The sequence below is a fragment of the Bacillus sp. RC251 genome, assembly GCF_044908765.1.
GTDB lineage: Bacteria > Bacillota > Bacilli > Bacillales > Bacillaceae_G > Bacillus_A > Bacillus_A wiedmannii.
In genome coordinates this window covers 173,015-230,685 of sequence record NZ_JBIYDP010000001.1, presented here as the reverse complement: position 1 = coordinate 230,685, position 57,671 = coordinate 173,015, and the positions used below count along the sequence as shown (strand labels likewise).

57 protein-coding genes and 4 pseudogenes (1 of these 61 cut by a window edge) are annotated in these 57,671 nt (G+C 36.2%); 19 read left to right on the top strand and 42 right to left on the bottom strand.

The window, feature by feature from the left end; translation table 11 throughout:
* Together ABH961_RS01205 and ABH961_RS01200 are read right to left on the bottom strand one after the other, a co-directional pair.
* Positions 1-33, bottom strand: partial view of a hypothetical protein gene (locus ABH961_RS01205; protein WP_048545209.1) — the beginning only. Its footprint begins 195 nt before the window's first position; the window shows 33 of its 228 coding nt (coding positions 1-33); the start codon lies at positions 31-33; its stop codon lies off the left edge, out of view.
* 45 nt (positions 34-78) lie between these two features.
* Positions 79-1,380, bottom strand: a complete 1,302-nt coding sequence (locus ABH961_RS01200) for an alpha-amylase family glycosyl hydrolase (protein WP_048545211.1) — start codon at positions 1,378-1,380, stop codon at positions 79-81.
* Positions 1,381-1,592: 212 nt separating this feature from the next.
* On the opposite strand from ABH961_RS01200, the gene ABH961_RS01195 reads away from it, so the two are divergent.
* Entirely contained in the window at positions 1,593-2,825 is a 1,233-nt protein-coding gene (locus ABH961_RS01195) for an ammonium transporter (RefSeq protein WP_048545213.1), read from the top strand.
* A gap of 275 nt (positions 2,826-3,100) precedes the next feature.
* On the opposite strand, the gene katB is transcribed toward ABH961_RS01195, so the two are convergent.
* The 3 genes from katB to asnB form a co-directional block, all read right to left on the bottom strand.
* Positions 3,101-4,567 (bottom strand): catalase KatB, encoded by a 1,467-nt coding sequence (katB, locus tag ABH961_RS01190; protein ID WP_048545215.1) that lies wholly within the window; start codon positions 4,565-4,567, stop codon positions 3,101-3,103.
* 54 nt (positions 4,568-4,621) lie between these two features.
* Complete coding sequence (gene hemH, locus ABH961_RS01185) at positions 4,622-5,581, bottom strand: ferrochelatase (RefSeq protein WP_098077704.1); 960 nt, start codon at positions 5,579-5,581, stop codon at positions 4,622-4,624.
* A 188-nt stretch (positions 5,582-5,769) separates the two neighbouring features.
* On the bottom strand, positions 5,770-7,617 hold the full coding sequence (gene asnB, locus ABH961_RS01180) for an asparagine synthase (glutamine-hydrolyzing) (RefSeq protein WP_098642667.1): 1,848 nt from the start codon (positions 7,615-7,617) through the stop codon (positions 5,770-5,772).
* A gap of 239 nt (positions 7,618-7,856) precedes the next feature.
* On the opposite strand from asnB, the gene ABH961_RS01175 reads away from it, so the two are divergent.
* Entirely contained in the window at positions 7,857-8,411 is a 555-nt protein-coding gene (locus ABH961_RS01175; RefSeq protein ID WP_098077698.1) for a DUF2777 domain-containing protein, read from the top strand.
* A gap of 56 nt (positions 8,412-8,467) precedes the next feature.
* On the opposite strand, the gene ABH961_RS01170 is transcribed toward ABH961_RS01175, so the two are convergent.
* The gene (locus ABH961_RS01170) at positions 8,468-8,836 is read right to left on the bottom strand and encodes a YisL family protein (RefSeq protein WP_098049105.1); all 369 of its coding nucleotides are present in this window, start codon (positions 8,834-8,836) and stop codon (positions 8,468-8,470) included.
* 150 nt (positions 8,837-8,986) lie between these two features.
* On the opposite strand from ABH961_RS01170, the gene rocD reads away from it, so the two are divergent.
* Complete coding sequence (gene rocD, locus ABH961_RS01165; protein WP_000616656.1) at positions 8,987-10,177, top strand: ornithine aminotransferase; 1,191 nt, start codon at positions 8,987-8,989, stop codon at positions 10,175-10,177.
* 104 nt (positions 10,178-10,281) lie between these two features.
* Entirely contained in the window at positions 10,282-10,566 is a 285-nt protein-coding gene (locus ABH961_RS01160) for a hypothetical protein (protein WP_046958323.1), read from the top strand.
* A 35-nt stretch (positions 10,567-10,601) separates the two neighbouring features.
* On the opposite strand, the gene ABH961_RS01155 is transcribed toward ABH961_RS01160, so the two are convergent.
* Positions 10,602-11,501 (bottom strand): fumarylacetoacetate hydrolase family protein, encoded by a 900-nt coding sequence (locus tag ABH961_RS01155; protein WP_176519562.1) that lies wholly within the window; start codon positions 11,499-11,501, stop codon positions 10,602-10,604.
* Between the two features lie 246 nt (positions 11,502-11,747).
* On the opposite strand from ABH961_RS01155, the gene ABH961_RS01150 reads away from it, so the two are divergent.
* From ABH961_RS01150 to gerPF, 7 genes are all read left to right on the top strand, one after another.
* Positions 11,748-11,927, top strand: a complete 180-nt coding sequence (locus ABH961_RS01150; protein ID WP_000462847.1) for an aspartyl-phosphate phosphatase Spo0E family protein — start codon at positions 11,748-11,750, stop codon at positions 11,925-11,927.
* A 93-nt stretch (positions 11,928-12,020) separates the two neighbouring features.
* Positions 12,021-12,242, top strand: coding sequence for a spore germination protein GerPA (gerPA, locus tag ABH961_RS01145; RefSeq protein ID WP_001111187.1), 222 nt, complete (start codon positions 12,021-12,023; stop codon positions 12,240-12,242).
* Between the two features lie 14 nt (positions 12,243-12,256).
* Complete coding sequence (gerPB, locus tag ABH961_RS01140; protein ID WP_001012513.1) at positions 12,257-12,463, top strand: spore germination protein GerPB; 207 nt, start codon at positions 12,257-12,259, stop codon at positions 12,461-12,463.
* Positions 12,464-12,531: 68 nt separating this feature from the next.
* Entirely contained in the window at positions 12,532-13,146 is a 615-nt protein-coding gene (gene gerPC, locus ABH961_RS01135; protein ID WP_001070746.1) for a spore germination protein GerPC, read from the top strand.
* Between the two features lie 6 nt (positions 13,147-13,152).
* Positions 13,153-13,347, top strand: a complete 195-nt coding sequence (gene gerPD / locus ABH961_RS01130; protein ID WP_001052804.1) for a spore germination protein GerPD — start codon at positions 13,153-13,155, stop codon at positions 13,345-13,347.
* A gap of 15 nt (positions 13,348-13,362) precedes the next feature.
* On the top strand, positions 13,363-13,749 hold the full coding sequence (locus ABH961_RS01125; protein ID WP_000902337.1) for a spore germination protein GerPE: 387 nt from the start codon (positions 13,363-13,365) through the stop codon (positions 13,747-13,749).
* Between the two features lie 42 nt (positions 13,750-13,791).
* Entirely contained in the window at positions 13,792-14,007 is a 216-nt protein-coding gene (gene gerPF / locus ABH961_RS01120) for a spore germination protein GerPF (protein WP_001141566.1), read from the top strand.
* A gap of 81 nt (positions 14,008-14,088) precedes the next feature.
* On the opposite strand, the gene ABH961_RS01115 is transcribed toward gerPF, so the two are convergent.
* The 6 genes from ABH961_RS01115 to ABH961_RS01090 form a co-directional block, all read right to left on the bottom strand.
* Complete coding sequence (locus ABH961_RS01115; protein ID WP_098077692.1) at positions 14,089-14,376, bottom strand: RNA polymerase alpha subunit C-terminal domain-containing protein; 288 nt, start codon at positions 14,374-14,376, stop codon at positions 14,089-14,091.
* A 12-nt stretch (positions 14,377-14,388) separates the two neighbouring features.
* The gene (addA, locus tag ABH961_RS01110; RefSeq protein WP_404518772.1) at positions 14,389-18,114 is read right to left on the bottom strand and encodes a helicase-exonuclease AddAB subunit AddA; all 3,726 of its coding nucleotides are present in this window, start codon (positions 18,112-18,114) and stop codon (positions 14,389-14,391) included.
* Complete coding sequence (gene addB / locus ABH961_RS01105) at positions 18,111-21,626, bottom strand: helicase-exonuclease AddAB subunit AddB (protein ID WP_098077685.1); 3,516 nt, start codon at positions 21,624-21,626, stop codon at positions 18,111-18,113. Before addB ends, addA begins: the two co-directional genes overlap by 4 nt.
* Positions 21,627-21,742: 116 nt before the next feature.
* Positions 21,743-22,306: a signal peptidase I gene (gene lepB, locus ABH961_RS01100; protein WP_048545235.1), complete on the bottom strand. Its 564-nt coding sequence runs from the start codon at positions 22,304-22,306 to the stop codon at positions 21,743-21,745.
* 56 nt (positions 22,307-22,362) lie between these two features.
* Positions 22,363-22,956, bottom strand: a complete 594-nt coding sequence (locus tag ABH961_RS01095) for a TVP38/TMEM64 family protein (RefSeq protein ID WP_000347517.1) — start codon at positions 22,954-22,956, stop codon at positions 22,363-22,365.
* A 979-nt stretch (positions 22,957-23,935) separates the two neighbouring features.
* On the bottom strand, positions 23,936-24,517 hold the full coding sequence (locus ABH961_RS01090; RefSeq protein ID WP_098077679.1) for a competence protein ComK: 582 nt from the start codon (positions 24,515-24,517) through the stop codon (positions 23,936-23,938).
* Positions 24,518-24,801: 284 nt separating this feature from the next.
* On the opposite strand from ABH961_RS01090, the gene ABH961_RS01085 reads away from it, so the two are divergent.
* Complete coding sequence (locus tag ABH961_RS01085; protein WP_000391436.1) at positions 24,802-24,987, top strand: hypothetical protein; 186 nt, start codon at positions 24,802-24,804, stop codon at positions 24,985-24,987.
* Between the two features lie 231 nt (positions 24,988-25,218).
* Here ABH961_RS01085 and cspA read toward each other — a convergent pair whose 3' ends face one another.
* Positions 25,219-25,422, bottom strand: coding sequence for an RNA chaperone/antiterminator CspA (gene cspA / locus ABH961_RS01080; protein WP_000301521.1), 204 nt, complete (start codon positions 25,420-25,422; stop codon positions 25,219-25,221).
* A 373-nt stretch (positions 25,423-25,795) separates the two neighbouring features.
* On the opposite strand from cspA, the gene ABH961_RS01075 reads away from it, so the two are divergent.
* Positions 25,796-26,587: a phosphotransferase gene (locus tag ABH961_RS01075; RefSeq protein ID WP_098077676.1), complete on the top strand. Its 792-nt coding sequence runs from the start codon at positions 25,796-25,798 to the stop codon at positions 26,585-26,587.
* 119 nt (positions 26,588-26,706) lie between these two features.
* Here ABH961_RS01075 and aceA read toward each other — a convergent pair whose 3' ends face one another.
* From aceA to ABH961_RS01025, 11 genes and pseudogenes are all read right to left on the bottom strand, one after another.
* Positions 26,707-27,984 (bottom strand): isocitrate lyase, encoded by a 1,278-nt coding sequence (gene aceA, locus ABH961_RS01070; RefSeq protein WP_404518769.1) that lies wholly within the window; start codon positions 27,982-27,984, stop codon positions 26,707-26,709.
* Positions 27,985-28,006: 22 nt separating this feature from the next.
* Positions 28,007-29,596, bottom strand: coding sequence for a malate synthase A (aceB, locus tag ABH961_RS01065; protein ID WP_098077673.1), 1,590 nt, complete (start codon positions 29,594-29,596; stop codon positions 28,007-28,009).
* 217 nt (positions 29,597-29,813) lie between these two features.
* Positions 29,814-30,440 carry an S-layer homology domain-containing protein gene (locus ABH961_RS01060; RefSeq protein ID WP_404518767.1) on the bottom strand — a complete coding sequence of 209 codons (627 nt, stop codon included), beginning with the start codon at positions 30,438-30,440 and terminating at the stop codon, positions 29,814-29,816.
* 383 nt (positions 30,441-30,823) lie between these two features.
* On the bottom strand, positions 30,824-31,726 hold the full coding sequence (locus ABH961_RS01055; protein ID WP_074651410.1) for a DMT family transporter: 903 nt from the start codon (positions 31,724-31,726) through the stop codon (positions 30,824-30,826).
* A 212-nt stretch (positions 31,727-31,938) separates the two neighbouring features.
* Positions 31,939-32,730: a methyl-accepting chemotaxis protein gene (locus ABH961_RS30030; protein WP_483862361.1), complete on the bottom strand. Its 792-nt coding sequence runs from the start codon at positions 32,728-32,730 to the stop codon at positions 31,939-31,941.
* Positions 32,731-32,886: 156 nt separating this feature from the next.
* Positions 32,887-33,666 (bottom strand): annotated as a pseudogene (locus tag ABH961_RS30025) (MCP four helix bundle domain-containing protein); the annotation flags it as partial.
* A 136-nt stretch (positions 33,667-33,802) separates the two neighbouring features.
* Positions 33,803-35,071: a M48 family metallopeptidase gene (locus ABH961_RS01045; RefSeq protein ID WP_141519984.1), complete on the bottom strand. Its 1,269-nt coding sequence runs from the start codon at positions 35,069-35,071 to the stop codon at positions 33,803-33,805.
* Positions 35,072-35,205: 134 nt separating this feature from the next.
* Complete coding sequence (locus tag ABH961_RS01040; RefSeq protein ID WP_098077664.1) at positions 35,206-35,394, bottom strand: hypothetical protein; 189 nt, start codon at positions 35,392-35,394, stop codon at positions 35,206-35,208.
* An 11-nt stretch (positions 35,395-35,405) separates the two neighbouring features.
* Positions 35,406-35,705, bottom strand: a complete 300-nt coding sequence (locus ABH961_RS01035; protein ID WP_048545250.1) for a DUF2101 family protein — start codon at positions 35,703-35,705, stop codon at positions 35,406-35,408.
* Between the two features lie 25 nt (positions 35,706-35,730).
* Entirely contained in the window at positions 35,731-36,093 is a 363-nt protein-coding gene (locus ABH961_RS01030; RefSeq protein WP_141497524.1) for a hypothetical protein, read from the bottom strand.
* A 1-nt stretch (position 36,094) separates the two neighbouring features.
* Positions 36,095-36,949, bottom strand: coding sequence for a CPBP family intramembrane glutamic endopeptidase (locus tag ABH961_RS01025; protein WP_098049084.1), 855 nt, complete (start codon positions 36,947-36,949; stop codon positions 36,095-36,097).
* A 135-nt stretch (positions 36,950-37,084) separates the two neighbouring features.
* Here ABH961_RS01025 and ABH961_RS01020 point away from each other — a divergent pair, with 135 nt between their 5' ends.
* Together ABH961_RS01020 and ABH961_RS01015 are read left to right on the top strand one after the other, a co-directional pair.
* Complete coding sequence (locus ABH961_RS01020; protein ID WP_048545258.1) at positions 37,085-37,789, top strand: response regulator transcription factor; 705 nt, start codon at positions 37,085-37,087, stop codon at positions 37,787-37,789.
* 9 nt (positions 37,790-37,798) lie between these two features.
* The gene (locus ABH961_RS01015) at positions 37,799-39,541 is read left to right on the top strand and encodes a sensor histidine kinase (protein ID WP_404518763.1); all 1,743 of its coding nucleotides are present in this window, start codon (positions 37,799-37,801) and stop codon (positions 39,539-39,541) included.
* Positions 39,542-39,723: 182 nt separating this feature from the next.
* On the opposite strand, the gene ABH961_RS01010 is transcribed toward ABH961_RS01015, so the two are convergent.
* The gene (locus tag ABH961_RS01010; protein ID WP_098077655.1) at positions 39,724-40,626 is read right to left on the bottom strand and encodes an AraC family transcriptional regulator; all 903 of its coding nucleotides are present in this window, start codon (positions 40,624-40,626) and stop codon (positions 39,724-39,726) included.
* A gap of 340 nt (positions 40,627-40,966) precedes the next feature.
* On the opposite strand from ABH961_RS01010, the pseudogene ABH961_RS01005 reads away from it, so the two are divergent.
* Positions 40,967-41,401: pseudogene (locus ABH961_RS01005) on the top strand (RNA polymerase sigma factor); the annotation flags it as partial.
* 5 nt (positions 41,402-41,406) lie between these two features.
* Positions 41,407-42,531: an anti-sigma factor gene (locus ABH961_RS01000; RefSeq protein WP_098077652.1), complete on the top strand. Its 1,125-nt coding sequence runs from the start codon at positions 41,407-41,409 to the stop codon at positions 42,529-42,531.
* A 34-nt stretch (positions 42,532-42,565) separates the two neighbouring features.
* On the opposite strand, the gene ABH961_RS00995 is transcribed toward ABH961_RS01000, so the two are convergent.
* Positions 42,566-43,543: an HD domain-containing protein gene (locus ABH961_RS00995; RefSeq protein WP_098144065.1), complete on the bottom strand. Its 978-nt coding sequence runs from the start codon at positions 43,541-43,543 to the stop codon at positions 42,566-42,568.
* Positions 43,544-43,868: 325 nt separating this feature from the next.
* Between ABH961_RS00995 and ABH961_RS00990 the strand changes: the two genes are divergently transcribed.
* Complete coding sequence (locus tag ABH961_RS00990; protein ID WP_098077647.1) at positions 43,869-44,237, top strand: DUF5412 family protein; 369 nt, start codon at positions 43,869-43,871, stop codon at positions 44,235-44,237.
* A gap of 33 nt (positions 44,238-44,270) precedes the next feature.
* On the opposite strand, the gene ABH961_RS00985 is transcribed toward ABH961_RS00990, so the two are convergent.
* Together ABH961_RS00985 and ABH961_RS00980 are read right to left on the bottom strand one after the other, a co-directional pair.
* The gene (locus ABH961_RS00985; RefSeq protein WP_404518761.1) at positions 44,271-45,377 is read right to left on the bottom strand and encodes a metallophosphoesterase; all 1,107 of its coding nucleotides are present in this window, start codon (positions 45,375-45,377) and stop codon (positions 44,271-44,273) included.
* A 146-nt stretch (positions 45,378-45,523) separates the two neighbouring features.
* Entirely contained in the window at positions 45,524-46,441 is a 918-nt protein-coding gene (locus ABH961_RS00980; protein ID WP_404518759.1) for an alpha/beta hydrolase, read from the bottom strand.
* Positions 46,442-46,609: 168 nt separating this feature from the next.
* Between ABH961_RS00980 and ABH961_RS00975 the strand changes: the two genes are divergently transcribed.
* Positions 46,610-47,143, top strand: coding sequence for a TetR/AcrR family transcriptional regulator (locus tag ABH961_RS00975; RefSeq protein ID WP_404518757.1), 534 nt, complete (start codon positions 46,610-46,612; stop codon positions 47,141-47,143).
* 121 nt (positions 47,144-47,264) lie between these two features.
* Here the strand turns inward: ABH961_RS00975 and ABH961_RS00970 are convergent, their stop codons facing one another.
* The 13 genes and pseudogenes from ABH961_RS00970 to ABH961_RS00910 all read right to left on the bottom strand — a co-directional run bounded on the left by ABH961_RS00970 (position 47,265) and on the right by ABH961_RS00910 (position 57,479).
* The gene (locus tag ABH961_RS00970) at positions 47,265-47,582 is read right to left on the bottom strand and encodes a ribonuclease E inhibitor RraB (RefSeq protein ID WP_098132612.1); all 318 of its coding nucleotides are present in this window, start codon (positions 47,580-47,582) and stop codon (positions 47,265-47,267) included.
* A gap of 14 nt (positions 47,583-47,596) precedes the next feature.
* Positions 47,597-48,448 (bottom strand): leucine-rich repeat domain-containing protein, encoded by an 852-nt coding sequence (locus ABH961_RS00965; RefSeq protein ID WP_098132607.1) that lies wholly within the window; start codon positions 48,446-48,448, stop codon positions 47,597-47,599.
* 23 nt (positions 48,449-48,471) lie between these two features.
* A pseudogene (locus tag ABH961_RS00960) lies at positions 48,472-48,992 on the bottom strand (SMI1/KNR4 family protein).
* Between the two features lie 64 nt (positions 48,993-49,056).
* Positions 49,057-49,905 carry a hypothetical protein gene (locus ABH961_RS00955; RefSeq protein WP_404518755.1) on the bottom strand — a complete coding sequence of 283 codons (849 nt, stop codon included), beginning with the start codon at positions 49,903-49,905 and terminating at the stop codon, positions 49,057-49,059.
* Positions 49,906-49,966: 61 nt separating this feature from the next.
* A complete protein-coding gene (locus ABH961_RS00950) occupies positions 49,967-50,212 on the bottom strand; it encodes a hypothetical protein (RefSeq protein ID WP_048545279.1) in 246 nt (81 codons plus the stop codon).
* 384 nt (positions 50,213-50,596) lie between these two features.
* Positions 50,597-51,670 carry a sulfate/molybdate ABC transporter ATP-binding protein gene (locus ABH961_RS00945; RefSeq protein WP_048545357.1) on the bottom strand — a complete coding sequence of 358 codons (1,074 nt, stop codon included), beginning with the start codon at positions 51,668-51,670 and terminating at the stop codon, positions 50,597-50,599.
* Between the two features lie 12 nt (positions 51,671-51,682).
* Positions 51,683-52,540 carry a sulfate ABC transporter permease subunit CysW gene (gene cysW / locus ABH961_RS00940; protein ID WP_048545281.1) on the bottom strand — a complete coding sequence of 286 codons (858 nt, stop codon included), beginning with the start codon at positions 52,538-52,540 and terminating at the stop codon, positions 51,683-51,685.
* An 11-nt stretch (positions 52,541-52,551) separates the two neighbouring features.
* Complete coding sequence (cysT, locus tag ABH961_RS00935; RefSeq protein WP_048545283.1) at positions 52,552-53,379, bottom strand: sulfate ABC transporter permease subunit CysT; 828 nt, start codon at positions 53,377-53,379, stop codon at positions 52,552-52,554.
* A 34-nt stretch (positions 53,380-53,413) separates the two neighbouring features.
* Positions 53,414-54,469 (bottom strand): sulfate ABC transporter substrate-binding protein, encoded by a 1,056-nt coding sequence (locus ABH961_RS00930; RefSeq protein ID WP_404518753.1) that lies wholly within the window; start codon positions 54,467-54,469, stop codon positions 53,414-53,416.
* A gap of 222 nt (positions 54,470-54,691) precedes the next feature.
* Positions 54,692-54,877 (bottom strand): annotated as a pseudogene (locus ABH961_RS00925) (S-layer homology domain-containing protein); the annotation flags it as partial.
* Between the two features lie 114 nt (positions 54,878-54,991).
* Complete coding sequence (locus tag ABH961_RS00920; RefSeq protein ID WP_000435469.1) at positions 54,992-55,243, bottom strand: hypothetical protein; 252 nt, start codon at positions 55,241-55,243, stop codon at positions 54,992-54,994.
* 113 nt (positions 55,244-55,356) lie between these two features.
* Positions 55,357-56,889, bottom strand: coding sequence for a fatty acid--CoA ligase family protein (locus tag ABH961_RS00915; protein WP_404518752.1), 1,533 nt, complete (start codon positions 56,887-56,889; stop codon positions 55,357-55,359).
* A gap of 161 nt (positions 56,890-57,050) precedes the next feature.
* Positions 57,051-57,479, bottom strand: a complete 429-nt coding sequence (locus ABH961_RS00910; RefSeq protein WP_098068671.1) for a hypothetical protein — start codon at positions 57,477-57,479, stop codon at positions 57,051-57,053.
* Between the last annotated feature and the right edge of the window lie 192 nt (positions 57,480-57,671).

The following is a 57,671-nucleotide window of genomic DNA, read 5'->3' as shown; positions in this document are numbered from 1 at the left end:
TAAGCATAGAACGAACCACTTCTTTTTCCGCAAATACCTCACCACCTTAAACTGAAGAACTACTAAAAAAAACGCTACTCATTTCCGTCTCTTTTTAACCGCAATTAAAAAAGCAATAAACAATACGTTCACACCGACGATTAAAGAGATAAATAGCCAATTCACACCTGTTTCCCCGTTAACTTTATATACATTTGATTCTTCACGCTTTAAAACAAGATAAAACTTTCCGTTTTCTTCTCTTATAATTTCATCTTCTAACAATCCTCGTAACTCTTGTTTTTCGCCAATTGCACTTACAGGTAAAGCAACTTTTTGTGTTTCTTTCGTATTATTAATCGCTACTAATGTTACTTCATCTTTATACTTTCGTTTCAGTACACTCATTCCATCTTTATCGTATAAAAGCTCAAACGTTCCATGGCGTAAAGATGGTCTCGCTTGTCTAAGCTCACCGAGTTTCGTTATGTGCTGCACAAATTTTTCATCTGATTTGAAATCCATTAATCGTCTATTATCCGGGGTATCCCCTCCATCTAATGCAATTTCAGTCCCGTAATAAAAATTCGGAATACCTGGTGATGTTAATAAATAGGTAAGGGCTAGTTTCAAACGAGATGGTGGATAATTCATATTCTCTTTTGCAATACGGGCAAACCTTTTTGTATCTTGATTATCTAAAAATGTAAAGGATTCCCCTTCTTTTTTACTCACATCATATAAAGGTTTCACCGATACATCCACTTTAGAAAACGATTCTACTATTTTTTCGTTATATCCACTATCTTCCTTTGTCATAATACGAAAATCTTTCTTTATCACTTGCATATCTTTTTGCACGTCATCCCAGAAAGAACGCGACTTTTTTTCACCATGTATCACATAACTTCCATCTAAATCGACTTCTTTGATCCACCATTTCATCGCGTCGATAACTTGTTGTTCGTTTTCTCCAAGCGGAAATTGTAATATAACTTTCATCCCTTTTGCATGCGCTTCTTGTACAAGTTCTTTCACATCATTTTCTGTTCCGAAATGTTCATTTACCTTTTGAAAATTTTGCACATCTAACCCATCGTACTTTCTACTTTCAAAAAACGGTGAAAGCATAACAGTCGTAAAACCCATTTCTTTTATGTAATCCAGTCTTTTTATAATCCCTCTTATATCTCCACCCTGATATCCTTCTAAATTGCCAACTTCTAACTGTTTGTCATTTTTCGGTTCTCCATTATTGAAGCGATCAATCATAATGGAATATACGACTTCGTCTCGCCACTCTCTTTTTTCATCTGCAAACGTATGTATTGGCACAAACAAAACGACAGCTAAACAAAAACAAATAAATAGTTTCCTAGTCCGTATTTTCCTCACACGCATCCCCCATGTTTTTTAATTGTAAGAATATTATACCAATTTTCAGAACGAATCACATACGTTGATTTCATTCCCTCAAAATATTTCATGTTAGATTTTCTAACATGAAATATAAAGTTTTCTGAATTTTTAGTTGATTTTTCATTTCATTTCGAATATGATATGAAACATAACAAACCGATGTTATTTTTCCTAACATCATAGGAGGAGAGAGAATGAATACAGAAGATACGGTTTTTATGTTTGTAACGACAGTAATGGTCATGTTAATGACACCAGGATTGGCACTTTTTTATGGGGGCATGGTTCGCAGTAAAAACGTACTCAGTACGACAATGCATAGTTATAGTGCAATGGCTATCGTTTCGATTCAGTGGATTGTGATCGGCTATTCTTTATCATTCGGACCAGATTGGCACGGACTTATCGGTACACTCGATTGGTTCGGTTTAAACGGAGTTACCTACGCACCAAATCCAGACTACTCATCTACTATTCCTCACAATTTATTTATGATGTTCCAACTCATGTTCGCCATTTTAACTCCCGCTTTAATTTCAGGTGCATTCGCCGAAAGAATGCGATTTTCTGCTTTCCTTATTTTCATCCTTCTATGGACAACAATCGTTTACAATCCTGTCGCTCATTGGGTATGGGGCGTTGGCGGATGGCTAAGAGAACTCGGCGCATTAGACTTCGCTGGTGGTAACGTCGTTCATATTACATCTGGGGTCGCCGGCCTTGTATTAGCTATTTTCCTCGGAAAACGAAAAAACATAAACGGTACTTCTCCTCACCATTTACCATTTACAATGTTAGGCGCAGGCTTACTATGGTTCGGCTGGTTCGGTTTTAACGTCGGAAGTGCATTATCTTTAAACGACGTAGCTTTAACCGCATTTATTAATACAAATATAGCAGCAGCTGCATCCGCATTAACTTGGATGCTTTCAGAATGGTTCTTCCAATCAAAACCGACTGCGATGGGAGCTGCTTGCGGTGTAGTTTCCGGTTTAGTCGCTATTACACCAGCTTGCGGGTTCGTTACACCTTTCTCCGCTCTTCTTATCGGAGCAATTGGCGGCGTATTATGCTTCGGAGCAGTCTTTTTCTTAAAAACAAAATTCGGATACGACGATACACTCGATGCATTCGGATGCCACGGTATCGGCGGGACTTGGGGCGGTATTGCAACAGGACTCTTTGCAACTACTACTGTAAATGCTGATGGCGCTAACGGATTATTTTACGGAAACGCTGCTTTACTGTTTAAACAACTGGTAGCAATCGGCGCAACATATGCATTCACGATCATCATGACGTACGCCATTATTAAAGCGATTAACTTCTTCCTCCCTGTTCGGGTAGATGAACACGAAGAACATATGGGACTTGATATTTCGATGCACGGGGAGAAAGCTTATGAGTATACTGAGCGGGTGAACTAAAAAAGAGATGCAATCTATTGGTAATAGATTGCATCTCTTTTTATTGTAGTTATTGGCGTTGCATACCCCAGCTGGTATTACGGCGGATATATCAGCGATTATTCGGATATATCGACGATTTTTAAACTATATCGGCGATTATTTCAATATATCGACGTTTCGACACGATATATCGATTTACCAATAAATTTCGACATGACAAAACTGCAAAATACTCCGGCGTAACTTTACATACATACAAAAAAGACGACCGTTTAACAGTCGTCTTTTCCTACTTATTTCGGAGCATTTCCTACATATTGCGTAATATCAACATTTAAAGCTTGCGCTAAACGCATTCCGTAATCGTGATCTGCACGGAAGAAGTTACAAATAGCTAGTAATTTCGTGCGCTCATTTACGTCTTTTAAGTCATTTGTTAAGTTTGCAATTAAATTGTCTTGCTCTTCTTTAGAGAATGAACGGTAACGCTCACCTGCTTGTTTAAAATCATTTGGTTTGTCAATTTTTTCACGAGATACGTAGCCTTCTACTTTCATAGTTGAATCGCGGTAAGTTGGGTCTTCAACTGGATTTTCCGCATGACGGCTCGGTTCGTAGTTAATTGTAGATGGGTTTTGATTGATTTGCATCGCACCATCGCGTTGTTGGTTGTGAACAGCTGCGTACGGGCAGTTTACAGGAATTTGTAAGTAGTTTGCACCAAGACGGTAACGCTGTGTATCTGGATAAGAGAATAAACGACCTTGTAATAATTTATCTTCAGATGGTTCAATACCATTTACAGTTGCACTTGGAGAGAACGCCACTTGCTCTACTTCCGCAAAGAAATTTTTCGGATTACGATTTAACGTCATCGTCCCCACTTCAATTAATGGGAAGCGATCTTCCGGCCATACTTTCGTCGGATCTAATGGATCGAAATCTAAAGAATCCGTTTCATCTAGTTGCATCACTTGTACGTGTAAATCCCACTTCGGATAATTTCCTTTTTCGATTGCATCAAACAAGTCACGAGTTGCATGGTTGAAGTCTTTTCCTTGTACTTCTTGCACTTCTTTTGCACTTAAGTTACGTACACTTTGCTGTGGTTTCCAGTGATATTTAATGTAGACGATTTTACCTTCTGCATTAATCCATTTAAATGAGTGAACACCGAAACCTTCCATTTCACGATAACTTGCCGGTGTACCGTAATCAGAAAATACCCACGTCATCATATGTGTAGATTCCGGGCTTAACGTCATGAAATCCCAATAACGATCTGGCGTTTGAACATTTGTATCAGGTGCTGGTTTTAAAGAATGCACCATATCAGGGAATTTAATTGCATCACGAATGAAGAAGACGGGTAAATGGTTACCTACGATATCGTAATTTCCTTCTTCTGTATAAAATTTAACAGCGAACCCACGTGGGTCACGAGCTGTTTCCGGAGAACCTTGACCATGAATAACCGTTGAGAAACGAACAAATACAGGCGTTTCAGTTCCTTCATTTTGTAAAAATGCTGCCTTCGTATATTGCTTCATGCTGTTTTTCGTTACGAATACGCCGTGAGCACCTGCACCACGCGCATGCACAACACGCTCTGGAATACGTTCACGATCAAAGTGAGCTAGTTTTTCTACTAAATGATAGTCTTCTAATAATACCGGTCCACGGCGACCAGCTGTACGAGAATTTTGGTTATCTCCAACCGGAGCACCTTGGTTTGTTGTTAAGCGATTATTTGGATTCATCTAGGGGATCCTCCTCTTTCTTAGTAATCATTATTTGTTTAAAATTATTATAAACTAATTATTATTTAAAATTAGATTCTTGTCAACTATTTCCTTCATTTTTTTGGAAACAATTTCAGCTAAGCAATCAATAAATACAGATTGTGAATTTGGCATATTCGGTCTAAAGTATGCCACGTTTAATTCATCAGTTACAACTTTACATTCGTAATCATTGTCATATAAAACTTCTAAATGCTCTGCTACAAACCCAACCGGACAGTATACGAAAGATTCATAGCCATGCTTTTCAAATAAATCTCTCGTTAAATCTTGCACATCCGGACCAATCCATGGATCAGACGTATTTCCAGCACTTTGCCAACCCGTTGTATAGTTTTGAATATTGGCAGCCTCTGCAATTAAATCTGCTGTATGCTGCAATTGCTCCACATAAGGGTCTCCGGCTGCAATAATTTTCTCTGGTAAACTATGTGCTGAAAAAATCACGACAGCTTTCTCTTTATCTTCAATCTTTGTAAATGTTTCTTTTAGTTGCTCTGTCCAATACGAAATAAATTTCGGTTCATCGTACCATTGTTCAATCGGTTCAATAATAGGCCCACCAATTTCTTCCGAAAGACGAATAGCACGGTCATTATATGCTTTAATGCTAAATGTAGAATAATGCGGTGCTAATACGATACTAATCGCCTGCTCAATTCCATCTTTCTTCATCTCTTCTACTGCATCTTCTATAAATGGAGCTATATGTTTTAATCCTAAGTAACAAGTAAATTCATACTCTGTAAATATTTTATTCATTGAATCTGTTAATTTATGCGCTTGCTCTTTCGTAATTTTTGCAAGTGGTGAAATTCCGCCAATCGCTTTATAGCGTCTGATTAAGTCTTGGAGTGCTTCTTCTGAAGGTTTATGCCCGTGGCGAATATGTGTATAGTACGCTTCTACATCATCTAATGATTCTGGCGTTCCATACGCCATTACGAGTAAACCTATCTTTTTCTTTGTCATCTATATCACACCTCAATTTTATAAATGAGAATCTTTTTCAAGAACGTTTGTTTCCAATTATAACAACTAATAATAAGTACGTCAAAATAATTATTCTAAATAAGTATTATTTATAATATGATTTTAAATTTTATTTGACAATTTATTTAATAAAAAAGCGACTTACTTTTATGTAAGCCGCTTTTCTTCTATTCTTTAATATTTACCCCATACTCTTTAAACCAAACATGGATTTGCGCTAAATGAGCTAAAAGCTGCGGACCAGTCATTAATTGACCGAACCAAGGGGATTGAAATGCACTGCCGCCTGACTCAATTAATCCGCTAAGCTGTTCTTTATCAAATAGTTCGTGTAAAATTGAGCCTTTATCCGTTAATAAATCTTGTAGCCATACTGTTACTGCTTTTGTATAGTGCGGATTATGTGTTTTCGGATAGGGGCTCTTCTTTCTATATAAGATGTCATTTGGAAGTAATCCTTCTAACGCTTTACGCAATAGACCTTTTTCGCGGTTTTTATACATTTTCATTTCCCAAGGAATATTCCACGCATATTCGACAAGTCGGTGATCCGCAAATGGAACGCGTACTTCTAAGCTTGCGCCCATACTCATACGGTCTTTTCTGTCTAATAATGTTGTCATAAACCATACCATGTTTAAATAAAATAATTGTCTTCTTTTTGCTTCTAGCGGGCTTTCTCCCTCTAAAACAGGAACTTCTTGAATGGATTCTTCATAACGCTGCTGTACATATTGTTGTAAATTTAATTTATTTCTCCATTCTTTCTTTAGCAGTTGTTCACGTGCTTCTGTAGAGCGCATCCAAGGAAATGCACTCGATTGCAAATCATCTTCTCTATAAAACCACGGATAACCACCAAATATTTCGTCTGCACATTCCCCAGATAAACCGACGACAAAATCTTGTTTAATTTCACGGCAAAACCATAATAATGACGAATCGATATCTGCCATACCAGGCAAATCACGAACGATTACTGCTTCTGTTAAATACTGTGCTAATTGTTCATTTGAAATGACGCAGCGATGATGGATTGTTTGAAACGTCTCAGTCATCAAATGAATAAATGGTGCATCTGAATTCGGCTGGAACGCATTCGCTTTAAAGTATTTATCATTATCTTCGTAATCAACAGAATATGTGTGTAATTGCCCTTTTCCTGACCTTGCGTATTCTTTCGCAGCAATCGCTGTAATGGCGCTCGAATCTACACCACCTGATAGAAAAGTACATAGTGGTACATCAGAAACGAGCTGCCTTGTAATCGCATCTTGTAATAAAAAGCGTGTTTTCTCTACTGTTTCTTCAAAGGAGTCTTCATGTTTTTTGCTTTCTACATTCCAATATCTCCATATACATAAACCATTCTTTGAAAATGTCATCGCATGACCTGGACGTAATTCTTTTATACCAGCATAAATACCATGACCAGGTGTTCTAGACGGCCCAAGACCGAATATTTCGGATAACCCTTCTAACGTTACTTCCGCCTTCACATCTGGATGCGCTAATATCGCTTTTAACTCTGAACCAAATAGTAATCGCCCACTATCATATTTATAAAATAGCGGTTTTACACCTAGTCGATCTCGCGCAATAAATACTTGTTCTTTCTGTTCATCCCATACAGCAAACGCATATATACCGTTTAAATGATCGACACATTCTTCTTTCCATTCAATATACGACGCTAATAGCACCTCCGTATCAGAATGACCTTTGAACGTATATCCTCTTCTTAATAATTCCTTTCGAATATCTTCTGTATTATACAATTCACCGTTATAGCAAATTGCATAATTCGTTTCATCTTTTAAACAAGTCATCGGTTGTTTACCACCCTCAGGATCAACAACGATTAACCGTTTATGCCCAAATGCGACATTGCCTTTAATCCAAACTTTATTATCATCCGGGCCACGCTTTGCTAACGTCTCAGCCATCTTCGTAACGACGTCCCGTTCTCCTTCTAATGAGCGTTTATAATCCACCCATCCTGTAATCCCGCACATACGAATCATCCTTCCATCTTATTTCTTTTCCTAAACAAGCAGTAATCCACACCTTAGAGGTGCGGATCAAAAAAATGACAAACTTGACGATAATCTACTATCCACATACGGAATAGCAGTTTCACTCAGTAAAACGTGTTTTATTGTATGCCCACCTATGTCTAGGTGTGTCTAGTTATAAAGAATGCACGAACTGTCTATAACAGAAATAACTACTTTTTATAAAGGAGAAATCGTGTATGATACAACGTAACCATATTTTATATAACCAGCCTCGCGCTCATACAGTCGGTAATGTAGAATATATAAACAATGAATGGGTATTTTTTGATGATGAAAATGATGAAGCATTTTTATTAGAAGATATTGCCGAAGATGGCTTTGAGATTTTATATAACAACAACTGGCTACCAGCTCGTTTCTATGAACAAGACGTATTACAAATCGCCAACGAACAGCACCATTTACAAAACGGAGAAATGATACGAATTCGAAAAAAATTACTTCTTAGCTATACGGAATGGCTTGAGGAATTACCTGACTCTGTCTTTACATTATTAACCGAATCATTGCAATCCCTTCATTACTCTTTATATGATTGCATGTATTGTCATAATTATTTATCTTTCTTACCGAAAGAGGAAGCATGCGGAGGAGTAAATATTCTTTTGTTTGATAACGAAGATATGATTTGTACATTGCAGCACCATTTTGTTCGTCACGCTACGTCAAATAAAAACATGTTTCGTTTTACGAAAGTAAACGGAGAAGAGTTGCATATCGATGCAACATAAAGTAAAAAAAACCACCTTATCTCCCAAGTCTTTGAGATTATAAGGTGGTTTTATTTTTATTTGAATACGTACCAGCCAAGTGGTAATTTTAGTCCTAAGTATAATACTGCTACTAGCGCAACAATAAATAAGCCCCAAACCGCCCCTGTTGGTTTGTTTTTGCTCATTTTTACAAGAACCATTTCCATTCCACCGATAACTAAAATACCGGCTAACATTTTCATGCCGTACCACATGTGCATGCTACCTGTTGCTGTCTTCACAATACTCATGTACAACATGAATCCTGTCACAATAATGAAGATATACATTAGGCGAAGCCCCATATGTACACCTTTACCTTTTCTTCCTGCTGAATAAAGTGAATACGCAACGAAGAATAAAATTAAACCTAACGCCCATGCTGTAATATGCATATGTACCATCGTATCCCCTACCTCCTCTTTTCACACTTTTTCACTCTATATGATAACATGTTCATTTATTTTCAGGAAATGTTTCGCTTTTTTACATTTAAATGATATAATATTTAGAGTATTTACAAACTTCTTGTAATAACAAAAGGGGGAACAATCATGATTCAAACTAAGGATATTATCGAACTTACAGACACATACGGAGCAAATAACTATCACCCACTTCCGATCGTTATCTCTAAAGCAGAAGGCGTTTGGGTAGAAGATCCTGAAGGAAATCGCTATATGGACTTATTAAGTGCATATTCTGCAGTAAACCAAGGTCATCGTCACCCAAAAATTATTAACGCTTTAATTGACCAAGCTAATCGTGTTACGTTAACTTCTCGTGCTTTCCATAGCGATCAATTAGGTCCTTGGTACGAAAAAGTTGCGAAACTAACTAATAAAGAAATGGTACTTCCAATGAATACAGGTGCAGAAGCTGTTGAAACTGCAATTAAAACAGCTCGCCGCTGGGCTTATGATGTGAAGAAAGTAGAAGCAAACCGTGCTGAAATCATCGTTTGTGAAGATAACTTCCACGGCCGTACAATGGGTGCTGTTTCTATGTCTTCAAACGAAGAGTACAAGCGTGGATTCGGTCCAATGCTTCCTGGCATCGTTGTAATTCCTTACGGTGATTTAGAAGCGTTAAAAGCTGCTATTACACCAAACACAGCTGCATTCATTTTAGAGCCTATCCAAGGTGAGGCAGGAATTAACATCCCACCAGCTGGTTTCTTAAAAGAAGCTCTTGAAGTATGTAAAAAAGAAAACGTTTTATTTGTAGCAGATGAAATCCAAACAGGTTTAGGCCGTACTGGTAAAGTATTTGCTTGTGATTGGGACAATGTAACTCCTGACATGTACATACTTGGTAAAGCACTTGGCGGCGGCGTATTCCCAATCTCTTGCGTAGCAGCAAACCGTGACATTTTAGGCGTATTCGAGCCAGGTTCTCACGGTTCTACATTCGGTGGTAACCCACTTGCATGTGCTGTTTCTATCGCGGCTCTTGAAGTGTTAGAAGAAGAAAAATTAACAGAGCGTTCTCTTCAATTAGGCGAAAAATTAGTTGGGCAATTAAAAGAAATTGATAACCCAATGATTACTGACATTCGTGGTAAAGGCTTATTCATCGGTATCGAATTAAACGAGCCAGCTCGTCCTTACTGCGAACAATTAAAAGCAGCTGGTCTATTATGTAAAGAAACACACGAAAATGTAATTCGTATCGCACCACCGCTAGTAATCTCTGAAGAAGATTTAGAGTGGGCGTTCCAAAAAATTAAAGCGGTATTATCATAATAATAAAGAGGTTGTCCTACATGTTGGGACAACCTCTTTATTTTTTTAGTAGTTTACTGTAAAATCAGATTGAATATTCAGTTTATTTTACAGGGGGTAATTGTATGCTTTTGAAATACGGCAAACATATTAACTATTTAGCTACTATTCTCATTTCCATTACATTCATCGGATTCCTATTATCTATAACGTTACTCAGGTACTACTCAACACCTCATACATTCATGCTACTTAAAATCTCATTTTGGGCTGCTGTTTTCCTTACAGCTATCGGTTTTGGCCGCGAAAGAAGTTCTCTTGCCGTTATGCTAATCGGGATTTGTACGTTAATACTCATCGGATTATATATTTTTGCTATTTTAGATTTTTTCAATAACCCATGGCCATAAAAAAGAGCTATCTATTAATAAGATAGCCCTTTTCTTCATTTCACTACATTTCGCAAAGTACCAATTCCTTTTACTGTAATGACCACTTCATCACCCGCATGCAAAAACTTCGGTGGTGTGAAACCTTTTCCGACACCAGCCGGCGTTCCTGTTGCGATAATATCGCCTGGCTCTAACGTCATTCCTTTACTTATCGTTGAAATGATTTCTTCTATTGAAAAAATCATTTTATTTGTATTTGAAGTTTGTCTTACTTCCCCATTTACTATTGTTTCAATGTGTAACGCATTTGGCGTTTCAACCATTGATTTATGAATTAGATACGGTCCCATCGGACAAAATGTATCGAAACTTTTTCCAAGAAAAAATTGTTTATGTTTCCTTTGAATGTCGCGAGCAGTTATATCATTTATAATGGTGTAACCAAAAACATGCTCAAGCGCTTTTTCTTTTTTTATTTGTTTCCCTCGCTTACCAATGATGATAGCTAGTTCTCCTTCATAGTCTAGTTCATTCGTTGCGTGGGGATGACTATTAATTTTTTCATTCATTCCAATAACTGTCGTTGGCGCTTTCGTAAAGATCATTATATTTTCTGGAATTGACTCTACTCCGCCCATTTCTATCGCATGCTCACGATAGTTCTTTCCAACGCAAAGAATATTCTTCCTTGGCCTTGGAATTGGTGCTAATATTTTCACCTCAGTTAACGGATAATACGCCGCCCCTTCATTTTCCTTTGCCCAATTTACAATATCACATATTTTTTCAAAGCATTCGGTTCCTCTTTCAATACACTCTAACATTGTAATCGGAATCGTAACCTTTTCCCCTTTTTGTCTTTGCGCTTCTCTTACATGCAATACCTTTTCTTCCTCTTCATCCACAATACCTACAAATACCTTTTCATCTTTTTTCGCCGTTACCAAACGCAATATTTCCACTCTCCATCCTAAAACTCATGACCTTTAATTGTATTCGCATCCGTTAGAAAAAAACCTTCTCATGCACGCTAATTTTTACAATATTCTTCTCATATTCTATTCGTTACTCCTTTATATTTGGCATAAAATGTAGAAATTTTACTTTTTTTAGCGAAGGTGTTTCTTTTTTATTGGTTTTTTGTATAATATGTACTACATATATACTAAAAATTTCATTTAGAGATGGAGCCGATTTCAATGTTTGAGCAAGCGATTGAAAAAAAACGTGAAAAAATGATTTATTTTGCTGAACGCTACGGAATGACTTCTCAAAAAACAGTGGATTGTAGCCAAGAACTGGACAGGCTCTTAAATGTAATTTGGCATGTACATACGGATTTTCACCCTAATCAAACACTCAATACACACACGCAATAACGTGTGTGTTTCTTTTATAAAAAAAAACACATTTTATTGAAAACGCCCATACAATAGTAGAAAAGAAAATTTTAAAAACGAAAGGTGTTTTGTATGCCAGCTATGGTCGGACATATTCGTATCGTCAATATTGGATCAAGTGGTATTTTTCATATTGGAGATGTATTTGCGATTAGGCCTATTAGTTATTCACGCGCTTTTGCTGGGGCCGGCTCTTTTAATGTCGGAGATAACGTTTCTGTCTACAATTATCAAAGCGCAACGACTGTCAATGATTCAGATGTAATTGATCAAGCGATAATTGGCTCAACTTAGAGGAGGCGATTGCATTGAATTTTTATGTAAACCAAAGCATCATCATTAATAGCATTAGAATTGATAGCATTACAACCTCTTCTGTATTCCAAATTGGTACTGCAGGAAGTATTAAAGCTCTATCGAAATTCTCAAATAGCGGTGGATTTACAGAGCCTCTTCGCCCATTGCAGGCGAAAGGACAAATTATTTCTATCAAACCATCAACTAGTTCTTCTTAAGACATCCTTGTCATAAATATATAGCAGGAATATTTTTCCCCTCCCTACTGAAAAGGAGGTTTCACAAAATGAATCAAGATATATATACTTACTTACACCAACTTCAACAAGCTCTTCAAGCACAACAAGCAACCATCCTTAACCTAGAAGATCAAGTTCGCCAACTCCAAGAAGAGCTTAACGAATTAAAAAATCGCCCCTCCTCTTCTGTAGGAAAAGTGGAATACAAATTCGATCAATTAAAAGTAGAAAATTTAAATGGCACTTTAAATATCGGTTTAAATCCGTTTTCAGCAAAAGGACAGCAAATTGAAGATTTCCAAGTGGATACAGAAACATTAAAAGTAAATCCTGAAACAGATACAAACCCAGATTTTTACCAAGGCATCCTTCAAGAAATGCATCGTTACTTAGATGAAGAAGCCTATAATCGAATTCTCCATTTTGAACAAGAAGAGAGAACGCCGCTCGATGAAATGTATCGACAAATGATGGTTGATGACATAAAAAAACAGATGGAGCATAGACTTCCTTATTATTTATCACAAACGCAATCCTATGAAGGGATTTCAACAGATCCAGATTATTTACGGGATATCATTATTCAAGCAATGAAGCATGATATCGACAAAGCTTTCCTCTCTTTTATTCAACACATACCGGGCAATTTCCGAAAGGAGTAAGTATGTATGAATCTTAACGTTGTAAATCGCGAATTAAAAGTAGGCCAAATTAAAATGAACGGTGTATCGTCGTCCGCACTCTTTTTAATTGGGGATGCAAATTTCCTCATACTATCTTCTATTCTTGATACACCATTTGAAACTGTTACAGAGGGTCCATTTGTACCATTAGTCACAGATGTCCCTCCTACTCCAGGTTAAGGAGACTGAGAAACTATGTTACATCATGTGTCTGTTGTCCAAAATGTTTCTATTATTTCTTTAGGGATTAGTGCCGTATTTCAAGTTGGAGATGCCAATCAAATGGAATTAAAAAGTAGAGCTCTTGCCGTCCATAGGGAAATTCCTTGTTATATAAAAGACGAAGGCCGCTTAGACGCATTTGAAATCTTTACAGATGAACACATCACAATCCCAAAACGAACGACAGATGTAAAATTAAACATTGTGAATGAATGCCCTTTTATTGAAGTAAACAATGTTGAATTGCGAACACTTTTAAATTCTGGTTGCTTTCAAATTGGAAATGTTGATTATGTTTTTAATAACTCTCGTATTATGCAAATCCGCCAATATATTACGGATGAACCTTCCGCACAATAATTCATATAGTAATTAAAAAGCTTAGTAAAGTAGGTGGATAGTATGCCTTCTGTTGTTGGAAATCTCGTCGTTCAAAACAGTAATGGTTCGTTCAATTTAGGGGATTTTTATAACGTGTCTCCGAAAGAAAATACGAAAGCTTATAATGGTTCCGGAGCTTCCAATGTTGGATTTGTCGTGAATACGTTTAACGGTGTTAGCGCAACAAATACGTTTGATTCTGATGTGGCTGATCAAGATCAAATTGGAACAGCGTAAAAAAAAGTAGGAGAATATCTCCTACTTTTTTCTTTTACCTCATTCAATATTATCAAAAACTCCACTGTTTACTGTTTCATTTTATTTAAATGATAACCCCTTCTCCTCCAAAGCATTTCTAAGCTTCGGCAAGGATGCTGGACCCATACCATGTAGTTTTAAAATCTCTTTTTCACTATACTTTGAGAGTTCTTCTATCGTGTGAATTCCATGGTGCTCTAGCGCATTTCGTGCTGGTGATGAAAGAAGTGAAAGAAATCCTGTTTTTGGTTTCTTTTCTTTCTCACAGGTTGGGCAAGTTGGACAATCGCTACTTTTATAATATTCATGTCCCTGTTCACAAGTTCTTAACGTTTTTTCCATTGCCATTTTCAAGTCCCTCTATTCCTCAACTTTGACAACATGATTGCCATCAAAGAAATATAAGCATTTCTCTTTCACAGGATGTTGCAAGCTTTTTTCAAGCGCCTTTGCATATAACGAAAGCTGTACTTTATATCGATCTTCTAAAATTGGTTTCGCTTGATCGAATCCGCCTGGGAACTTCCCTTCAATCGTATCCGTTTTGAAGTCGATTAAAGTGATACCATCTTCCTCTTCAATCATGCAGTCGATAACCCCTTGGACAAGAATTGTTTCGTCACTCTTACCTTGCCAATCTTGATACGCCTCTTCTGCTGCAAGCATCATCGTAAATGGCACTTCACGCTCAACGCTTTTCGCCACTAATACCCTTTTACCTAAGTCACTGTCAAAGAATGAAATGACTTTTTCAATCGCTATTTCCTCTGCTTGCTCGAATGTTAATAGCTCTTTATTAACCATGCCACTAATTTGCTCCCGAATCACTTCTTCTGTAATCGGCTTCTTCAAATCAACATGCTGCATAACAGCGTGAACTGCCGTACCTCTTTCAGCATACGTTAATCCTTTTTTCTCCATAAAACGAGGACGTGTTTTAATTGGCGCACGTAGTTTTTTAATAAAGGCATTATCGCTACCTTCTTCTGATTGGTAGTTTCTTTTTATTTCTGTAACAGACTGTTTCGCACGGTGAGATGTTGCTTCCTCATATCCGTACTTCCACATTAATCTGTCGTACACTTCTTCTTTCCGTTCACTTTGCAAGGGAACAGCTTTTTTCTCACGAAGTGCTTCTAACAATTCTTGTTTCTCTTCTTGAACCGGTTCCGGTGCAAGTAACGTTTTGCCGTCAACAACTTCTACTTTCCAGCTCGTGTCATATCCATAGATTTCACCCGGAATGCTTCCTTGTCCTAATTCAAGAAGCATTTCACTATCACGATGTCTATATAATGAAGGTGCAATCCAGTCTAAATAACAAGACGCTCCGGCACGTATATGGTCTGGTAATAACCATTCACTATGCTCCCTTGCATCGAGCCATTTTTCCATTTCTTTATTGGCATCTTTAACCGTTCCAATTAAAATTAACTTCTCTTTCGCACGCGTTAACGCTACGTATAACACGCGCATTTCTTCCGCGATTAATTCCATTTTCATTTTACGCTTAATTGCTAGTTGCGATAATGTCGTATATTTAATTCGTTTACGAGGATCGATAAATTGTGAACCGAAACCGAAGTCTTTATGCAGTAAGAAACGTTTCATTAAATCTTGTGTATTAAAACGACGACCTAGTCCCGCTACAAATACGACTGGGAACTCAAGTCCTTTACTTTTATGAATCGTCATAATACGAACAACATCTTCTTGTTCACCTAAAGCTCTCGCAGTTCCCATATCATCACCGCGTTCTAAAATACGCTCAATAAAGCGTAAGAAGCGGAATAATCCTCTAAACGATGTTGCTTCATATTGTCTTGCACGGTCATAAAGTACACGCAGGTTTGCTTGCCTTTGCTTTCCGGCTGGTAAACCGCCAACAAAGTCATAATAACCTGTCTCACCGTACACTTTCCAAATTAAATCAGAAAGTGACTGTTGACGCGCGAATTCACGCCATCCTTGCAGTAAGTTATAGAACCACTCTAATTTATCATGTAGTTCTTGCTCTTCTTCAAGTGGTGCCCCTTTTAAAAATGTGCTCATTACTTCATAAAACGAACCTTTCTTCCCGTGAGCACGAAGCGTCGCAAGTTCCCCATCATTTAACCCAACGATTGGTGAACGAAGTACGGCGGCAAGCGGAATATCTTGCATCGGATTATCGATCACGCGGAAGACGTTCATCATAATATTTACTTCTGTCGCTTCAAAGTAACCAGTCGCAAGATCAGCGTATACTGGAATTCCTTGCAGCTTTAACTCTTCCATAATTTGCGGCGCCCATGGCATAGAGCGAAGTAAAATAACGAAGTCGCGGTATTGTACAGGGCGCATACTATCCATTTTACGATCATACACTTCATAGCCTGAATCAACCATCGCTTTAATACGCTGCGCCATAAGGCGAGCTTCAAGTTGCGCTTTTTCTACTTCCGCACCTTCTTCTCCGTCTTGCACTTCTTCTTCCGTTTGCTGAATACATAGTAGTTCAGCTGCTACATCTTCACCTTCTGGATAGCTAGCACCTAACTTTAATTCAGCGTCAGCATCATAGTCGATTTCTCCGACTTCTTCGCCCATAATTTGTTTGAAAATAAAGTTCGTACCTGCTAACACTTCATGACGGCTACGGAAGTTTTTCGCTAAATCGATTTTCATTCCGCCGTCTAATCCTTCTTGCGTAAAGCGTTTATACTTTCCTAGGAACAGGCCTGGTTCTGCTAGTCGGAAACGATAGATCGACTGCTTCACGTCACCTACCATGAACAAGTTCCCTTCACTCTCAGAATCTTTCGTTACGAATTTAATAATGGATTCCTGCACAAAGTTCGTATCTTGATATTCATCGACTAGTACTTCAGCAAATTTATTACGATATTGAAGCGCTACTGCTGATAGCTTCATTTCACCACTTTCACTTTGTTCACTTAAAATTTGTAAGCAGAAATGCTCTAAATCTGTGAAATCGACCATTCCTTTATCCCGCTTCATCGCTTGGAAACGCTCTGTAAATACTTTTACAAGCTGTACGAGTTTTTCTAATACAGGATGCATATCTTGAAAATCTCGTAAGAAACTTTCAGGTCTACGGCTAAATAACTCTTCTTGTAATTTCTTCACTTCATCTTTCGCTTTATTACGAAGAGAGTCTACTTGTTTTACAACATCCTCGTTGTAATCACTTTTCTTAATACGCTTTAACGTTTGCCACGATACATTTTGCATCGCTTCATACACACTTGTCCATGATTCACGAGCAGCTGATGATAACGTTCCAAGTAAAACTGCATCAGCTTGCAGTGTTTCAACGCGGGGCGTCGGACCGTCAGGAAGCATTGCAAGTTCAGTCGCTTTACGAATATGTGTCTCTGCTGTTTCAAGCTGGAATTTCACATCTTCTAATAAGTAAGAAGCGTACACTAGATCTTCAATTGTCTTTCCTTCCACGTCGTATGCTTCTACTAATTTATCGAGCCATTTTTCCGGATTTGGATGTGCTCTTGATTCTGTATGAAGCGCTAAAATCATACGCTGTAAGTCATCATCACTACGGTCACTCGTATAACGGTCAACGAGTTCAAAGAAAATACTATTATCTTCGATTCCATACTCTTCTTCTAATATGTCATCTAACACTTCTTCTTTTAATAATTCGTTTTCTGTTTGATTCGCAATACGGAAACGAGGATCAACATCAAGCATGTAATAATATCCTCTAATTACTTGTAAACAAAATGAATGGATCGTTGAAATAGAGGCTTTATTTAATAAGCTAAGCTGCTTTCTTACGTGCTGCGATCCTGGCTCATCAATTAATACCTTTTCTAACGCTTCCCCAATTCTGTTTTTCATCTCTTGCGCCGCTGCATTCGTAAATGTTACAACGAGCAGGCGGTCGACATCGACTGGGTTTTCTTCATTTATAATCTTTTTAATAATACGTTCAACTAATACTGCTGTTTTCCCTGATCCAGCTGCTGCCGCGACTAATATATCACGTCCGTTCGCTACAACCGCTTTCCACTGGTCATCCGTCCACTGACTACCTTCTGGTTTTTTAGGCCAATTTTCAATCATTCTCCGCCAACCTCCTCTCTAATTTTCTCCATCGCTTCGTTATCTTTCATATCTTTTAGCGTACGGAACTGGTTATCTTCGAGTGATTCATCGAACTGACAAACAGATTTGAAGTTACAGAACGTACACGCCGCTTTATTCCCCTTCTTATAAGGAGCAATATCAATAACGCCTTCTGTAATGTCTTTTCCGATATTTTCAAACGTATGGTGTACGTATTTTTGAAGTACGTTAAACTCTTGTTCACTTGCAATACTCGAACGCGCACTAAAACTGCCATCTTTTTTCAAACCAGCAGAAATAATATCAGAGCTGCCTGTTGAAAGTTTGTTATCCATTAAACGAACAACATCAGCATCTCCTAGTACAAGTCCTTTCATTTTAAATTTCTTTAAAATTTCTTTCTCAATTTCTGCTTCAGATGCGTCACCCTTCATCTCAACGATCGGGTTATGAATATGGAAGTACAGTACACCAGCCGGTGATGCAGTACCTCCCTTTTTCATCCACGTATGTGCATTCGAAGTAACAACATCTAAATACGTTAACATTTGAAGTGCTAATCCGTAATACACTTCCGTTAAGTCTAACGCTTTTGAACTTGATTTATAGTCAATAATACGTAGGAATGTACCGTTTTCGTCTTCTGCCTTATCAACACGGTCAATACGACCAACTACTTCCATCTTCACACCATTTGGTAATGAGAATTCCATCGGCGGAAGCGATCCTGTACCGCCCATACCGAATGGCACTTCTAAATCAACTGGTACGAAACCGCTTGACTTCGCATGTTCACGAAGAATGATCGATGTACGGAAAATGATTTGTTGTAGTTTTTGTTTTAAATAGAAATGACGATTTGAACTTAATAAAATTTGTCTTTGTAATAACGGTGCAATCTCTTCTATTACTACAGCCGAAAGATGCTCACACTCTTTTATTGATAAATCCGCCCAAGTACGGTTTTCACGTAATAGCCTGTCTGCAATTCTCTTCAGCGCTGCATGGAATAGTTCCCCGATATCTGGCGCATCCAATTTGAAAATGTCACGCTCTCTTAACGATAAACCGTGCTGCGCGAAATGAGCATATGCGCAACGGTTAAATAATTCCATACGAGATACGCTTCCTTTTATTTTATCTCCATATAAATCTCTACTTACAACTGTACTTAGCTTTTGCGCACGATTTCGGTAGAATAAACTTGATAATACGCGGCTACTTTTTTGTTTCCATTCATCTGAAGTTACGTAGAAGTTATATACATCCCACCAAAAATCTAAATTCCCTTCAAATCCATATCGCTTCCACGTTTGAAGTTGCTGCATAACATATGACAACGTTACTTCTGGCGTTGCTACGTATGAAATTTGTTCTAAACGTGATAAATCATTTACGTCATTTGTAATAAATGTATCTTTCACATCAGGGAACATTCTTTTTATTTTCTTAATAAAGCTAGACGCAAGTAACGTCTTCCCTTCCTCATCTGCAAGCGGGCATGAAATATATAATTTCTCAGTTGCTCTCGTTACCATTTGGTACATAACGAACTGTTCTTCTAATAAGGTTTGTCTCGTCGTTGGTGCTAATTCGATACCTGCAACGCTAAGAACTTCTCTTTCCTCATCAGAAAGCATCCCTTCATCCATCGGTGCTGCTGGAATTACACCTTCATTCACGCCAATGACAAATGTTGCTTTCACATTTGATAATCTAGAACGATCAATATTCGCAATTAACACTTGGTCTAATGACGGCGGAATGTTTGCGAATTGAAGCGCCTCAAGCCCTGTCGACATAACGTCTGTGAACATAGAAAGTGACATTTTCTCTTCGCCAAGCATTTCAACGAACGTATCAAGAAGACTCATTACTTCTTCCCATACTTGCTCATGATCTGTCGCAAATAAGAAATCTCCGCTCTCTTCTGCACGAACACGTAATGCTTCTAGTTTTTTCGGAACATCAAGCTCTTCTAAAAATAAGTAAACAGCTTCGCACATTTGCATAACTGTTCCCGCACGTTTCAGCCTTTTTTGCATACGAGTAACAGGCGTTCTTACAACGTCGCGCAGTCGATTTATTTTCTCTTCCATTTCACGTTCACTGTCTGTAATCATCCCGTCTGTATCGTCAAGAGAACGATAGCGGCGATACATCCATGGATCTTCAGAAGTCCATCTCTTCCCTTGTACACCGTACGCTAAACAGTAGTTTTCAAACTCATCCATCTCTTCGCGCATCGTTTCTTTTCTTACGTCTAATGGATATAAAAGCTCAGTTTTCACGCAGCGAAACACTGCATCATAACGCCAATTCCCACTAATAATCTCTAGTGCAGAACGAATACATTCTACTAGCGGATGATGTGACATCGGGCGTTTTTCATCGATGAAGTGCGGGATATTATAATCTGTAAATAACGTTCGCATCACATCGTAATAACTTTCCCCATTACGAAGAAGAACCGCAATATCTCGGTAACGATAGTCTTCGTCCGCCACAAGTCTACGAATTTCACGAGCAACACCTTCTACTTCAGCTCGTAAATTCGCGGCTGTACTAATCGTTACACTTGCTTCCCCGTGAAACTTTTCATTTGGTCGTGCTTCATAATGCGTTTCTAAATGCGCTAATGCTTGCGAATGAAAACGTGGTTGTTCCATAAGCGGAATCGTTTTTTCAATTTCTATCTTCTCTTCACGTGCTACTTGTATTATTTTTTCATACGTTAACGTCGTTTCATAAAATAAATCTAGTTCATTTACTGGCTGCGCTAACGTTTTTTCATCTATCGTTAACGTGATCGTAACTCTCGCTCCGCAAATCATAAGCTGTCTTACAATTTCTAGCTCTTGCGGTGAGAACGAATGAAATCCATCTATATAAATTTCAGCCCCATTTACATATTCAGATTGCGGAAGCTTTTCGACTAGCAATTGCAGGTAGTCTTCTGAATCTAAATATTTTCCAATTAAAGCACGTTCGAAATCATCATATAATAGTTGTAGATCATACACTTTATTCGCTAATAGCTTTTGTTCGGCACTGCTACTATGCGCATCTAATTGTTGCCACATTTCATATACGTTAGATGGCGTCACGTTGTAACGTTTAAACTCCGCAATCATACTACCAAGATGTTCAAAGAAACCGTTTTGCTCCGCTGCTTTTTGGAACACTGATAATCCATCTTTACGAGACTCTACAATTTTACGAAGTAGCATATGTACGCCTGCTTCATCAATGTGAAGACGACTCGCTCCGCCAACTTCTTGCAGCACCTTCCACGCTAACCGTGAAAAACTAAAAACTTGTGCCCGAATAGAACCTCTAACATCCTCACTATCAATTAACGCCTGCTGTGTTTGGAATGTCATCTGTTCTGGCACAAGATATAATATTGTTTCCCCTCTTGGGCGCTGCTTTAACTCTTCTTGCACTTCGTGTAAACAAAGTGTACTTTTTCCACTTCCCGCTCTACCAATCACAAATCGAAGTGACATGTAACCCCACCTTTCACTTACATAACGAACGTTAGTTTGCTACTATAATTGTATTATAGGACACGAAAAAAGACAAACGGAGTAGTTTGTCTTTTACTATACTTCTACCTATTATATCAACCTTTTGAAAAATTCGTTTGCACCTCTTGAATTGGCCAATATCGTAAATCAACTTTACCGACAACTGTATCAGCTTTTACAAATCCAAAGTGTCTACTATCCCAGCTTCCGAGTCGGTTATCGCCTACTACAAAAATATATCCAGGTGGTACCGACTTTTCTTTCGTTAACTCTTCTAGTTTAAAATCACCTGTTAGTTGTCGTCCATTTGTCTCTTTCTTATACGTCTCTAAATAAGGTTCATCCACGAATTGTCCGTTTATATACAGTTTATCATGCTTATATTCAATTTGATCCCCAGGTAGACCGATAATTCGTTTTACGTAGTCCTCTTTTTTATTCGCATGAAACACAACAACATCAAACCTGTTCAAGTCCCCTACTTGATAACTCACCTTATTTACAACGAGCATATTGCCATCTTGCAATGTCGGCATCATTGACTTCCCCTCTACAACGTACGTTGAAAAGAAAAACGTTCGAAAAAATACAGCTAATAATACACCAATTAAAATTGTTCGTATCCACTCTATGCCTTCTTTTTTCAAAGTTTTCTTCATCAGCTTCTCCCCTTATCCTTTAATAATGAAGCTTTCCTTTACAAAGAAGACTATTCTTAATGTAGTTCTAACTTTACTTCGATTTTCTTACCGACATACCATAAAATAAAAATACCAATTGCTACAATGACTGATTTCACCGGATTATGAATAAATGACATTAAATCATGACCGATATACGTTAAAATAAAAATCATCACAAGCTTTCCGAACGCGAGCGCAAGTCCAAACTGCTTTACACTAATGCGAGATAAACCAGCGACAACATTTATAAGCGCAGACGGTGTAAACGGAAAACAAAATATGACGAAAATTGGCGCAAACCCTTTCCTTTCAATCCACCCCATTGCCTTTCGTACTCTCTCATGCTTATTTACAAAAGAAAAGAAACGACTTCGGCCAAAATGGCGGATAATGAAAAAGACAAGTAAGGCGCCCATTACTGATCCAAGCCAAGAATAAAGAAAACCGAGCCAAAATCCAAATGCAACAGCATTCGCCAGTACAAATACGATGAGTGGCAATGCCGGAATCAACGCTTCTATCATCGGTAAACCAATACCAAGAAGTGGTCCGAACGCTTTATAGCTTTCAACAATATGATCCATATTTTCTGGTGAAAAATACTCTTTGATTGTCTGAAAATCCATTCTACACTTTACCCCTTTACTCTAAGTACTACCTCTACTGTATCATCGCTTATATGAAAGAGGAAATGGTAGATACGACATATGGAGATGTAATTATTAAGTTTCCATATCTTCCATTAGAATTCCTTCATTATTATGCTATGATAATCTATCAATATTCGACAATATTTAGAAAGAAATACTATATAGTGGCACTCAATATTTTTCAAAAACAACTTTGTTGCGCATAATGAGGTTTTTATATCAACAATACACCTACCTTTTAATTAATTAAAATAATATGAAAAACAAACCTTACACTTTAATTTTGTATTCTCTCCAATTATTAAAGAACTAGTAGTTTTATAATTTAGTAAGCAAAAATAATAAAAAGGACTACTTCAAAATTATAATTTTGAAGTAGTCCTTTTTGAATTTCAATTTAATTTTAATAAATAACGTTTAATTATTCTTTTTATCCTTAAGAAAAAGAATTACAGAAATAATTACTAGAACAATAACTATGGCATCTAAAACATATGATACCGTTGTACTTAAACTCATTAATTTCATATTTATAAGCCCTGCATACAAACCTACAAATATCATTAATAAATCGTATATCTTTTTTAATTTTAAATAACGAATTACAAAAAACACTGAAAAACTAAAGAAGAAAATCGTACTGATGATAGTCATATTTCACTCCTATATCATTATTCAAAACAAGCAGAATAAATACTTCCTAAAGCAAAGAAATCTAGCAACGCTTGTTTAGCTTCTGGTCCCGCTGCACTTGCTGCTTTTTTCATATTTAATACCCACTTTCTATTTTTTAATTCTATAATTTGAAATCGATATAATCTCTTTTAATATTATATTATAAAAAAATATATATTCTCCCGAAAAATATATGCGTCTTTCCGAAATGCTTTTTTCGGAAAGACACATATATTAAAAGACCCCATACTACATTTTAAACTACTTCTAAAATCCCTTTTTACACATCCTCTTCTCTAACACAATACACTTTCTCATAAGCTGGTCTTAACGTTGATTCATCTCTTTGATCTATCTCTTTAAAACAAGGGCTCCCTTGTTTTTTCCTACGATCTTCATATTCAGTACGCAATTTCGCTGTACGATTTTGTTGATTTTCAAAACTACTTTTTGATATTTCTAATTTCACAGCAAAGCCATTTATAAATCTAACAATAACATTTCCGTCCTTTGACTCTTTATTACTTTCAATATAAAAATGAGACAACCAAGCGCACTCTTTTCTAGAGTATGAATAAGTGGGGAAAAAATAAAGTTGATCTGTCGGACTAATCGCAATCGGTGCTTTATGTGTAATATGAGTTAACTCTTTCGTTCCTTCTTTTCTGCCTAAGAAACTAGAACCATGCTTGCGGCAACTTCTTTCTATAATATCTAGAGGCTTTTGAAATACGAAAAAGGAATCTTCCCTCTCAACAACTCGTGTAACAATTTTCTTTTCACTTAGAATAACAGGAAGTAAGGCCATTGTATTTTTATTTACCACATAGTTTTCAACATAACGTTCTACTTTACTTTCCATATTCTACTGTCTCCTTTTTTTCCATTTATATTAGCAGCTGCATATATAATTTTAGCATCTACGAAAAGGAATAGGTTTACAGATTCCGCTTTTTTACAATACTTTATCATTTATCAAACATCTTCCAAATTATAAAATAATGATATAGTGATTCCATAATTTAAAACCTATACAAATGCATATATACTACCTATAAATATTTACAACTGCTTCTTCATTTTTCATCATCACGACAATTAACTTTGCTATAATTAAAAGGAAAATCCAATAAATGGAGGTCCACTATGGAAGAAAAAGAAATGCAACCAACGATTCAAATGAAAAACAGTAGCATTGTGATCGTGAAAAACTCAGCTAGCATTATATTCGGCTTATTTTTCATTCTACTATTTTTTGCAAAGCCTTTTCGTAAATCGAAATGCCCTGAATGTAAGAAACGCGCGAAGAAAAAGGTTGAAAAAGAAGAGTAAAAGGCCTTCCATTTCGGAAAGCCTTTTATTCTTCTTCATCTTCAAAAAAAACGACTATTTTTTCTTCATCTAAAACGAGCGAATGAGATTTCTTCAATCGTATTGTGTAGGTCTACTTTATTCCCACTACGAACATCGAGTATTACTTCATTTGTATACTTTTCCATCGTATATTACAACAAAAAAAGGGATGGCAGCAGCCATCCCTTTTTTCCATAATAAACTATAAAATTATAGTTTGATTACGTTTTTAGCTTGAGGTCCACGGTTACCATCTTCGATTTCGAAGCTAACTTTTTGACCTTCTTCTAGAGATTTGAAACCTTCAGTTTCGATTGCAGAGAAATGTACGAATACATCGTTTTCGCCTGGAACTTCGATGAAACCGAATCCTTTTTCGTTGTTAAACCATTTTACTTGTCCTGTTACTGCCATAATTATTTCCTCCTAAAGAAAACACAATTTATTTTAGTCTTCCTGTATAAAAAAAGAATCCACACATTATCAAACACGAAACATAAACTAGTTCTCACATACTTTTTCTCGTTCGTTTTTCGGCACTTGATAATATATGGATTGCTTAATTTAACTATTCAACTGACTTCATCATAGCATACTTAAAATGAAATGTACAATCTTTTTTGAAAATAACTGACAAATTAAATTGATTGTACATTCGTAAATAATTGATTTTAGTATGTGCGGATTTCACTATGAAGTGAACACAAACATCATTTGAATACGATTACATCCCTTGTTCTGAAGTGTTACAATATAATCGTACAGTCGTTATATTGGAGGGGATTATATGTCAAACTACACCAACGAAGAAAAGCTTACAGGGGGAAATGTATCAAATGTGTATCGTTCTGAAAATACTGTTCGGCGAGAATTAAAGCCAGGTAGTGCAAAAATTCATACATTATTACAACACTTAGAAAACAAAGGGTTTCATCATGCTCCAAAGTTTTTAGATGTAGATGAAAAAGATAGAGAGATTTTATCCTTTATTGAAGGAGACGCTGGGAATTATCCGTTAAAAGAATATATGCGATCTAATGATGTTTTAAAGGAAATAGCAAAGATGCTCCGCCTTTATCATGATGCGGTAAGTGACTTTCCCTTATCAGATGAATGGCAACCGATGGATCTTACTCCAAATAACATTGAGGTTATTTGCCATAACGATTTTGCTATATATAACATTATTTTTCATGACGAGAAACCAGTAGGTATTATTGATTTCGATGTTGCTGCTCCTGGTCCGAGAATTTGGGATATCGCTTATACGCTTTATACTTGTGTACCTTTAAGTAGAGTGTATTATACAGAATCGGGTGAGGCAGTTCATTATGAATCGGCACAACATGCTAGCCGTATGAAAGAAAGAGTGAAATTGTTTGTCCAGTCCTACGGTAAAAGTATGGACGAAGATTACTTAGGAATAGTGTTACTACGATTAGAAGCATTATGTACATATATGAAAAGAAAAGCACAAGAAGGTGACTTGAATTTCCAAAGAATGATTGATGAAGGACATTTAGAGCATTATGAGAAAGATATGCAGTTTATTCGCGATCATAGAGCTGAGTGGATTTGATAATATCGTCTTTTTTGTCGGTAAGTCGATATATTTGAAAAACCGTTGATGTATTTCCATTTACTCTCGAATCGTTCCGAAAATAACAAGGGCACCCTTCAAAAAGGTGCCCCTTCCTTTTATTTCGTAAACTGTGCTTCTTCTGTAGATCCTTTTAGCGCTGTCGTTGATGAAGTACCGCCTGTAATAACTTGAGCTACTTCATCAAAGTAACCTGTTCCTACTTCGCGTTGATGACGAGTTGCAGAGTAGCCGTGTTTTTCTGCTGCGAATTCTGCTTGTTGTAGTTCAGAGTATGCTGCCATGCCGCGCTCTTTATAGCCACGTGCTAATTCAAACATGCCGTAGTTTAATGAGTGGAATCCCGCTAGTGTTACGAACTGGAACTTATAACCGTAAGATGCGATTTCTTTTTGGAAGCTTGCAATTGTTTTTTCATCTAATTTTTGTTTCCAGTTAAATGAAGGTGAACAGTTATATGCAAGCAATTTCCCTGGATGCTCTTTATGAATTGCATCCGCAAATCGTTTTGCATCTTCTAAATTTGGTTCAGATGTTTCGCACCAAACGAGATCTGCATAAGGAGCGTATGCTAAACCACGTGCAATTGCTTGATCAAGACCTGCTTTCGTACGGTAAAATCCTTCTGGAGTTCTTTCACCTGTAATAAACGCTTGATCAACCGGATCGATATCGCTCGTAATTAAATCTGCTGCATCCGCATCTGTTCTTGCAACGATAATTGTCGGTACTCCCATTACGTCTGCAGCAAGGCGTGCAGAAATTAAATTACGCACCGCTGTTTGCGTTGGTAGTAATACTTTTCCGCCTAAATGACCGCATTTCTTCTCTGAAGATAATTGATCTTCAAAGTGCACGCCAGATGCACCTGCTTCAATCATACCTTTCATCAGCTCAAATACATTTAATTGTCCGCCAAATCCAGCTTCTGCATCTGCTACAATCGGTACGAAATAATCTGTATCACCGCTTCCTTCCATATGCTGAATTTGATCCGCACGTTGAAGTGTTTGATTAATTCGTTTTACTACAGCAGGTACGCTGTTCGCTGGATATAAACTTTGGTCTGGATACATATGGCCAGAAAGGTTCGCATCTGCTGCTACTTGCCATCCACTTAAATAAATTGCTTTTAACCCAGCTTTTACTTGTTGCATCGCTTGGTTTCCTGTTAATGCGCCAAGTGCATTAATGTAATCTTCCGTATGAAGCGATGCCCAAAGCTTTTCAGCACCGCGGCGCGCTAACGTATGTTCAATATCAATTGACCCGCGCAGGCGAATTACATCTTGTGCCGAATATGGGCGTGTAATCCCTTTCCAGCGCGTATCTAATTCCCAACTCTCTTGTAATTTCTCAATTCTTTCGTTTTTCATTTGTTCCATCCCCTTTTCGTTTTTATAAAATTTCATAACCCGGTAATGTTAAAAATGGTACGAATTCATCATTCCGAACGAGATTTGTAAACAACGTTGTCGCCTCTTGGAATCTCCCTTTCTTAAAGGCTTCTTTACCAATCTCTCTTTCTATTTTTGCTAGCTCTTCTTCTTTTAACTCTTCCATCAATTCAAGCGTAATATTACGACCGTCATGTAGCTTTCCACCTTCATGACGAATCCATTGCCATACTTGTGCCCTAGAAATTTCCGCTGTTGCCGCATCTTCCATTAAGTTATAAATTGGTGCTGCTCCCCGTCCGCTTAACCAAGATGCGATATATTGAATACCTACGCTAATATTCAGGCGAAGTCCCTCTTCTGTAATCGTTCCCACTGGTACTTCTAATAAATCCTTTTCTGTAACATGTATTTCTTCACGTTTTCTAAAAATTTGATTCGGGGTTTTCATAATGTGATTAAATACTTCCATCGCAACTGGTACGAGTCCCGGGTGGGCAACCCAAGTCCCGTCATGACCGTCTAAAGCTTCGCGCTCTTTATCTGCACGTACTTTTTCAAAAGCTGCTTCATTCGCTTCTGGATTGTTTTTAATCGGAATTTGTGCTGCCATTCCTCCAATGGCTGGCGCATTACGGCGGTGACACGTTTGAATGACTTTCAAAGAATACGCGCGCATAAATGGCGCCGTCATCGTGACTTGCGCTCTATCTGGAAGTAAAAATTTATTATGTTTACGAAAGCTCTTTAGAAAGCTGAAAATATAATCCCATCTTCCGCAATTTAACCCAGCAGAATGATCTTTAAGCTCATACAAAATTTCATCCATTTCAAACGAAGCGTGAATCGTTTCCAGTAACACCGTCGCTTTAATCGTTCCGTTTGGAATACCGATATATTTTTGAGCAAATACGAAAACATCATTCCATAACCTTGCTTCTAAATGGCTTTCCATTTTCGGTAAGTAAAAGTATGGACCGCTTCCTTTTGCTAAAAGAGCTTTCGCATTATGGAAAAAATAAAGTCCGAAATCTACTAAGCTACCAGACATATTCTTCCCATCAACTTGCATATGTTTTTCTTCTAAATGCCATCCTCTTGGACGCACAATTAATACTGCTGTTTTACTATTTAAACGATATTCTTTTCCGTTTTCATTTTTATATGAAATCGTTCCCTGCACTGCATCTCGTAAATTTATTTGACCTTCAATTGCATTCTCCCAAGTTGGTGAATTCGAGTCTTCAAAATCTGCCATAAAAAGATGCGCTCCTGAATTTAAAGCGTTAATAACCATCTTTCTATCTACTGGTCCAGTAATCTCTACGCGGCGATCCTCTAAATCTTTTGGCAATTTGGCAATTGTCCAATCCGCTTCACGTATGCGCTTTGTTTCTTCTAAAAACTTCGGAAACTCTCCTGCATCAATTCTCTTTTGTTTCTCCGCACGCTTTTGTAAAAGTTCTATGCGGCGCTCATTGAAATTTTCATGTAGTTCCTTTAAAAAACTAAGCGCCTCAGGTGTCAATATTTCGTTGTACGCCGGTAACATTTCTCCGGGCAATGTAACCCGTGAAGTTTGCGTCGACATATTAGCATCCCCTTCTTAAACTGTTTTATAACAGATTTGATTTTATGTTTTATATTATATAACAAATCTTCAGAAAAGGAAGTTTTTTTTGAAAATTCATTTCGTTTTTTTTTCAAAATACCTTTCTTTCGCGCTTTATCCCATACAAAAAAGGCCACTGTTATACAACAATGACCTTTTTGTATTATTTTTCAAATATTACTTTACTGGTTAAACCTTATTGCTGTCCTTGTTCCATATCATGCAAAATTGCTTTGTATAAAAACTGTGCGTATTGCTCTCTTTTTACTTTCATGGATAGGCCGAATTTATTATCTCCGATTCCCGCTGTAATACCATTTGTTTGTATTGCACTAATTGCATTCTTTGCCCATGAATTTGCTGAAACATCATTAAGCGTATGAGATCCCTTCGCCTGTAAATCAAAAGCATTCGTAAGCACTTGCGCCATTTCCGAACGAGTTAACGTTGCTTTCGGTCTAAAGTTTCCATGCTCGTCTCCCATAAAAATTTCTAGTTCCGTTAAAGCTAATATCTCTTCAATAAAGTTTGTTGAGTTTTCATCGATATCCCCATATGGGTTTTCATATTCCCCTTGTTCTTCTATATCAAATACACGATAAATTAAAGCTGCCACTTGCTCACGTGTTGTAAGGTCTCCAACACCATACTTTCCATTTCCGTATCCAACTATAATTTTATTATAAGCTAAATCTAAAATAGCATCATATGCCCAAAATCCGTATGGAACATCCTCAAATACGATCATTTCCGGATATTCTTCCGCTTTTACAGGGGCCACATTCGTCCCTGCAAATATACCGCCTACCATTGTCGCAATCATCATTACACCCAATATTTTTTCTTCATTGTCCTCTCTCCCTATTTCCATTTTATGTTAAATAGAAAAATAATAGATAATACGAAGTTATCCATACTACATATGAAGTATTTTCAAATAAAATGAACTTCATTATTTCAGGAGTATTAATTTGTTGGTGAATGTAAGATAAAATGCAAATCTTCTAGAAGAACCATTTCGACTACCTCTCTGCTTTATACCTCCTTCTTTCTTATTTCAAAAAGGAAGCTTTCACATCTAAGGTACTATATATTAAAAATTCTACAATCTCTTTGTGAACTCCTTTACATTTTTAAATTTCACTTTATTGACACAAAAAGACGCAAATAGTATATATGCGTCTTTTCAATATCATTTTATTCAAATTACAAAGTAGCACTTTCCTTCATCGATAAATCCTTCTCTGTTCCCTTGCGAAAAGTAAATGCCATTCCTACAAATATAAGAACAATCCCTACTACTTGCATACTAGTCGGTCTAAACCCGGTAAAGACTGTATCTAATAATATTGCAACCGCAGGATCTAAAAACACTAATACAGAAATTAATCTCGTCGATAAACCTCTTAAACTGTCAAAAAATAAGTAATATACAAATCCCGTATGTATAAGTCCTGTTGCTGTAATCATCATCCAGTTCATCTCTGTTAACCCTTGAAACTTGCCAAAATCTACGAATGGTAGCAATAAAAATATACCTAAAAACGTTTGTAAAAATGTCATCGCATATGCGCTCGTATGCTGAATTCCTTTTCCTAATAAAGTGGTAAAAGCATAAAATAACGCTGCAAGAAGTGCCCATACCATTCCAGATGACATTAATTTCTCTAACGACATACTACCGTCTACTCCAGCTACTAAAACGGTACCGATAAAACAAATGACAATGGACATAACCGCAAATACTGTAAGTCTCTCTTTAAATACAATACTACCAATCATTAATACGATAATGGGTGCAAGATGGTACACTGAAATCGCAATTGTAATCGACATAACTTCAAACGCTTTAAATAAAAATACCCAGTTAAAAACGAGAAATACGCCGCATGCTAATATTTGCATTACTTCTTTTTTATTCCATTTCTCACTTTTATACTGTCCTGTTACGAGCCAACATAATGCTAAAAATATAGTCGCACAAATGCAACGAACGAATACTAATTCAAAAGACGGTAAACCTGTTTGAGTAGAAAAAAATCCAATTGATCCGAAAATAGACATCGAAAGGATCATTTTTATAGCCGGCATTGATTTTTTATTGAACACCCTTTCTCTCCTCCTATAAACTATCTTTTACAAATGAAAAATCTCCAAAACATTACGTATTATTATATATTACAATCGGAAAATTGTAAAAAAATAGAATATATTAAGTGACAGCTGCACAAAATTCCCATAAAAAAATCATCCTTTGTTATATAGGATGATTTTTTTATTTATTGAGTAGAATTTTTCTATATTAAAACTTTAATATACTACTACTTTTGAAGAGTAAATTGGGCAACTATTTGTTTTAATCCTCCTGCTGCATTATGCATCTGTTCAATTGAAACCGAGATCTCTTGAACAGATTTTTCTTGCTGTTGAATAGACTCTTTTACCCTATCAGTGCGGTCAGATGATCTTTGGGATATTTGAGCCATGTCTTCTGCAGAAGCCGAAATCTCCTCACTACTCGCTGCAATTTCATCTGTAGACATAGATACCGTTTGAATTTGCTCAGATACTTGCTGTACTTTTTCTGTAATTTTTCCAAATACTTTTTCTGTATGCATTACTACTTGTGTACCTGCCTGTACCTCCTTATCTACTTTCCCCATCATATGTACCGTATGGTTCGTTGTTCCCATAACTTGAGTAATAAGCTTCTCAATTTGTTTTGCAGAATCACTAGATTGTTCTGCTAATTTTCTTACTTCATCTGCCACAATTGCAAATCCTCTACCACTTTCCCCAGCACGAGCAGCCTCAATTGCGGCGTTTAATGCTAATAAGTTAATTTGAGAGGTAATACCTTGCATAACATCAATGATTTTAACAATTTCTTCTGATTGTTCTTTCATAGTCTCTACTTGTTTCACACCGTTATGTACTGAATTTTGGATTGTATCCATCTGTTGAATCATTTGTTTCATTGATTTGTTACCACTCTCTGCATCTAATGCTGATTGAGCAGACAATTCATTTACAGAGGATGATGTATTCACTATACTCTGCATTCCTTGTGTCAACTCTTCCATCGCACCCGCAGTTTGCTCCATTGCCTGCATTTGGCCCTCTGCGCCATTTGCAACTTCTTCAATATCTATCGTGATTTTCTTCGCTGCACCACTAGATACTTCCGATGCAGATACTACTCCGTCTGCATGTTGGAATAAAAGCTGAATATTATTCTCTACTTCTTGCATATTTGTTCTTAGCCCTGCAATCATTTCGTTAAAATCACTTACTAATACACCTAATTCATCCTTAGCATTATACTCACCATGTACAGTTAAATCTCCTTCTTTTGCTCTTTCCATCATACGACTAACCGTTTGTAAAGGAGCAACTATAAGCTTGCTAATAATATAGCTTACTATACATATAATGACTGTAGTAACTACTACAAGAATGATAAAAGTAATAACGGACCGATCTATCATTTTTTGAGAATCTTTAAATACTTGGTCAGCTAAATTTGAAACATACGCTTCTAGATCTACAGCATAACTAGCTAACTCTACTCCCTTCAGTTTTAATTCCTTATGAAATTCGTTTACCATTTGAGATTCATTTGTTACCTTCGCTTTATCAAACAACTTCTTATATGTCTCCATATAACTTGGCAAAGATTCCTTCATCTTCTGAAACAGCTCATCCTCTTGCTTACTTAAATTGAAGCCATCATCATATTCTTTTAATAAAGAATCATATTTTTCAAGATCCTTTTCAATATTACCAATAATCCCCTCTTTATTTGTCCCCTCATTTGGTGACGCTGTAATTAATTCTAGTAAGTTATACTCTAGTGAATTTTGTGTACGAAGCATTCCTTCTAATAAAACTACAGAATGTTGATAATCATCTACTACAACCTCTGTATCGTGCTTAATCTTGTTAATAGAATTAATTGCTACACAGCTCATAATTACCATACCTAAAACTGCTAATGAAATAAGCGATAATAATTTATATTTCACTTTTAAATTTTGTAAAAAATACATTTTTCCACCTTTATTCCTTTATATATAGATTTTTAGAATTTTATAGCTTATTATTTACAAAATCACAATAAAAAGCAATGATAAATATTCCCAATATCAAACTTATATCTCTATAAAGAAAGAAGTAGCATAATCGCTACTTCTTTTTGCTTTGTTTCTCATATTGTTCAAACGTATGAATTCTTTCGAAAATTGGTGGATGTGTGTATAGGAAAAACTTCACTAACGCAGGTGGATTTACTTGGCTTAAACTCGTTTTTGATAAATATTGAAACGTTTTTACACCAGATTTCCCGTCCTTTGTCATGTCTAAAGCATATTGATCTGCCGCTCGTTCTTCTATACGAGAAACATAGTTTGTTGCTGGTTGTGATGCAAAAGATAATAAAGAGGAAATTAAGAAAAACAAAGGTAAAATTGAAAAACATGCTACTTTTGAAATTTGCAGCGTATCTCCCCATTTTCGAATACACATATTTATAATACGGCTAATTAAATACATCCCTATAAACGATAGCAACACATAACTCGCAACGCCCCAATATATATGTTTCATAACATAATGCCCTATTTCATGGGCCATTATAAATAAAATCTCTTTATCTTTTAATTGCTTAAGTGTTGTATCCCACATTACAATACGAGCGTTAGGGCCAATTCCTGTTACATATGCATTTAATGCATTCGTTTTTTCCGACATATTTACTTCATATACATGTTTAGCTGGAATATCAGCTTTTTCTGCTATCGCTAAAATTTTCGTTTCTAATTCTTTATTTTTCAGTGTCGAGAAGTCATTATAAAGCGGATCAATAACGACCGGCTGTATAAATGTTAAAAAGATTGTAAATGGAACAGAGAGTGCCCATCCCGCTAGCCACCATCTCTTCGGGAATTTACGGATAAGCCATAACAGAACAGTAACTACGATTAACATAGTCGCATAACTTTCCCAAAAACCGATAACATGATCTTTTATCCAGCTTTGTGTACTTTGCGTTGAAATGCCGTAATCAACGGACACTTTTCGGCTAATCCATTGCATCGGCAGGGCAAGAACTGTTGTGAGTAGTGATAAATAAAAGAAATAAATCGCAACTTGCAGGACACTTATTTTCGTCGTTTCCTTCGACCATTTCTCAAACTTTTTTGAAACACCGAGCACAAGTACAAATAATAAAATAATCCATTCAAGAGGCGTCGCTAAAAAATATAGTAAATTTTTCACGCGCGAATAATCTTGGCTTAGCGTAAGCTCTCTTGCATTCATAAACGTTTCTGGATCTGCACTCGTTCCTTTATACATGTCCGGAATAAGTTCATGATTCCATCCAAATAAATACCAATATATAAATAACGCAAACCCAACGTACAAAAAAAGTGACCACCCAATAACCTTCCTCACGCTATTCCCTCCTCTATGCTGCCTGTCTATTATTATTGTAAGTTCATACATGCTAAATTAGAACAAGCTTATTACGCGAATTGCTCGCGAGCCTTTTATTTACATAAAAAAACTCTTCTACAAATAGAAGAGTTTTACCTACTTTTAGACACTTTCTTCGGTTCATACTCTGGGATAAGAAATATACTTACAACCCAACATATGAAACCAGCGCCTTTTATATAGCGTATATATTCATAGTCTTGAAAAAATAACGTCGTTACAATAAGCGTAAAAAATCCAATTAAAACTAGTACGTATCCTATTTGCTTCTTAGATAACATAACGTTCCTCCTTAAGGAAGTACATCCACTAATAAACTAAAATCTTGTAAAGAAAAAGAACTATATTTCATAATACCTTGCACAGCTAATAGTAAAATAAGACCGGTCACACACATATAATTAATGCTTTCTTCACTCTTTTTTTCAGCAACTACTCCGCCACTTATACATAATATTCCTAGCAAATGGAGTGCTAAATACATAAAGAAATAAGCTTCCTCCCAGCGAAGAATAACATTGACTGTCGTGATCAGCACAATACTAAGCAAAATCAAATAAAGAAACTTATTTGACGATATTGTTTCATTCATATAATTTTATACATCCCTTTCAAATTTAGAATGAATGATGTTTCAAAGCTATAAAGTAAATGATTGTTTTCATACTATAAAACAAAAGGAAAGCCACTATTACTTTCTCGAATACTTTATGAACCCACATATACTTCTCTTCATTTTTTCTGAAGATGCGCTTCATCATTTCTTCTACAATTAGACCAAATATTAGTAAAACCCCTAACACAATAAGAAGAGAAATAATATTTTCTTTTACATGAGTACTAGAAAATAAGTAATACTCCGGAAACACAATCGTATCTACTACAGGTTGAAACCAATGACAAACGCTTTTATCACACATATCTGTAATAGACGTAGCATCTATAATGTCTTTCAATATTTTTTCAATCGTCTTCTTCATCTCATTTACTCCCCACTACATCTGAAAAGCTCTTTTCCTGCTCTACATATATAGCTGGCATTTCTTTATTCCAATATTTGCGGTTAACAAATAAAAAGATAAGTACTAAGTTTAATCCTGTTATAAAAATAATAAGTCCTGGAAAGAACGTCGTATAATTTGAGAAATCTGCAAAACTCATTATCTCTTCTTTATTTATTAGAAAAGAAAGGCCAATTACAAATGCATTGTTTAACATGTGAATAGCAATTGGCATGAGTAAGCTATTCGTACGAATATATACGATTGATAGTACAACGCTAAATACAACTGCGCCTAGGAAATCAACATGTAACAACGCAAACAACATCGCTACTACAATAATCGCTATACTCGTTCCCCATTTTGCTGCAAAGCGTTGCAGTAAAAATCCACGAAAAACAAATTCACCAATAATTGGCGCAATGAATACGACCATAATAAATTGATATACATATCCCCCTGTACTATCTATAATCGGTTCACGTAACGCGTTCATAATAAATGCCGGTGTAATCCATGCAAAACTATACATGTACAAAATAAGATATCCATAACTAAACACGCATAACATAATCGTAATGTATAAAACTTGAACCAGGTTAAATGTTTCATTTCTATTAATAAATAATGAAAATGAAACACGGTGTTTTCTATATTCAAAAAAGATCCACATAATCGGCAGAATATAGAATATAAGAATATTTATAAAAGTAGAATTTTGCATATGAAATGTATTTTCTATCAATTCATTACTGGCTCTTGCAACTAAAGTTAATAGTGCAAATACAATTAAAAAATATCTAGCTCGCATCGTTTGAAACGGATTCACACTCATCTCCTCCCCTATGTTACTTTTATCATATCATTTGATTCTTAATTTTTTGAGAAAGAAAACCTTAAAATTTCCTTAAAAATTCCATAAGTTACAGAAAGATGATATGATATTCGAGGAAATTAGGAGGGGTTTTTTATGTATGAAGCAAATATTTTGCTCGTTGATGATGAAACAGCAATTTTACAATTACTAACTACCATTCTTGAAAAAGAAGGTTTTTCTCATATTACAACTGCAACATCAGCTGAAATGGCTTTATCTCTTACTCAGCAAAACGATTACGATTTAATTATTTTAGATGTCATGCTTCCTGGACAATCTGGATTTGATATTTGTCCGGTCATTCGCCAAAAAACAGATTGTCCTATCTTCTTCCTCACAGCTAAAACATCTGATTTAGATAAAATATCAGGATTTTCACACGGTGCAGATGATTATATTACGAAGCCATTTAATCCACTTGAAGTAGTAGCTCGTATGAAAGCACAACTCCGAAGACATATGAAACAAGCAGTACCACACGAACAAAAAGCACAATCCAGTTCCTTTGGTAGATTTGAAATTGATCGATATTCCGCAGAGCTTACAGTAAATGGACATGTTGTCGAATGTTCCGCCCAGCTATTTCAGCTATTACTCTTCTTTTGCGAGAATCCGAATTACGTATTTTCGAAAGAAGAAATATACGAGAAAGTTTGGGGAGCACCTGCCTATAATGGCGATGATAATACCGTTATGGTCCACATTCGAAAACTACGTGAAAAAATTGAACAAGACCCAAGTAAACCAGAATATATAAAAACCGTTCGCGGGCTTGGCTATAAGTTCATTACAAAGTAGGGTGACGATATGAACTTTAATAAACGACTTATTATCCAGTTTATCATGCAACACGTATTTGTTTTAGTTACATTACTGATTGCTGTAGTAGCGGCTTTCACGTATTTAATTTTTCTTGTTACGAGTACTTCATACGAACCGAACATTCCAGATGCTGAAAATTTTATGATTGCAAGATATATCTCTTCAGAAGATGGTGATATTTCGTTAAAAACTGAAGTAAAAGACTTAATTAAAGAGAAAAATGATTGGATTCAAGTTGTGGAGGAAAACGGCAAAGTTCTCTATCACTTTAATACGCCTAGTGACGTGCCAACATCTTATACGAAATCATCATTATTCTCGTATATACAGAATCATATAGAAAGCCCTTATACATTTACATATTGGGAAATTGAATTAGAAGAAAAGAACGTACTTGTTATTTACGGCGGTATGTTAAAAAGCAATGTATTACTGAAAACGATCCAGAAAGAGCATCCTTCTGTATCTACAGATTCGTTCACATTAACAGAAGAAGAACAGCAGCTACTTTCTAAAGAAAAAGCAACACTTCAAGTCTTTAATAGCGTTGGCGAAGAAGTATTCTCCTATCCAAACGGAAAGAAAAAAACATTTTCTGTTATACAAGCTGCTCTTAGTGAAAAAGAACCGTGGAATCATAAAGAAAACACGTCTAGCTTTTACGACACAAATAGCAATCATCTTCTCGTTGTAACTGCCAAAAATGAGCACTACTACCCAGATGATGAAATAGAAGATGTATTTACTAAAAAGTTTCTAATCGGATGCGGATTAATCCTTCTTATCGTATTTGTGTATTTAGTCATTCTTTCTATTTGGTACGGTAATAAATTCGGAAAACCGTTATTACATGCGATGCGTTGGCTTAAAAATATCGCTGGCGGAAAGTACGAAGAGCCTGTTAGTAAAAAAGGGAAACCTGTCAGGTTTCGGCGATCTGGTAAAGAAAAATGGTCATTTCGCTTATTTCGAGACGTGACAAGTTCACTAGAGCACCTTTCTATTACACTCAAAAAGAATGATGCAATGAGACAAGTATTGCAGCAAACACGTGAAGAATGGATTACCGGTCTAACGCACGATTTAAAAACCCCACTTAGCTCTATTTATGGCTACGCATTATTACTAGAATCAAAGCAGTACAACTGGACTAATCATGACATTCAACAATTCGGCAGCGTTATGAAAGAGAAATCGCAATATATGACGACATTAATTGATGACTTAAGCTTAACGTATCAATTAAAAAATAACAGTCTTCCTGCGCAGCACGTAAACATTGAAATGAATCAATTCGTTCAAAAAGTATTATTACAATTTATTAATAACCCGACACTTCAAAATCAAAATATTGAATTCGTACCGAGCTCAAATAAAATTCAATATTTCATTGAAGAAAAATGGTTCCAGCGTATTATCGAAAACTTACTCGTAAACGCTGTAAAACATAATAATGAAACGACAAACGTCATCGTAAAACTTTCACAAAACACTACTTCATTTACACTATCTATTTCAGATAATGGAAAAGGAATGGATGATAAAACGAAAGAGCTTCTATTTGAGCGATATTACAGAGGAACAAATACAGAAGAAAGTAACATCGGAACTGGACTTGGCCTCGCTATTACGAAACAGCTCGTTCATGCTCATAACGGAACAATTTCTATTGACAGCGAACTGAGAAAAGGAACGACGATTACACTTTTGTTCCCGTTTCATTCGTAGAAAAGGCGCTATGTGGCGTCTTTTTTCTTTTCTGGGAGAGTTCAGCGGTAAATGAAATTATATCGGCGATTTTCTGAATATATCAGCGATTTTCTAGATATATCGACTTACCGACAAAAAACGACAAATATAGCAACCTATATTAAAAAAGCGAACCACTCAGTGGCTCGCTTTTCTTTCTATTACTTCTTCTTCACCGGTATCCAAAGTTCTACTTGAGCGAACTCACTCTTATCTTCGTGGCAACGTTCATCGTATAGTTCAAACTCATTAACGCCACAATGTTCATATCCTGAATGCGGGAACCATTCTGAGAACACTGCATTCCACGTTTGATGAATAGACGATACCATTTCTTCATGAGGAACTTTCGGCGTTGTAAATACAGCATATGTCGCTGCTGGGAAAGTACGCTTCGCAACTTCATTTGGTACATTTTCAAAGCCTGTAACTTCCATGCCGATAATATAAGTGAAGTCGCCTGTTTCTAAATTAAAATCAGTACATAATCCAAGCTCTACCCATTGGTTCGTATCTTTACGATTCGGAATCGTTGTTCCAAGATCTTTCTGTAAATATTCTTGCCAAAATGCTGGGATGTCTTGATGGTTTTTCCCTTCTTTACTTGTCGTCTTCAGTTCATAGCCCGCCATTAAAAATTCTGGTTTATTTACAATACGATATTCCATTTGTATGCCTCCTAAATACGGATTTAATTTTCTTTGTTTTACATTTACGCTGTAATACATCGGCGTTTCAATTTCTTGTTTTCGATATTCACTCGGTGTCATTTGAAATAATTTTTTAAAGGCTCTCGTGAACGTTTCGTGAGATTGAAAGCCATGCTCAAATGCGATATCAATAACTTTTTCATCCGTATGAGAAAGTTGATAAGCTGCCCGGGCTAACCTCCTCTTTCGAACATACTCCATTACTGTATCACCTACTAACGCCTGAAATACACGATGAAAATGCGACTCAGAAAAACCTGCAATGCGTGCTAAATTACGCAGCGTCTGTTTTTCCATTACATCTTCCTCAATATAATCAATTGACCTTTGAATTTGTGTTTCATAGCTTTCCATCTCTGCTCACCCGCCTTATATGTATTATGATAAAAGAGAATCCTATCCAATTCTTGACGTTTTTTACTATATTTTTAAAAACAAATGTAACTTTTTTATATGTATTTCGTTGTTATGTATGAAGGGAGGGAAATGTAGTGAAACGCAAACAATCATTAGAAGACATTTACTCCGAGCATATGCACGACTTATCCCACTTTAATGGGCAGTAAGACCCCCACCTCAAAATGCAGCGAAAGCAAAGAATTTAGGTGGGGGATCAACTGCCCATAAAAGTCCGATTGGTTCAACTAATAATCAGTGGGGGATGAAGAAAACCCCCACTGATTAAAGTTTCACTTTATTTCGCTATCTTCTCTCCCTTACCGGAGATTCCCACTACGCGGAAGATCTCATGCAAGAAACTTTTTACCGAATGCTCGTCCATATTGACTATTATAAAGGAGAAGAAATTAGACCGTGGTTATTTACGATTGCCTACAACGCCTTTATCGATTGGTATCGAAAAGAAAAAAGATATAAAACAACGACAATTGCAGAATTCCATTTACCAAACGTACCAAGTACAGAGCACTCTTATTTCGTAAAACATGAGATTGCTAGTTGGTTAGACAGTTTATCTTCGCTTCCCCTTGAAAGACGAAATGTCCTACTACTACGAGATTACTACGGATTCTCGTATAAGGAAATAGCAGAAATGACCGGTCTCACACTTGCGAAAGTGAAAATTGAATTACACAGGGGACGAAAAGAAACGAAAAGCATAAAGGAGTGATTAGGATGGGTTGTACAAAGTTTAAAAAACTGTGGGAGAAATACGAAAACGGAACGCTCACGCATGATGAACAAGAAGAGTTAGAAAGTCATATTGAGACTTGTGAAGAGTGTGAAGCGCATTTGGATGAATTGCTTGCGAAAAGTGAGCCGATAAAGAAAAGGTTACCACCACAAAATTTGAAAGTCCCGTTTTGGAGAATAAAGTGGAAACATCGCTTACAGACGCTTGGTTTCATCCTATCCATTTGTATCGTTATATATATAATCGGTGGAATATTATCTGCCTTTTATTTTCAATCTAATAACGATAAAAGGTTAGAAGAAATACGAAGTGTTCCCTCTCTTGCACTTGAAGCAACTATCCCAAATAGCCGCGTTATGGGGGGCGGAACGAATGTAGAAGCCTTTTTCCGTACGAACAGCCACTTTAATGTAGTAAAAACGGTCGGTAAAAAAGAAATACCACTCGGTACATTAGAAACGAGTAGCTTCTTATCATCTGTAAATGTCCTAAATAACTCTTGGATGAATACATTCTATCAGCCAAAGCTCTTCTTTGTTCACCCAAAAACAGAACAGGGTGATTATTTAAAGGAATCTTCAAAAAAGGTATGGGATACACTTGCAAAAGTACATGAAGGGACCGTTGCAGAAATCGCAATTTCTTTTGACAAAGCTTACACTTTAAAGGAGCTAGAACCACTTTTATATAACGTATTTGAAGCACAAGAACTCCCTCCAACTCCTTTATGGTACGCTTTAGATACGGGACAAGAAAAAACAAATGTAGAAGACCACATCCTACATGGCGGAGAAGCTATAGGATTTCCAGAACATATAAGATTCCTAGATAGTGACACAGAGAATCAGAAAACGCCCGAAGATACAGTTATTGAAATGATACGTATTCTTTCTACACATACAGAAACAGTAAGTAAAATAGCTATAATTCCTGAGAAAGAACTAAAATTAGATAAGCGCTATCAGTATGTAAAAGATAACGGCGTTAAAGTATACGGCATTGTCATTACTGGCCCGTCGAAAGAGTTATTAAAATTACAAAACTCACCGAATGTGCGTTATGCGACTCTTGGAGATATTGAGGTTTGGAATTGGTTTGATTATTAATGAGGAAAAGGAGAGCAAAGATATGCTCTCCTTTTTAATCCGAAATCACTTTCACATACATCCCTCTCACCGCTTTTTCATAAGCGACCTCACTCATCTGTCTTATGTTTTCTGATACGACAGACGATAAAACAACTTCACCTTCACGAAGTAACGGCGGATCAATGAGTCGGACTTTATTTTTCTGATACAAATCATAATCGTTTCTATCTTCTTTTACGTTTACATTCGAATGAATTTTTCTTAATAAAGCATGTACTTCTGAATCATTACACTGCTGCAATTTCGAAATAAGCTCATCATCTTCAAGAAGAAAGTCATCTGCATGAATAATCCTTTTATGAAGTGCTAACTTTAGCGTTTTCGCTAACATGTCGTTTCCGTAAATATTCATTGGTTTCATAAAGAAATCGATTACTTCTTTATAATACGTCTTTGTAAACCACTCTGCCATTTCGATACTTTGAAGAGCCATTTTCCCCTCTACTGCGATAATATCCTCTAAAAATCTATGCACCTCTTCTAAAGAAATATACCCATATGTATACATATCCCGCAACGTATAATCCACTCGGTCTGCGCATAATTCTGGCGCTGACCTTTCCAGTAACGTCCACTTCGAATCATCTAACAAAATGTCCTCATAGTTATAACCATACTTCGAAAGAATCGCTGGAATTTCTGAGTTTTTCACAACGGAACTAAATATCTCTTCATGATAACTTTCATTTCTATTATCAAAAACGTAATCAATCACATGAGAAAAAGCAGTATGTGATACGTCATGCAGTAAACCTGCAATTTGTTCTTCTACTGAACCACCTAGTTTTTTCACTAATAACATAACGCCAACAGAATGATCAAAGCGCGTTACATTCCATTTCTCGTTCATTAAATAACTTGCACCGGCTTGATGAATACCTTTCAGCCTTTGTACAGGCCTACTTAAAATTAATTCTTCTACTACTTTATCCACTTTAAATTCACCGTATAGTACATCTGATATGATCACTTATAATCCCCCTTTATTTCAGCAGCGTCTTTTAATCGTACCTTTTTTATAAAATCGATATCAATATAAATTATAAATATATTGATATCAAAGTATAAATGTCATTTATACATGTCTGTTATTTCTTTTAATTCATTTGTTTTTATTGAGCGCTCCTTATGTGGAGCCTTTTTTTATTGAAAAATGTGTGGACTTTCATTCCAAATCGTGAACAGGACGCTAGAAATAGAAACGGACATATTCCGGTGAGGAAAAGGAGAACATTGCCAGTTTTATTCCTTTTTGATTTAATACATATATAGCCATTAAGGGAAAGAGGGGAAACATGAAAAAGATTTTCTTCACCATTCTATTCATCATGATTGTATTCATTAGTTTAGGATATTGGAAATTCTTTACTTTATCTGGGCTTTCAGGCGGTGAAAAGATTCAATCCATACACTCACCAGATAAAACATATACTTTGCATATATACAGGCATAATGGCGGCGCAACGACTAGCTTTGCTATAAGAGGAGAGCTTGTAGCAAATAATAAAAAATTTATGAACAAGAAAAATATATACTGGAATTATCGTGAAGAAGATGCAACTGTACAATGGTTAGACGATCATACAGTAATGATTAATAATCATAAATTACATGTAGAGACGGACACGTATGATTTTAGAAAAAATGAAAGAGAAAAGGACTGACATTTATCAGTCAGCCCTTTTCTCTTTATCCCACTATTCAAACGTAACTTCCACCTGCACAATCTCAGATCTACTTCCCAGTCTTAATGGTGGTCCCCAGAATCCGAAACCAGAAGAAACAATCGCGTGGAATGCACCTTTTTGTGCGTATCCCCAGTCTAATTCGTACATTCTTCTCGTTACAATATGATTCGGCGCCATTTGTCCACGGTGCGTGTGGCCGGATAGTAGTAAATCGACGCCAGCCTCCGCTGCTTGTTTCAACTCGAATGGTTGATGATCCATTGCGATAACTGGCATAGATTTATTTACCGTACTCATTAGATTTTCAAAGCTTTGACGATCTCGCTCTGTTTTATCTCTTCTTCCGACGAGGTAAAATTGATCTTCAATTGTAATCACTTCATCTAACAGAATACGAATATCAATCTTATCCATCTCTTGTAAAAATTCAGGAACTGCTCGTCCATAATATTCGTGGTTTCCTAACACACCATATACGCCTAATGGAGCTTTCATTTGTTTCATAATTGGTCCCATATTTTTTTGAATGAACACACCTGGATGGTCATCGATAATATCACCTGGCAGTAAAATAATATCAGGCTCCATCTCATTTACATGACGGACAAGTCTTTTTAAATGCGAAACGCCAGATAATTTACCGAAATGCATATCTGAAGCCATCGCAATGCGTAACCTTTTACGTCTCTCTACTTTTTTCGGTATGTGCACCTCATATTTTCTAACTACTGGGCTATATGCGTTGAATACTCCATACGCAAAAATAAAGATGAACGCAAGTAACACGGCCGTTCCTGTCCAAATAATTGCCGTCTCTTTCTCCACCCCAAACTGTAGAAGGAAAACTGTAATATCAGCAAGTGGCAATAACATAAGCGCGTATTGTATGACCGCAAACCAAATTGAACCGACTGTTCGTAGGAATGGAAGGAACTTAAACACTTGCACGAGAATGTACGCATATGAAATAAATCCGACTACGAAAGCGTAATATCCCCAAGACTCCCAGCCGAATACGGCATGAAGCCAAACCCAGCCGTTCCAGCCAATGTAAAACATAAGTAGTGTGTATATAATTAATATCGTAAATATATTGAGATAACGAAGATTCTTCACAACTAGCCTCCTTATTGATTTCTTCTATTATATCTTGTTATGCACTTTTAACGTAAATATTAAGCACAGCAATCTTCACAATAAAAACCTCTAACTGCTAGATGCAAACCTAACAATTAGAGGTGCAATTCAAAACAAAATTACTTTTACAGATTTTCATTATAGAAACTTGTTAATTTTTCAACTGCAATTTTTACTGGTTCTGGTTGGTCATATAAATCGTAATGACTCGCACCTTCCACAACAAGTAAATCTTTTTTCTCTGAAGCTGCTTTCTTATACAGCTCATGACCATCTTTATAAGAACCGAATGCCCCTTGCTTACTGCCGACAATAATTTGCAGCGGCTGTGTTAATAATGTATCTGCTAAATGGAACGCATCAAAACCAATTACCGATCCCATACTCGTAAAGTTTAACTTATTTGGCGAATTCACACTTTGACCTCGCGGCGTTGTGTAATACTCAACTGCTTCTACAATATCTATATCCGTCATACCTGCTGTCTTTAATTCCTCCTCATTTTTAGGAATCCAGTTTGTAATCATTGCCTCTGCTCCGCGCGCTTCAGAAGTACGTTGTTTACCAATCGCCTCTAACACCCCGATTGGATCCGCTTCACGGTTTAATCGGCCAATATTTGCACCAACAACTGTGCCAACTGCTTTAATGCGGCGCTCCGTCATCGCAGCATTTACCGCATAACCTCCTCCTGCACAAACACCTAACACACCGATACGTTCTTCATCTACATAAGGAAGAGTAGTTACATAATCTACCGCTGAGCGAATATCTTCAACGCGCACAGCTGGTTCTTCCATATATCTCGGTGCACCTTCACTTTCACCTTGATACGATGCATCAAACGCAAGCGTTACATAACCTTGTTCTGCTAACTTCTCCGCATATAATCCTGCTGTTTGATCTTTACAGCTACTACCTGGATGAACACAAACAATCGCTGCATTTTGTTTCTTTTCCTCAGCACCTACAGGAATATTTAAAATACCTGCAACTTGTAATCCTCTTGCATAAAAACGTACATTTCTCTTCGTAACTGCCATATATAAAACCACCCTTACTTTATTTTTAATTTACACTTGTGAGAGTTAATACTCACGTGTATATTTATAATAAAGCGAGCAACCACTTGTTTCAATGACCACATTTACGCATTTGGGTGATAATACACACATAATGAAATATGTGTATCAATAACGGAGGAACACCATATGGAGAAAATCGATAGAAGAATTATAAAATCACAAAACGCCATTCAATCCGCATTTATCGAAATGTTAATTGAAGATGGCTTTGATGAAATTACAGTAAAAAACATTACAGAAAAAGCAAACATCGGAAGAAAAACTTTCTACCTACACTACCTAGATAAATACAATTTATTAGACAAAATTGTAGACGACCATTTAAATCAATTAAGAGAAATATGCGATATAAAACAAACAAAAGGCTATATAGAAGGAACTGTCATATGGTTTGAATACTTCAAAGAACACAAACCATTTTTCGCAGCATTATTTAAAAGTAACAGCACATTATCATTTCAAAAAAAATTATTAACTTTCATCATGGACGAAATAGAGAAAAAGTTAAACACAAACACATCAATAAATAAAAACATCATTTTAAAGTTTTTAGGAACGGCTGTAATGGGCATTTTGGAATCTTACGTGTTGGATGAGATTGATAATGATGTTGAGTATGTTGCAACGCAGGTTGGGGAATTGATGAAGAGAAATATATAAAGGTTATGAAAAAGTGCACCCAGATTGTTGGGTGCACTTTTTATATTTATCACCTCACATATTAATTGCATCAATATAATACAGCGTATCGTCCATCTGAAAATACATAACAGATCCATTATTAAACAAATGTCCCCCAACCATCTGTATACCCACCGAATTCTTCACTCAGTTTATTTAATTCCTTTTGCATCTCTACAATATCCTCATAAATTAAGAACATTTCTTTAGAACAAGTACAAGTCCAATCTTCAAATTCTTCATTATAATCTAATTCACAATTTAAGCCCTGCCCTTGTAGTCTGCCAATTATTTTTTCTCCATTACCTTGATCAGGAATTGCAATAAAGAAATCTACTATGTGTTTTTTATTAAAATCTACACCCTGTTTATATAACATATTTAATACTTGTCCATCTTCATCTTTTGGGAATTTCATTTTTTTTCCTTTCATTATACCTTTTTAAAAGATAACTTTTTATGTGAATAATGTTTCTTATCTGTAAAGCTCACATATTCTATTCCTTCACAAAAACTTAAATCACCATCGACAACAGTACTACCTACAAAAGAAAAACAATTTAGTTCTTTTAAATTTTTTGTAAAACCTATTGTTGGTATATCTCCGCAGTCTAATAAACGTAATATTTCTAGAGACTCTAAATATTGAATACTACAGAATTTTTCTATATTTTTACACATCTCGATTTCCAAATTAGTCAATTTTTCACTTGTATATTTTAGAAATTCTAGTGATTTTAATGTACGAAGATAAAATAATTGTAAAGACTTTAAGTTTCCGAAATTTTCAATTCCACTAAGTGAATCAATTTTTGATTGAGTAACTCTAAAGTATTCTAGCCCTCGTAATTTTTCTAATTCCTTCAAGTCTCTATTTTTAGGACTGTATTTCCATAAAGAAAGTGATTTTAAAGTACACATTTCCTGTAAACCTGTTATTTTTTTATCACAGTACATACTTAAATTTTCTAAGTTTTTTACTCTATCCAACTCTAATACGTAATTAGACTCAACTATTGCTAAGTCTTTAAGATTTTTTAAATTGTATATACTAGATACATCTTTTAAAAACATGTTATCTAACATTAAATGCGTAATATTTTCACACTCATTCAAAAAATTAATATCTTCTAGTTCATAGTACATATCAGATATTTGCACTCCAGAAATATTAAATCTATTAATATATTCGATACATTCACCTAAGTTTTTTTGAGATACTAATACAGTTTCCCCGTCTATATCTTCTCTAACATAAAAACCATTTTTATATTTTAAGTTCATCTACTCCTCCTCGACCATTACATTTACTTATAATCTATACGCACCGCTTCTTCTAATAATAAATCCAACCATTCTTCCATAGTTCCTAAATCTCGTAAAACTTTCTTATTTCTTAAATGTAATTCTAATACTCTATTCTCTTCGCTAATAGCATATATTGTGCCCAAATCCATTGAATCTGCAAAGACAAAATATGAATCAGGAATTTTTTAGAAGCATATAGTTGTTGAAAGCTATACAAATCAAACGGTTGAAAATATTCTTCCTCATCAGAAAGACCACCAATTTTCGGCTGCCCTGCTATACGAACTAAATTCGCCAAAAAACTTCCGTTCATAAGAGATAGTAGATATTTATATGGTTCCGGAAATCCAGTTTCCATCTCATCTTCAAACACTTGAATTTCTTCTTTACTAAGAGGCGGATTTATCACATTCATCCAATTAACTTTATCTACATTCCCAAATACCCTAGTTCCAATTCTTACCGTTTTTGTATCTTTCCCATATACAGGTTCCAATTTTTTTATAATAATATTGTGCATAATTTCAACTCTTTTCATATAAACTTAACACTCTAATACATTTTGCTTTCTTTCCATTATTCCTTCACATATTAAGTACATCGATATAATAAAGCCTATCATCCATCTGAAAATACATAACAGATCCACGGCTATAATAAGCAACAAATTGAATCGGTTCCCCAAGTTCATTACGAAGATTTATATCATGCACATGATCATTATTTAAATCATAAACAACCAATTTTTTATCTTGCGTAATGAATACTACTTTGTCTTGAGCAACCGCAAAACTTTCCGACCGTATTTCCTTAATTACATTTATTTCATTCCATGACATATGAATTTCTTTATCTTTCATTTGAACTAAAGGAAATTCTGAATAATAATAGAGCCAAACGTCTCCATCTATAACGTTCATTGCATAACAATCATCTATAGGCGGTACATTAAACCTTTCTACATATTGATCATAACTATCAAAAATCAATTGACCTTTAGAATCAAAAGCAACTATACCATTTACTCCAATTGGGCACTCTCCGAAAACCCCTTCATCACAATAACTAATCCATATATCTCCATTCACATCAACCTGACAATCTTGAATCCCTTCTCCGGCATAAAACTTACAATACTCACTTCCATCTGCATTATAAATAACCGCGTTATCACCTTCATAATTAAATATAAGCAACCATCTCTCTCCTATTTGTTGCATACATTGGACAGATTCAACATCAATATCCACATTTAAATTGAAACTCTTTATATGTAAATTATTTTTATCCAAATAAATTATACAAGGCTGATCCGTATTCTTTTGTACGAGTAACATTACATTTTGTTTATAATCCAAACTCATTTTTCTAAACTGATACGCTTCAACAATAGACTTGAAACTTTTTAACTCTTTACAGACGATATCTTTCATATAGATGAAAATCCTCTCATTGATTCTAAATATAAAAGTTGTAAAAAATGCACCCAAACTATTAAGGGAGTAAATCCCCAAATATATCAATCCATTCCTCTAAAACCCTACCAAAATCATTAATATTATCTTTTTCATCAAAGCCTTTTTCAATTAACTCATCTGCTAAAATGTCTCTTAGCTCATGTATTGTTTCAATTTCTAATACACGAAAATCCTTACAATCTATAACCCATAATAATTCAGGGGCATTTTCCCGTAATATCTGTTGTAATAATTCTTTTGTATCCTGCTTAAAATTATACAAGTTGATTTTTCCTTTCTATCTTATATGATTTCAGTAATCCAAAGACATCTTCTTTCTTCTTACCTAAGAATTTAATGAATTTCAGAAAGAAACTCAATAAAAAAAATGTAAGACTATAAGGAAAGATAGTAATTCTGACTCTTTATCGACAATGTCCCATTTTCTATTCCATAATTCATTACATTGAATTAAAATTTTTATATAAAAATTATCATTAAACAAGGTGTAATATCTATTTTATTTACGATTAATAAATAGTGGAAACACAAGAAATCAAGGCCATTCAATTTCTTTTCTTCATTACCTATTCCCCCTGAAAATCCATACCTCAAAACAAAAAAATACGCTCCCTATACATATTCATAAAGGAACCGCACCTTATTATTAAATAACAAAATCCTCTGGAATAAACACCTTCACTTCTTTCGGCTGTACATATACAACATCACCTGCTTGAATGCTGAGCTGCTTGAACTGTTCTTTACTTATTTCTGCTTCTAAATACTCATCTGTTCCGTCTCGTTTTAATTCTACATATACGACAGGTCCAACTGCGTGAGAGTATGATACTTTTGCAGGGATTGCATCTACGCTTTGTTTCGTACGAGAGATGGATAAGTGATGCGGCCTTACGTAAGCTACTCCGTCTACGTTTGAAACGTGCTTATGCTCTGGTGCTTCTAGTTCCACTGATCCTACATTCAGCTTACCTTTATGGACGCGGCCGTGAAATAAATTTACATTTCCTAAAAAGTCATACACGAACGGGCTTGCTGGGTTTTCATATACTTCTTCTGGTGTTCCCATTTGTTCAATGCGCCCTTCATTCATTACAACGATGCGGTCCGCAACGTCTAGTGCTTCTTCTTGATCATGCGTTACGAATACGCTCGTAATTTGAAATTCGTCATGTAGTTTCCGAAGCCACCTTCGTAATTCTTTTCTCACTTTTGCATCAAGTGCACCGAACGGTTCATCGAGTAATAAAATTTTCGGTTCAACTGCAAGTGCCCGCGCTAGTGCGATACGCTGTCGTTGTCCGCCAGATAGTTGTGCTGGGTAACGTTTGGCGAAACCATCCATTTTTACTAGTTTCAATAGTTCTGTTACTTTTTCTTCTATCACTTCTGCTGATGGTCTTAAGCTTTTCTTTCTTACCTTTAAGCCGAAAGCGACATTTTCAAATACATTCATATGTTTAAAGAGCGCATAATGCTGGAAGACGAAGCCAACTTGCCGATTTTTCACATGAATGCTCGTTAAGTCTTCCCCATCAAATGATACAGACCCGCCATCCGCTTCTTCTAATCCGGCAATAATTCGTAATAACGTCGTTTTCCCAGAACCTGACGGGCCTAATAAGGCGACAAGTTCGCCTTTTGGAATATCCAAATGAATATCTGTTAGCGCCTGAAATGTACCATACTGCTTTGATACATTTTGAATTTGAATACTCACCATACTCCCCCCTTATTGTCGTTTTTCCATTCTCCATTCAATCCAGTTTTTTATAACGAGCGTAAGAACAGCGATGAGTGACATTAAAGTCGCCACAGCGAACGCTGCTGAAAATTGATATTCATTGTACAAAATTTCAATGTGAAGCGGCATCGTATTCGTAACGCCGCGTACGTGACCTGATACAACAGAAACTGCTCCGAACTCACCGATAGCACGGGCATTACATAGGATCATGCCGTATAAAAGACCCCATTTTATATTTGGAAGCGTAACGCGCCAAAACATTTTCCAGCCGCTTGCGCCAAGTGATAGCGCTGCCTCTTCTTCACTTTTCCCTTGCGCTTGCATAATTGGAATTAGTTCACGTGCAACGAATGGGAATGTTACAAAGATTGTTGCGATAATAATCCCTGGAACAGAGAAAATGAGTTTCACTCCATGTTCGAGTAACCATTCACCCAGAGCCCCCCTCGGTGTGAAGAGTAAAACGAATACTAATCCTGCGATAACTGGTGACACAGCAAATGGCAATTCAATAAGAGAAAGCAATATTTGTTTTCCTTTAAACTGAAATTTAGTAATAAGCCATGCAGCCGCTATCCCGAATATCGTATTAAGCGGTACGACGATACATGCAACGAGAAGCGTTAACCTAATTGCTGAAAATGCTTCTTGATCTGTTACGGCTGCAACGTATACATCAATCCCTCGTTCGAAAGCCTTTAGAAAAATTGTGATGAGCGGCAGTAATAGAAAGAGAGATAAAAATAAAACTGTAATCGTAATGAATACAATTGGTACAAACCTAGATTCTTTTTTAGGTGATTTGCTTTTTACTATTTTCTTTTCTAGTAATGTTGGTTCCATTTTCTCCCCTCCTATTCGCTTTTCAGTTCATGCCTTCTACTCCAGCTTTGAATCATATTGATAAGAAGAAGGAAAAGGAGAGAAATAATAAGCATGACAGTCGCTACAGCTGTTGCGCCCGCATAATCATATTGTTCTAGTTTTGTCATAATCATCAGTGGTGCAATTTCTGTTTTCATCGGCATATTTCCTGCGATGAAAACGACAGATCCGTATTCTCCTAATGCCCGTGCAAATGCGAGTGAAAAACCCGCTAGAAGAGCGGGAAAGATTTCTGGTAAAATGATTTTCACAAATATTTGAAAGCGTGATGCCCCTAAACTCGAGGCCGCTTCTTCTATTTCTTTATCAATATTTTGAAGCACCGGTTGCACCATCCGAACGACAAATGGTAAACCGATAAAAGTAAGCGCAACGATTATTCCAAGTTGTGTGAATGCTACTTTTATATGAAACACACTTAATATTTTTCCAATCCAGCCATTTTCCGCATATAAAGTGGTAAGTGTAATACCAGCTACAGCTGTAGGCAGGGCAAACGGTAAATCAATGAGTCCATCTAATAGTCGTTTCCCTGGAAATGTGTAGCGAACGAGTACCCAAGCAATTAATAAGCCGAAAATGGCATTTACAACGGCCGCTGCAAATGAAGTTGTCAAGCTAACTTGATAGGAATGTAACACACGCTCGTTCGTTATAACCTCTACAAACTTCTTCCAACCTAACTGTGAAGTTTGAATAAATACGATAGAAAGTGGTATAAGTACGAATAAACTCATATACAGCATTGTAAACCCAAGAGATAATCCAAACCCTGGTAAAACACGTTTCTTTCTCATCTTCTTTCACCTCATCCCCCTTTAGCAGCGCTCATTATTTTTGATACATTTTATCGAATACGCCGCCGTCATTAAAGTGTTTTTCCTGTGCTTTTTTCCAGCCACCAAATAGTTCATCTACTGTAAATAATTGAATCTTTGGAAATTGAGATGCGTATTTTTCTGCTACTTTTTCATTACGAGGACGATAAAAGTTTTTCGCCGCAATTTCCTGCCCTTTTTCTGAGTACAAATATTCCAAATATCCTTCTGCTACTTTTTTCGTCCCTTTTTTATCAACGACTTTATCTACAACCGCTACTGGTGGTTCCGCAAGTACACTAATAGAAGGGATTACAATTTCAAATTTATCTTTTCCAAGTTCTTTTTGTGATAACAACGCTTCATTTTCCCAAGCGATTAATACGTCTCCAATTCCTTTTTCAACAAATGTTGTCGTTGCTCCGCGTGCTCCTGAATCAAGTACTTCCACGTTTTTATAAATTTGACCAACAAACTCTTTCGCCTTATCTTCACTATTATTATATTTTTTCAGTGCGTATCCCCACGCGGCTAAATAGTTCCAACGTGCTCCGCCTGATGTTTTCGGATTAGGCGTAATGACAGACACACCTTTTTTCGTTAAATCATCCCAGTCTTTAATTCCTTTCGGGTTTCCCTTTCGCACTAGAAATACAATTGTTGATGTGTACGGAGTTGAATTATCCGCAAATCGCTTCTGCCAGTCTTCTGCTAACAGTTTCTTCTTACTAATCGCATCAATATCATAAGCAAGCGCTAACGTAACAACATCGGCTTCTAAACCATCAATAACAGAACGCGCCTGACTTCCAGATCCTCCGTGTGATTGTTTTACATTTACCGTTTGCCCATTCTTCTCTTTCCAATACTTCGCAAATTCTTTATTGAAGTCTTGATATAATTCCCTAGTTGGATCATACGAAACATTTAACAGCTCAACTGTTTTTTTATCTCCACTTCCTTCAGAATTACTAGTGGATGTTGCCGAACCACACCCTGATAAAAGCACAACTGCTGATAATACAATACCTGTACTTTTCATAAACGCTGTCTTACCCCACTTTTTCATTGTTAAGCCCCCTTAGTTTATATAATAGAAAAAGGCACACAATATATTCACAAAAGTGAACATTGTGCGCCTTCAGTTTATCTGATTAGCTTCTCATGTATTTTATTCTATTCGATTTCTTTTCATTTTAATTCCGTAATTCATATGTGTCAACTTGGATTTCGTTTTTTCTTCCTAAATAAAAATCAGTGAGGATCGTCCCTCACTGATTACAGTTTCAATTTATTTCTTTAACTTATCCGTCTTCGCAATAAATTGCGCTGCTTCCGCGCGGCTTACTGCTTTATCTGGAGCCCAGCCATTATCTGTTCCAACTGAAATGTTTTCTTGGATTAAAATATTGGCATACTTCGCACCCCAATGATTGTTTAAGTCAGCAAATTTTTTTGGTAGTTTCATATTTTCATTTGTTTACTTTTTATAAGTTTTAAAAATAACATAGTATGTATCAGCTGCTTTTATATAAATATACGCAACGCAACTACTTAATTAATAGCGATTATCAATTAAGCACAAAAAATATCATCTCCTGCACAAATATGCCTTTCGTTCATTTTTAAATAGTAAATAATGAGCCGTATGAACCTTTCTCTCTAAATAATCAATAGAATACGAGCTTGATGGATCGACTAAATCACCTATCGCACCTGAAAGATGATCGATTACTTGCTGCAGTATTTCTAAGTTTTTCTTCTCACTTTCAGCGTTCATTTCATCCATAATGTCACAAATAAGGTATTGAACTCTCCGTAAACGTAATTCCTTTTGCTCCACGTATATCTCCTCCTTATTAGTCATATTACGGTTTAAATATATGGGGCTATAGCTTAACCAATTCTAAAAAATACAAAGGCAACCACCTTCATAAAGATGGTTGCCCCCCATTTTTAAACTTGCATCGCTTTCTCTTTTAACGCTCTTCTTAACAACTTACCCGTCGTATTCTTCGGTAGCTCTGTTAAAAACTCAATACTCTTTGGTACTTTATATTTTGCTAAATGTAACGTGCAATAATACATAAGTTCCTCTTCTGTTACGTTAGCTTGTTTCAAAACGACGTATGCTCGTACTGCTTCTCCTAAGTTTTCATCAGGAACGCCAATTACGACAACTTCTGCTACAGATTCGTGTGTATATAATACTTCCTCTACTTCACGAGGGTATACGTTATAACCGCCAACTAAGACGATATCTTTTTTACGATCAACGATATAGAAGTAACCTTCTTCATCCATTTTCGCTAAGTCACCTGTATACAGCCAACCATCTTTCAATGTCGCTGCTGTATCTTCTGGCGCGTTATAGTATCCTTTCATAACGTTAGGTCCGCGAACAATTAATTCACCGACTGCACCGACAGGTACTTCTTCCCCAAGTTCGTTCACAATTTTATTTTCTACATGCCAAATATTTGTACCGATTGACCCAGGTTTACGCGGACGATCTAGCGGGTTAAAACAAGTAACTGGTGATGCTTCTGATAAACCGTATCCTTCTGAAACGATTACGTCAAAACGTTTTTCAAAGTTTTGCAGAAGAGCAACTGGCATTGACGCACCACCTGAAATACAAAGACGAAGCGTCTTCACATCTTCTGCGCTTGCTTCTTCGAATAAATATAAATAATTGTACATCGTCGGTACACCAGCAAAAATCGTTGGCTCGTACGTACGACAAATACGGAATACTTCTTTCGGACTAAATTTCGGTAACATTAAAATAGTTGCTCCGTTCACAATCGGTGCATTTACCGCCACTGTTAAGCAAAATACATGGAACATTGGCAAAGCCGCAACGACGCGATCATCAGCAGTATATTGTAAATACGACGCTACATCGCTCGCATTACTATATAAGTTTTTATGTGTTAACATCGCACCTTTCGGTTTTCCAGTTGTACCTGAAGTGTATAGAATAACCGCTACATCTTCTTCATCTAATTCTGGGCCTTCAAAAGTTAAATCTCCAGCCCCTATCATTCTCGTAAACGTTTTCATTTTTTCGGTTTCTGTATAGTTAAAATCTGATGAGGTTTCGCATATGATGATGTTTTCAAGTGAAGGAAGTCTTGTTGTAAGAGATTGTATAACAGGTAGAAGGACGTCGAGTACGATGATTGTTTTTACATCTCCATTTTGTAAAATATAATGCATTTCGTCTGCTGTATAAATTGGATTAACTGGAATGACAGTTGCTCCAGCTTTCATTGTTCCGTATAAACCGACCAAAAAATGTGGTGAGTTTCCAACAACTAATGCGACATTGTCCCCTTTTCCAATGCCCATTTCTGCTAAATTGCCAGAAAACCTTGTGACCATTTTGTTTAATTGGTCATACGAGACCGACTGATCCATAAATATATAAGCCGGTTTATCCCCCTTCTTTTTCGCCGTTTCAGCCAAAGATTGAACGAGATTCACACAAACCCCACCTTTATAAAATTTAGAATATTTAAAAATTCTAAATTAATTATATTAAAAGAAAATTAAAGTGGCAAGTGATATTCCATTAACTGCATATAAACAGATCACCTCCTCTTAGTTTACTTTGGAAGGATAAGTGGATTTTGTATGCAAGTAATTTATGAAACTAGGCCAAAAATCATTTCAGGATAATATGCACTCATCTTTTCTCTAAGTTTAGTAAGTTCCTCTTTATTTAACGTCGTGTGCTCTCCAAACAAGTTAATCGCGTCCGCTCCATCTTCATGAAAATACAACGTAACATATAATGTCGGTAACCCTGTATTGTCTTCATCTATTGAAAAAACGACATCTGGTGTCTTATTAACAGTGCTGAATGTTTCATTTCTTTTCCACTTCTTATTTTGAAACATGTCTTGTATTTCCTGTATCTTTCGTCTGTTATCTGTATGCGTAAAATATATAACATTATCTTTCGCTGGCTTTCCAATCGATAAAAGTGTGCGACTTGAGGACGTTTCATCGTTACAAGCTGTCATTCCGATGACGAAGCTGAGTAATAATACAACGTACATTACCCTTCTCATTTCAATTCGCCTCCTTTTGAATATATATATTCCTTTATAAGGGGCAAATGTCCTGTGATTTTATGGTGAATGAAATTATATAAACGATTTTCCGAATATATCGACCACAACTCGAAATATATCAGCGATTTTCCATATATATCGACTGCAACTCAAAATATATCAGCGATTTTCCATATATATCGACCGCAA

Excerpts from the sequence above, each read along its gene's own strand:
- ABH961_RS00975 (WP_404518757.1), top strand. The coding sequence starts at position 46,610 with ATGGAGAAAATCGATAGAAGAATTATAAAATCACAAAACGCCATTCAA.
- ABH961_RS01160 (WP_046958323.1), top strand. The coding sequence starts at position 10,282 with ATGCTTTTGAAATACGGCAAACATATTAACTATTTAGCTACTATTCTC.
- gerPD (WP_001052804.1), top strand. The coding sequence starts at position 13,153 with ATGAATCTTAACGTTGTAAATCGCGAATTAAAAGTAGGCCAAATTAAA.
- ABH961_RS01095 (WP_000347517.1), bottom strand. The coding sequence starts at position 22,956 with ATGGATTTTCAGACAATCAAAGAGTATTTTTCACCAGAAAATATGGAT.
- ABH961_RS00990 (WP_098077647.1), top strand. The coding sequence starts at position 43,869 with ATGAAAAAGATTTTCTTCACCATTCTATTCATCATGATTGTATTCATT.
- gerPF (WP_001141566.1), top strand. The coding sequence starts at position 13,792 with ATGCCTTCTGTTGTTGGAAATCTCGTCGTTCAAAACAGTAATGGTTCG.
- rocD (WP_000616656.1), top strand. The coding sequence starts at position 8,987 with ATGATTCAAACTAAGGATATTATCGAACTTACAGACACATACGGAGCA.
- ABH961_RS01175 (WP_098077698.1), top strand. The coding sequence starts at position 7,857 with ATGATACAACGTAACCATATTTTATATAACCAGCCTCGCGCTCATACA.
- ABH961_RS01170 (WP_098049105.1), bottom strand. The coding sequence starts at position 8,836 with ATGGTACATATGCATATTACAGCATGGGCGTTAGGTTTAATTTTATTC.
- ABH961_RS00970 (WP_098132612.1), bottom strand. The coding sequence starts at position 47,582 with ATGAAATTCCCAAAAGATGAAGATGGACAAGTATTAAATATGTTATAT.
- ABH961_RS01115 (WP_098077692.1), bottom strand. The coding sequence starts at position 14,376 with ATGGCAATGGAAAAAACGTTAAGAACTTGTGAACAGGGACATGAATAT.
- ABH961_RS01030 (WP_141497524.1), bottom strand. The coding sequence starts at position 36,093 with ATGAAGAAGACGATTGAAAAAATATTGAAAGACATTATAGATGCTACG.
- ABH961_RS01010 (WP_098077655.1), bottom strand. The coding sequence starts at position 40,626 with ATGGAAAGCTATGAAACACAAATTCAAAGGTCAATTGATTATATTGAG.
- hemH (WP_098077704.1), bottom strand. The coding sequence starts at position 5,581 with ATGACAAAGAAAAAGATAGGTTTACTCGTAATGGCGTATGGAACGCCA.
- addB (WP_098077685.1), bottom strand. The coding sequence starts at position 21,626 with ATGTCACTTCGATTTGTGATTGGTAGAGCGGGAAGTGGAAAAAGTACA.
- addA (WP_404518772.1), bottom strand. The coding sequence starts at position 18,114 with ATGATTGAAAATTGGCCTAAAAAACCAGAAGGTAGTCAGTGGACGGAT.
- ABH961_RS01025 (WP_098049084.1), bottom strand. The coding sequence starts at position 36,949 with ATGAGTGTGAATCCGTTTCAAACGATGCGAGCTAGATATTTTTTAATT.
- lepB (WP_048545235.1), bottom strand. The coding sequence starts at position 22,306 with ATGAAGAAAACTTTGAAAAAAGAAGGCATAGAGTGGATACGAACAATT.
- ABH961_RS01125 (WP_000902337.1), top strand. The coding sequence starts at position 13,363 with ATGTTACATCATGTGTCTGTTGTCCAAAATGTTTCTATTATTTCTTTA.
- ABH961_RS01075 (WP_098077676.1), top strand. The coding sequence starts at position 25,796 with ATGTCAAACTACACCAACGAAGAAAAGCTTACAGGGGGAAATGTATCA.
- ABH961_RS01015 (WP_404518763.1), top strand. The coding sequence starts at position 37,799 with ATGAACTTTAATAAACGACTTATTATCCAGTTTATCATGCAACACGTA.
- cysW (WP_048545281.1), bottom strand. The coding sequence starts at position 52,540 with ATGGAACCAACATTACTAGAAAAGAAAATAGTAAAAAGCAAATCACCT.
- ABH961_RS00910 (WP_098068671.1), bottom strand. The coding sequence starts at position 57,479 with ATGAGAAGGGTAATGTACGTTGTATTATTACTCAGCTTCGTCATCGGA.
- aceB (WP_098077673.1), bottom strand. The coding sequence starts at position 29,596 with ATGTCGACGCAAACTTCACGGGTTACATTGCCCGGAGAAATGTTACCG.
- aceA (WP_404518769.1), bottom strand. The coding sequence starts at position 27,984 with ATGAAAAACGAAAGAATTGAGAAATTACAAGAGAGTTGGGAATTAGAT.
- ABH961_RS01150 (WP_000462847.1), top strand. The coding sequence starts at position 11,748 with ATGTTTGAGCAAGCGATTGAAAAAAAACGTGAAAAAATGATTTATTTT.
- ABH961_RS00955 (WP_404518755.1), bottom strand. The coding sequence starts at position 49,905 with ATGAAAGATATCGTCTGTAAAGAGTTAAAAAGTTTCAAGTCTATTGTT.
- katB (WP_048545215.1), bottom strand. The coding sequence starts at position 4,567 with ATGAATCCAAATAATCGCTTAACAACAAACCAAGGTGCTCCGGTTGGA.
- ABH961_RS01020 (WP_048545258.1), top strand. The coding sequence starts at position 37,085 with ATGTATGAAGCAAATATTTTGCTCGTTGATGATGAAACAGCAATTTTA.
- ABH961_RS01035 (WP_048545250.1), bottom strand. The coding sequence starts at position 35,705 with ATGAATGAAACAATATCGTCAAATAAGTTTCTTTATTTGATTTTGCTT.
- ABH961_RS01000 (WP_098077652.1), top strand. The coding sequence starts at position 41,407 with ATGGGTTGTACAAAGTTTAAAAAACTGTGGGAGAAATACGAAAACGGA.
- cysT (WP_048545283.1), bottom strand. The coding sequence starts at position 53,379 with ATGAGAAAGAAACGTGTTTTACCAGGGTTTGGATTATCTCTTGGGTTT.
- ABH961_RS01090 (WP_098077679.1), bottom strand. The coding sequence starts at position 24,517 with ATGGAAAGTAAAGTAGAACGTTATGTTGAAAACTATGTGGTAAATAAA.
- asnB (WP_098642667.1), bottom strand. The coding sequence starts at position 7,617 with ATGTGCGGGATTACAGGATGGGTGGATTATAAACGCTCATTAGAAGGA.
- ABH961_RS00980 (WP_404518759.1), bottom strand. The coding sequence starts at position 46,441 with ATGGCAGTTACGAAGAGAAATGTACGTTTTTATGCAAGAGGATTACAA.
- ABH961_RS00965 (WP_098132607.1), bottom strand. The coding sequence starts at position 48,448 with ATGAACTTAAAATATAAAAATGGTTTTTATGTTAGAGAAGATATAGAC.
- ABH961_RS01040 (WP_098077664.1), bottom strand. The coding sequence starts at position 35,394 with ATGTTATCTAAGAAGCAAATAGGATACGTACTAGTTTTAATTGGATTT.
- ABH961_RS01060 (WP_404518767.1), bottom strand. The coding sequence starts at position 30,440 with ATGATTGCGACAATGGTAGGCGGTATATTTGCAGGGACGAATGTGGCC.
- gerPA (WP_001111187.1), top strand. The coding sequence starts at position 12,021 with ATGCCAGCTATGGTCGGACATATTCGTATCGTCAATATTGGATCAAGT.
- ABH961_RS00930 (WP_404518753.1), bottom strand. The coding sequence starts at position 54,469 with ATGAAAAAGTGGGGTAAGACAGCGTTTATGAAAAGTACAGGTATTGTA.
- ABH961_RS30030 (WP_483862361.1), bottom strand. The coding sequence starts at position 32,730 with ATGCAGGCAATGGAGCAAACTGCGGGTGCGATGGAAGAGTTGACACAA.
- ABH961_RS01200 (WP_048545211.1), bottom strand. The coding sequence starts at position 1,380 with ATGCGTGTGAGGAAAATACGGACTAGGAAACTATTTATTTGTTTTTGT.
- gerPC (WP_001070746.1), top strand. The coding sequence starts at position 12,532 with ATGAATCAAGATATATATACTTACTTACACCAACTTCAACAAGCTCTT.
- cspA (WP_000301521.1), bottom strand. The coding sequence starts at position 25,422 with ATGGCAGTAACAGGACAAGTAAAATGGTTTAACAACGAAAAAGGATTC.
- ABH961_RS01195 (WP_048545213.1), top strand. The coding sequence starts at position 1,593 with ATGAATACAGAAGATACGGTTTTTATGTTTGTAACGACAGTAATGGTC.
- ABH961_RS01085 (WP_000391436.1), top strand. The coding sequence starts at position 24,802 with ATGGAAGAAAAAGAAATGCAACCAACGATTCAAATGAAAAACAGTAGC.